Here is a 55,494-nt window from a genome sequence, read left to right as displayed (position 1 = left end):
GGCAGGGGCGGCCTCTGCGGCACCGGCTCAGCCGTCGGCACAACCGTCGGCCGCCGACCGCTGCTGGGTGCATCACGGGCACATGTTCTGCACCGACGGACCCCGGTGGCACCCGCACCACGGCCTTCTCGACCTGGACGTCGATCTGGATCTGCTCTGACCCGGACACGCACATGAGTGGGGCCCCACAGTTCGTCTGTGGGGCCCCACTCGCGTGGGCGACAGCCGGAATCAGCTGTTGACGGCGGTGTTGCCGAACGCCGGGTTCAGCGCGCCGATCAGGTTGGCGGTGTTGCCGGACACGTTCACCGGAACGTGCACGGGGACCTGGGCCTGGTTGCCCGAGATGACGCCCGGAGAGTGGGCCGCGACGCCCTCCGCCTCACTGTCGGCCGCGGCGGTACCGGCGGCGGCGCCGGCCGCGAGACCCGCAGTGGCGAGGACGAAGGCAGCCTTCTTAGCAGCGTTCATAATGGTGCGTCTCCTGGAGAGCTGGGGTATTTCGACGATCTTTGCACATTTCAGAGAAAGCCCTGGGCACAGGAAGCACCGGAGCAGCTGAAATACCGCAGATGGCGCACTCGGATTCATTTATTCATATATTTTTATTTCTTCACACGGGGAAAAGCGGTGGCCGGCCCCGGACGGGGCCGGCCACATCATGGGGTGTGACGACCAGTCACTTCACCTGTGCGAAGAGCGCGGTGAGGGTGTGGCTCTTGTCGTCGCTGAAGGAGAGGGCGGTCTCGCCGGTGGACCTGTCGATGTCGCCGCCGTACTCCTGACCGTCCAGGAGCCAGCCGGTGAAGACGAAGCCGCGCTCGGGGGCGGCCGTGGCGGTCACGGTGTCCCCTTCCGCGTACGGACCCTGCTCGGACAGGGTGACCTTTCCTCGGCCGCCGCGTACGTCCGTACGGAGGGTGTACTGGTTGCGGTCGAACTCCGCGCGCAGGGCGAGGTTCTCGTCGTCCAGTTCGAGTTCGACCGTGTCGTCGTCGCCGGCGTTCGAGCCGTTGAGGGTCCAGCCGGTGAAGCTCCAGCCGGGCGCGGGGACCGCGTCGTACAGCTCGGTGCCGGTGGAGGGGGCACCGCGCTTGGCGGGCACCTTCTTCACGGTGCCGCCCTGGGTGGCGGAGGTGGTCACCTTCGGCTGCGGGGTCTGGCCCTTGCGGAAGGCGGCGGTCAGCGTCTGGTCCGCGGTGACGGCGACGTTGAGGGTGTTGTCGGCGGTGCCGGCCTTCTTCCCGTTCAGGGTCCAGCCGGCGAAGACGTAGCCCGCGCTGGGCTTCGCGGTGAACCGGGCGGTGCTGCCCTTGGGGTAGGGGCCGGTCTGGGCGGGGGTCACGGTGCCGGCGCCGCCGGGGGAAACCGCGGTGGTCACCGCGCACAGGGTGTCGCTGGACGTGGTGTTGCGGTACGAGGCGATGGCCTTGGCCGTGGTGTTGAAGATCTGTGCGGTGGCGGCCTCGTCGGGCCGGCCGAGCGGGATGCCGAAGGGCTGGCCGCGGTAGGTCAGATCGGGGTTGGAGAACTGGTTGACGCGTCCGCACCGGCCACGGGTGGACTTGCGGCAGCTGGACTCGTAGGCCATCAGCGAGGCGAAGTCGCCGTTGCGGGGGAAGTAGCCGTTGGCGCCGTAGGGCGGCGGCTGGTTCGGTTCGGTGGTGCGGTCGTGCGCGGAGCCGAGGTTGTGGCCGATCTCGTGGCCGAGGGAGAAGTTCTTCAGCGCGGCGTGCGCCACGACGTTGTAGCCGTAGTTGGCGGTCTTGGTGGAGGGAGCCTTGGGCGAGTAGCCGAGGCCGCCTGCGGCCCGGCCGCCGGCGATCACCGAGACCAGGTCGGCGCCGTGGCGGTCGCGGAGGGTCTGCATCTCGTCGAGCAGCCCGTCACGGGGGGTGGCCAGCGCCTTGATGAGGTCCTGGGTGACGCCGTCGCGTGCCGCGGGGACCTGGGAGACGGGGGGGATGGTCAGCAGGCGGACGCGGGCGTTGACCTTGCTGTCGGCCAGGGCGTCGTTGGTGAGCGCCACGGCCCGGGTGATGTCGGCGCGCATCTGGGTGACGCCGCCCGACTCGGCGAGCGCCTTGGGCGTGTAGCCGACGACGAGGTCGATGAGCGTGGTGCTGCCGCCCTTCCGGCAGGCCTTGTCCGGGGTCACCGGGGCGGACCGCAGTACGGGGATCGATGCCGGGGCCGGCGGCATCTTCATGGACTGCCCTTCGTCCTCGTCGCCCAGCGGGGTCACCTGGGTGATGGACACCCGGTCGGGGCCGCTGGACTCGATGGCGTACGAGTCCCCGCCCAGCATGAACTGGGCCGTCAGGTGCTCGTTGCCCGGTACACCGTCGCAGGCGTTCTGGGCCGTGGCCACGACCTGCTCGCCGACCGCGCCCTGCACCGCCGCCGAGAGCACCACCACGTTCCCCACCACGCTGCGGGACTGCTCCACCACCTCGACGGTCACGTCGTCGAAGAGGGGAAAGCTGTACTCACGGTCGGAGGGGCCCGCGCACAGGGCCTGCAGCGCCACGGGGTTGAGCTCGGCCTCGCGCTGGCGCACCGCCTCGGAGCCGCCGCCGTCCCCGGGGGTGGTGTCCTCCTTCGCGGGCGCGGCCGACAGCACGGCCCCCGGCCCTGCGAAGGACGCGGCAGCCGCGGGGGCGGGCCGGGGCGGGGCGGCGAACCCGGAACTGCCGAGGACCATCGCGCCGAGCACGAGCCCCCCGGCCCACTGGTTTCTGCGCTTCACGTGTCAACTTCTTCCTGCCGAAAGGGGCGAGAGGGAACGGCGACAGGCTTTCCCTCGGGCGGCAGGTGCCGCACCGGGAAATCCCCGGTGTCACCCGTATACCTCGCACACGCGCACCGTTTTGCCCGAACACTTCACCCGCTCACACGACACGAAAGGCATTCGGGTGACACCCGGCCGGATTTCTGGTTCGGTGCGGTAATCTCGCACTTGCACCTGTTCGGGCGCGATTCTCCCAGCCGTCGGCGCACACGTCGTTGATGACCGCCAATTCACGCAGGCGTGCACGTCCTCCTGTATTGCACATCAGTTGAGCCCCCCAGCAGATCTGCTGGGGGGCTCAACTGATGTGCGCGTAAATGCATCCGCGGCGTGGCCCCGCCGGGCCGCGCCGCGGAACGGCGTCAGTGGTTGTTCACACCGTTGCCCGACAGGACCGGGATGTCATCGATGATGTGCGAGAGCGGCTCGTCACCCTTGGCCTGGGTGGAGTTCTCGGCGCACTGCTGGTTCTGCGGGGCGGACAGGACCGGGATGTCCTGGACACCGATCGGCACAACGCCCACGAGGGACTGGACGTTGGCCTTGGCCGGCAGGCCGATGCAGGGCTTGTTGAGCGTGCCCTGCACGACGGACATCTGCGGGCTCATGTCGCCGGCGGTCTCCGCGTTGCCGTAGTGCTGCTCCGCCTTGTTTCCGCTCAGCGACGTCGTGCCACCGTCGTCCGTGATCGCCATGGCCTGCGGAGCGCCGATGACGGTGAAGCCCACCGCGGACGCTGCGAACACGGCGGTTGCCATGACCTTCTTCATCTCTGAATTCCTTCTTTCCCACTGGAGTACCCCGAGCTGAGGCTCCCTGGAAAACTCTTCGGAGGTCCTTTGGTTATCACCATTCACTCGTACGGCTCTTCCGTGAATTAAATGACAAACAGACTGGATGGAAATATCGGCGGAGAGTGCCCGGTGGGACGTTTTTATTCCATTCGGGTGAACGGAAGGAACCAAACGCGAGGTGCCGTGGTTGGGCAGGACGCAAGACCGTCTGTCCGAAACGAAGAGGGAAATGTAGATGCTGAAGAAGATGATGGTCACGGCCGCAGTCGCAGCGTCCGCGGTGGGCTTCGCCGCACCGCAGGCCATGGCGATCGCGGACGACGGTGGTACGACGTCGCTGAGCGGTAACGGTGCCGAGCAGCACTACGGCAACTCGGAGACCCGTGGCGACATGAGCCCGCAGATGTCCCTGGTTCAGGGCTCGCTCAACAAGCCCTGTGTCGGCCTGCCGGCCAAGGCCAACGTCCAGTCCCTCGTGGGTCTCGTGCCGATCGGCGTCCAGGACATCCCGATCCTGTCCGCCCCGCAGAACCAGCAGTGTGTCGAGAACTCCACCCAGGCCAAGGGTGACGAGCCGCTCTCGCACATCCTCAACGACATTCCCGTCCTGACCGGCAACGGCGCCGGCAACCACTGATACCGGGGCCCCTTCTGCTGCGGAGGGGCCCGGTGGTGGGCCCGGAGTGCGTGACAGCCGCTCGCACACCGGGTTGAGGTGAACGGCGCATGGGCCCCGCGAAGGAATTCTTCGCGGGGCCCATGCACGTCTGCCACCGGGTGCGTACGTCACCCGGGTACGTACGTCACCTGCGCAGGCGGGCCGCCGGGAGGCGGCAGTGGGCGGAGGAGCGGATCGTCTCCTCGTCGCCGACGAACGCCTGGAGGTTCTCCTCGGTGACGGGCTCGCCCGGCTTGGCCTCCGGCCAGGTGCGGGTGGTGAACATCAGGTGCACCTGGCCGCGCTTCTCCGCGGCGGCCAACCATTCCGGCGGGGCGGTGCAGGTGGCGTTGAGCTGGGGCAGGGTCAGGACCGCGCTGCTGCCCTCGACCAGCAGGGACAGCGGGACGCTGGAGAGCGCACCGTTGACGATGGCGCCGCCCACGGGGAGGCCGGCCTGGGTGAGCATGGCGCGGACCGCGAGCTCGCCCTCCTCCGTACTGCCCTCTCCGTCGCCGAGCGGGTAGGCGAGCAGGAAGGCCACGTCGCGGCCGTCGTCGGTGTGCGTGCCGGCCCAGGCGAGGACACCGATCGTGCCCAAGTGAGCCTTGTTGAGGACGATTTCGCTTGTTTCGGTGGAAGTCATGCGACAGGACAGTAATTGCCCTGCTTGGCCGTTCAGTGGTTCTTGTCACCCACTCGGGCTAAGGAATGCCGCCCGGTAGTCCGTACGGGTAAGCGCGCGGCAGTGCGGGCGGCCGTCTCGCGGAAGCCGGGGCCGGGGCCGGTGGGGTCCGGTTCCGGCTTCCGCTGGTTCGGCGGTCAGGAGACCGGGGTGGTGGTTTCCGCGAAGTTCTTGGCGAGTTTCAGGGTGGCGGTGCTGTTGCGGCCCAGGGCTTCGCGGACGTAGGCGCGGGCGCGGGGGATGTCGGCGCCCTCGCCGAGTACCTTCTGGATGGGCTCTTCGCGGAGCACCACGCTGTGCTGGGACGTCACGGTGACGCCGCCGTTCTCGGCGGGTGTGAGGGTCCAGCAGCCGGTGTGGGCGGCCATCAGTGCGGGGGTGGCGGTCTGCTTGTAGACGATGCGCAGCTCGTCGGGGAAGCACACGCGTACCGATTCGGTGGTGTGCACCGAGCCGTCGGCGGTGCGGGTGTCCATGGCCATGACCTGGACGCCGGGCTCGTCCTCGGTGAGGTCGAGGCGGTCCACGTGGGGGACGCGCTCGGGCCAGTCCTGGGCCCGGTAGAGGAAGTCGTAGACGAGGTCGGCCGGCCCGTCGACGTGGACGGAGTCCTCGAAGGACAGGGTGAGTTCGTCGAGCTGCTGCCAGCCCTGGACGAGCCCGGCGAGGTTCGCCAGTTCGGCGCGGCTGTTGGTGTCGACGGCACGCTCGACCCATGCGACGTTCTCGGCGTACTCGGCGCCGGTGCCCAGGACGGTGAAGTCGTGCAGCAGGGTGACCTTCGCGCGCGCGTCGCCGAGGGCCTCGACGATCCAGGTGCCGCCCATGGACGCGACGGGGGCCGCGGAGACCTCCTGGCGGAATTCGATGCGCCGCCGGGCCGGGTCCAGGGTGCGGCGTGAGGTCCAGGACTTGACCTGTCCGTTGGCCGTGGCCCACATCCGCAGCCGTTCCGTGTCGCCGGTGCTCTCCAGCTGCCGCACATGGACGTTCGGCGGGAAGTACAGCGGCCACCGGACCGCGTCGGCGAGAAGTGCGTAGACCGTGTCCGCGGGGGCGTCGGTCTCGTGCTCGTGCACCGTGCGGTGCACCTGCTCGTTCACCATCGGAGTTCTCTCTTCCCGATCAGAAGTTGCCGAGTCCGCCGCAGACGTTGATCGCCTGGGAGGTGATGGAGGCTGCCAGGTCCGTGGTCAGGTAGCCGACGAGACCGGCGACCTCCTCGGGGGTGCTGTAGCGGCCGAGGGGGATCTTCGCCGTGAACTTCTCCATGATGGCGTCCTCGGTCGTGTCGAACGCCGCCGCGTATCCGGACCTGACGCGCTGGGCCATCGGGGTCTCGACGTATCCCGGGCAGACCGCGTTGACGGTGATGCCGGTGGGCGCCAGCTCGTTGCCGAGGGCCTTGGTGAAGCCGACGACGCCGTGCTTGGAGGCCGAGTACGGGGCGCCCAGGACGACACCCTGCTTGCCGGCGGTCGAGGCGATGTTGACGATGCGGCCGTACGCGGCGCCTTCCATGCCGCCCTTCTTGAGCACCTCGCGGGTCAGCAGGAAGACACTGGTGAGGTTGGTGGCGATCACGTCGTGCCAGAGCTCGTCCTGGATGTCGGCGGTGACTCCGCCGCCGCTGCGGCCCGCGTTGTTGACCAGGACGCTGATGGGGCCGAACGCGGCGACCGCGGCGGCGACCAGGGCGGTGATGGACTCGCCGTCGCGGACGTCGGCCGCGGCGCCGTCGGCTTCGATGCCTTCGCCGCGAAGGAGGTCCACGGTCTCCCGGACGGTGGACTCGGTGCGGGCGCACAGGAACACGCGGTGCCCGCGGCGGCCGAGGTCGCGTGCGACCGCGAGGCCGATACCACTGGTGGCACCGGTGACCAGCGCCACCGGCTTCGTCGGTGCGGTCATGTGTCTTCCTCCGGGGTGAACGAGTGCGGCGGGTGGGTGGGTTGGGCTGGTGTCACGACTGTGTGCCGCGCTGGTGGAGAGGCGGCGGAAGGGGGGTGGAGGGGGCGGCTTTGCGGGGAGCCGCTCTCTGCCGGTTCAGAGGCCGAGCAGGGAGGCGACGCGGTTGCGCTGGGTTTCGGAGGTTCCCGAATAGATCGTTCCGGCGACCGAGTTGCGGAGCTCCTTCTCGATTCCGTACTCGGACATGTAGCCGTTCGCTCCGAAGATCTGCACCGCGGACAGGGCGGAGGCGACGTTGGCCTCGCTGGTGACCAGCTTGGCGAGGGCGATGTCCTCGGTGACGTTCTCGCCGTCGGCCATCTTCTGGGCGGTGAGGTAGAGCCACTGGCGGGCGCTTTCGACGCCGATCCTCATGTCGACGAGCTTGTGCGAGATCGCCTGGTTGGAGCCGATCGGCCGGCCGAACTGGGTGCGTTCCTTGGCGTACTGCACGCAGCGGTTCAGGCGGTCGGTCATCTCTCCGGCGTTGACGACGAAGGAGAGCAGGATCTCCCAGCGCATCACGTATTCCATGACCAGGTATCCGCCGCCGACACGGCCAAGGACGCGGTCGGCGGGGATCCGGCAGTCGTCGAGGAACAGTTCGCACAGGGGGGCGGTGCGCAGGCCCATCTTCGGCACCGGGGCGCCCACGACGAGGCCGGGGGTGTCGCGTTCGACGAGGAAGGCGGTGTGGCTCAGTGGGCTGGAGCGGTCGGCGGTACGGGCGTACACGACGATCAATCCGGCCACGGGGCCGTTGCTGACGAACGACTTGCTGCCGTTCAGCACCCAGTGGTCGCCGTCGCGCCGGGCCCTGGTGCGCATGGCCAGCGCGTCGGAGCCGCTGCCGGGCTCGCTGATGGCATGGGCGGCGATCGTCTCGCCGCGGCAGAGGCCGGGCAGGTACCGCTCCTTGAGCGCGGTGGAGCCGAAGCGCTGGAGCGGTACGCCGGTGCTGGCGAGATGGGTGCAGACCGAGAAGTTCAGTCCGGCGTCCCGGCAGCCCTCGCCGAGGCCTTCGAGCACGTACATGGTGGTGAGGAGGTCCTGGCCCAGGCCCCCGTACTGCTCGTCGAAGGGCAGGCCCAGGATTCCGGTGTCGGCCAGGAGCTTCCATCCGTCGTGCGGGAAGAGAGCCTGCGCGTCGCGTTCGACGTGCCCGGCGTTGAGGTCTTCCAGGTAGGGGCCGAGGCCGTCGCGCAGGGCCCGCTGATCACCGTTCCACTTGATCATCTACGTGCTCCGTACGTTCTAGTACTGGATGTTCTAGGGCCGGACAGGCCTTAGTACTGGGAGAAGTCGGGCTGGGCGAGGTTGTGCTTCTCGTCGCCGCGCAGGGCGGGGGTGAACACGCAGACCAGGCGGAGGTCCTCGTGCGGGGCGGCGATCAGCCAGTGGGCGTCGTGCTTGTCGAGCGTGTAGAGGGTGCCGGGGGTGATCGCGTGGGAGTTGCCCGCGGTGTCGACGACCTCGCCGCTGCCCTCGATGCAGTAGCAGGTTTCGAGGTGGTTGCGGTACTCCAGGCGGGACTTGGTGCCGGCCCGTACGACGGTGTCGGTGACCGAGTAGCCGACTCCGTCGGACTCGGTCAGGAAGCGGCGGCTGAGGCCGTTGCCCCACTCGACGCCGGCGACATCCTCAAGGGTACGAACGATCATGGTGACTTCCTTTCCGGGGCTTGGTGAGGCGGGGGCGGGACGGTCCCGCACCTGGGCGGTGGCAAGCGGTCAGGCCACTTCGGCGTGCCGGGCCGGGGAGCTTTCGATGAACGCGGCGATGGCTGCGGCCGAGCGGAAGGATTCCGGGTCGAGGTCGACCTCGTCGGTGTCGATCTCGTAGACGGATTCGATCCACGCGATGACCTTCAGCAGGCCGAGGCTGTCGATGACTCCCTCGTCGAGGAGGTCCAGGGAGGCGTCGAGGTCCTGCGGTGCCACGTCGGGCAGGAACTCCTCGACGACGAATCGCTTGACGGCCGTGACGGTGTCTGACATGTCGGGTCTCCTTGCGGGTGGTGGCATGGCGGAGGCAGGGCGGGCGGTGCGCGGCCGGCCTCGCCGGTGGGGCCCGCGACAGCTGCTCGCCGGTGGCGGTGGGGGGTGCTGCGCGCGACGTCGTCGGGGTGGCGGGCCGGGTGGCCGGAGGTGGGCGGCGGCGCGCCGCCGGGTGCTCCTCGTGGGGGAGGCCGCGGGCGGCGGGCAGCATCCTGCCTCTACTTTTTTCTTCTTCCAGCCGTTCGTGCTGCGGCCGATCCTGGCTTTCGTACCTGGAGAACTGTTAGAGCGCAGCTGTACGGATGTACGAGGGCGAGGGGCCGGGCAAAGGGTTTCGGGGGCCGGGCTCCAGGAGCGGAATCAAGCCGTTCTCCAGGCTCGTCGGCAACTCTCGGCTGACCACATGCGGTAGCCGGGCCGCACGCCGAGCGACGGCCCGCGGTCTGCCGTGACCCCTGGAGGACAACTGTGAAGGACAGCCGATGAGAAGGGTCGTGATCACCGGAATCGGAGTGGTCGCCCCGGGCGGTGTGGGCACCAAGGAGTTCTGGTCGCTGCTCACCGCCGGACGCTCCGCCACCCGCGGCATCACCCTGTTCGACCCGGCGCAGTTCCGTTCGCGTATCGCTGCGGAAGCGGACTTCGCCCCCCTTGAGCAGGGATTCACCGCTTCGGAGGCCGAACGGCTCGACCGGGCGACCCAGTTCGCGCTGGTCAGTACCCGTGAGGCAGTGGAGGACAGCGGGCTGAGCGGGGAACTGGATCCGCTGCGCACCGGTGTGAGCCTCGGCAGCGCCGTGGGCGCGACCACGGGTCTCGACCGGGAGTACGCGGCCGTCAGCGAGCACGGCGCGCACTGGCTCGTCGATCACGAGCGGGCCGTGTCCCACCTGTTCGACTACTTCGTGCCCAGCTCGATGGCGGCCGAGGTCGCGCACGCGGTGGGCGCCCAGGGGCCCGTCGCGCTCATCTCCACCGGGTGCACCTCGGGGCTCGACTCCATCGGACATGCGGTGGAGCTGATCCGTGAGGGCGGCGCCGACGTCATGATCACCGGTGCCACCGAGGCCCCGATCTCGCCGATCACCGTCGCCTGCTTCGACGCCATCAAGGCCACGAGCCCCCGCAACGACGATCCCGGGACCGCTTCGCGGCCCTTCGACCGCACCCGTAACGGCTTTGTGCTCGGGGAGGGTTCGGCCGTCCTCGTCGTCGAGGAGTTCGAGCACGCCCGGCGGCGCGGCGCCCATGTGTACGCGGAGATCTCCGGCTTCGCCAGCCGCAGCAACGCGTACCACATGACGGGGCTGCGTACGGACGGGGCGGAGATGGCGGAGGCCATCACCTCGGCCCTGGACGAATCCCGGCTCGATCCCGACGCCGTCGACTACATCAACGCCCACGGTTCGGGGACCAAGCAGAACGACCGGCACGAGACCGCCGCGTTCAAGCGCAGTCTGGGCCAACACGCCTATGCGGTGCCCGTGAGCTCCATCAAGTCGATGATCGGGCACTCCCTCGGTGCGATCGGTTCCCTCGAAGTGGCCGCCAGCGCCCTGGCCATCGAGCACAACACGGTGCCGCCCACGGCGAACCTGCACGAGCCGGACCCGGAGTGCGACCTCGACTACACCCCGCTGGTGGCGCGCGAGCAGCGGACCGACACCGTTCTCACCGTGGGCAGCGGTTTCGGCGGCTTCCAGAGCGCCATGGTCCTGACCCGTCCGTCCCTGGGAGCGTCCGTATGAGCGACACCTCCGTCCTTGTCCGCGGCGCTACGGACACCTCCGGCGCGCCGGCCCGCTCGCGGGCCGTGGTCACCGGGATCGGTGTCGCCGCCCCCAACGGCCTCGGCGCCGGTGCGTGGTGGGCCGCGGTGCTGCGGGGCGAGAGCGGGATCCGCCCGCTGACCCGCTTCGACGCCTCCGGATATCCGGCCCGTCTGGCGGGCGAGGTGCCCGGTTTCGTCGCCGAGGACCATGTCCCGAGCCGGCTGATGGCGCAGACCGACCAGGTGACCCGGCTGTCGCTGGCCGCCGCGCGCGAGGCCCTCGACGACGCCGGGGTCGACCCGGCGGAGCTGCCGCCGGGGGCGGGCGGTGTGGTCACCGCCAGTTCCGCCGGGGGCTTCGAGTTCGGGCAGCGCGAGTTGCAGGCCCTGTGGAGCAAGGGCGGCCAGTACGTCAGCGCGTACCAGTCCTTCGCGTGGTTCTACGCGGTCAACACCGGCCAGATCTCCATCCGGCACGGGCTGCGCGGCGCCAGCGGGGTGGTGGTGAGCGAGCAGGCCGGCGGTCTCGACGCCGTGGCCGCCGCCCGCCGCCAGCTGCGCAAGGGCGCGTCCCTCGTCGTCACCGGCGGCATCGACTCGTCGCTGTGCCCGTGGGGCTGGGTCGCTCATCTCGCGGAGGGTCGCATCAGTCTCAGCGACGACCCCGAGCAGGCCTTCCTGCCCTTCTCGGACGACGCCTGCGGGTATGTGCCCGGAGAGGGCGGCGCCCTGCTGGTTCTGGAGGACGAGGAGTCGGCGCGGGCGCGCGGTGCGCGGGTGTACGGCTCCGTGGCCGGTTACGCGGCCACCTTCGACCCGGCGCCGGCCGCGGGCGGCGGCAGCCGGCTGGGCGCGGCGGCCGAACTCGCCCTGGCGGACGCCGGGTTGAGGCCCGACGAGGTCGACGTGGTCTTCGCGGACGCGGCCGGCGAGCGGGAGGCGGACCGTGCGGAGGCACGGGCGATCGTCGACCTGTTCGGCCCGCAGGGCGTGCCGGTGACCGCGCCGAAGAGCATGACGGGCAGGCTCGCCGCGGGTGGCGCTTCGCTCGATGTGGCGGCGGCCCTGTTCGCCCTGCGCGACCAGGTGATCCCGCCCACGACGGGCACCGTGCGTCCGGCGCGGGACTGCCCGTTGGACCTGGTGACCGGGGCGCCGCGCAGAGGTGTTCCGCTGCGTACCGCACTGGTACTGGCACGGGGGCGGGGCGGTTTCAACGCCGCCGTCGTGGTCCGCGCCTGATCCCGGCCGGCCGTGGTCCGTGCCCGTGCCGGCGCAATCCATCACTGACGCACGAGCGTCCGTACGAGGAAGATCGAGGTATGCCGTGACCCGGTTCGAACTGACAGATCTGACCACTTTGCTGCGCGAGTGCGCCGGCGAGTCCGAGGGGGTCGACCTGGGCGGTGACGTCCTGGACGTCGCCTTCGTCGACCTCGGCTACGACTCGCTGGCCATGCTCCAGACGACGGGGCACATCGAGCGGGAGTGGAAGGTGCTCCTGGACGAGGACGCCATCGAGGAGGCGGTGACCCCGCGTCAGTACCTGGCGCTGGTCAACGAGACGCTGGCCCAGCGGGCCGCGGCCTGACGGGCGCTGCGGCGGGCGGGCGGCCCCGGGGCGGGGACCGCCCGCTCGCCCGCTCGCCCGCTCGTGCCCGCTTCCGGAAGGGCCTGCGGGTGCCGTTACGGGGTGCAGCGGGGCTCGATCCGTGTTCAAGACCGTGCCACAACCATCGAATCCGACGACACACAAGTGGTGAGCAGGGGGGAGGGATTGTGGGTGCCAGCACCGTCACACTGCCCGACGTCGTGGGGGTGCCCCCGGCACTCCGGCACGTCCTGACCGACGGTTTCCTCGCGCACGCGCGACGGCGGCCCTGGGCGACTGCCCTGGTCCACAAGGATTCTGAGATCACCTACGGCGCGCTGCTGCACCTCGTCACGCGGCAGCGGGCCCGCGTCGCCCGGCTGCCGGGCGGGGAACCGGTCGGCGTACCGGCCGTGAAGCGGCCGGAGACGATCGCGCTGGTGCTGGCCTGTCTGCTGGAGCGGCGGCCGGTCCTGCTCCCGTCGGCCACGCTGGGGCAGACCGCTCTGGAGCGGCTGTACGCGCAGGCGGGGGTACGGCACGTACTGGACCCGGACGGCGGGTCCGCGGGCACCGACCTGTCTGCCGACCGCCCGGGCGACCGGGCTGCCGACCGGCTTGGCGACCAAACCGCCGACCGGCCCGGCGACCGTCCGGCCGGGCCTGACGACGGCGACCGGCCCGCCCTGTTGCTGACGACGTCCGGGTCCACCGGACTGCCGAAGATCGTTCCGCTGGGCGCCGAGGCCGTCGGTTCCTTCGTGCGCTGGGCGGCCAAAACGTTCGCCATGGACGCCGGCACCCGCGTCCTCAACTACGCGCCTCTCAACTTCGACCTCTGCCTGCTCGACGTGTGGGCCACTCTCGCGAGCGGCGGCCAGGTCGTCCTCGTCGATCCCGACCACGCGCTGAACGGCCCCCGGCTGCTGGACCTGATCGACCGGCACCGGGTGCAGATCGTCCAGGGCGTGCCCATGCTCTTCCAGCTGCTCGCCGACGCGGCCCGGGAGACCGGTGCGGCCCGGGAGACCGGTGCGGTCCTGCCCCGGGTGCGGGACGCCCTCTTCACCGGGGACGTCATGCCGGGACCGCTGCTCGCCCGGCTGCCCGAACTGCTGCCCGGGGCACGGCTGCACCACGTCTACGGGTGCACCGAGACCAACGACAGCTTCGTACACACGGTGGCCGACGCGCGGGCCGCGGCCGGTGGCCCGCTGCCGCTCGGCCGGCCCCTGCCCGGGGTGTCCGCGCTCCTCGTCACCGCCGACGGGGCCGTGCTGGAGGGCCCCGGAAGCGGGGAACTGCTCGTCTCCACACCGTTCCAGACGCGGGGTTACCTCGGGGCCGGGGCGGGCGCGTCCGTCTTCGTACCGCATCCGGCGGGAGACGACAGCCGGCGCTACTTCCGCAGCGGCGATCTGGTGCGCCGCCGCCCCGACGGTTCGCTGGTCCTGGAGGGCCGCTCGGACCACCAGGTCAAGGTGCGCGGGGTGCGGGTCAACACCCAGGAGGTGGAGCACGTGCTGCTCGACCACGACGAGGTGGCGGAGGCGGCGGTGCTGCCGGTGCCGGACCCGCTCGTCGGGCGGCTGCTGCACGCGGTCGTACGGCGGAGCCCGGGTTCCGCGCTGAACAGCCTGCGGTTGCGCGGTCATCTCGCCCGGCGGCTGCCCCGGGCCGCGATCCCGTCCGGGCTGCGGATCGTCGACGACCCGCTGCCCCGGACCCCGACGGGGAAAATCGACCGGCAGCACCTCCTGTCGGCCCACTTCAGCGAGGAGAGCTGACATGCACGACGCCGTCGTCCTGCTCATGGGCCGCGACCGCCCGGTGGAACTGCCCGTGTGGCGGTCGTTCTGGGACCGGCTGCACGCCGGGAAGCTCCAGCGGGGGGAGGGCGCCGCCCTGCTGGCCTCGCTGGCCACCCGGATGCCGGACCGCACCACGGTGCGCGCCCTGCTGGCCTCGCTGGCCGAACGGCGTCCGGAGCTGCCCGCGCACTCCTTCGCCGGGGCCGTCAACGTCGTGGGTACGGGCGGGGGGCCGCCCACGTTCAACATCTCCACCGCCGCCGCGTTCACGGCGGCGGCGATGGGGGTCCCCGTCGTCAAGACCGGCTCCCGGGCGTACACCGGCACCTGCGGCTCCCTCGACCTGCTCGAACAGCTCGGCATCGCCCCGACGACGTCGTACGCGCACACCGAGGACATGCTGGGGCGGCACAACATCGCCTTCACCGGGTACTTCGTGTACCCCCGCGAGATCGCGCGGCTGGCGCGGGCGGTCGCGCCGCTGGACATGCGGCGGCTGGGCTCCTTCATCAACGCCCTCGGCCCGTTCCTCGCCGGTGTGCCGGTGGGCGCGCAGGTGACCGGGGTGTCACGGGCGCGGAACCTGGAGGCGCTGGGGCACGCCGCCGCACACGTCTCCCGGGAGGCGGGGCGGTCCGTGTGGCTGGTCGACAACGACGCGGGCGCCGACGAGTTGCTCTCGTTCGCGGCCAACCGGGTGCGGGCCTTCGAGGACGGGTCCGACAGTACGTTCACCCTCTCGCCGGGCGCGCTGGGGCTCGGCCCCGGCACTCTCGCGGGGCTGAGCCGGCCCGAGGGCGGTGCGCGGGAGGCCGCGGAGCTCTTCCTGGAGGTGCTGGCCGGCCGCTGCGCCCCGGTGGTCCGCGAGACCGTCTGTCTCAACGCGGCGGCGCTCGCGGTGGCCGGCCGGGTGACCGGCGACTGGCACCGGGCGCTGCGGTCCGCCGAGGCGGCGCTGCGCGACGGGGCGGCACTGGAGCTGGTGGAGCGGCTGCGCGCGCGGGAGGTCCAGAATGTCTGACCAGTGCGGCTTCTTCGCGCAACGGCGGCCGGGCAGGCCCGGTCTTGCCGTGTTCGTCAATGCGGGCGATCCGCCGCTGGACGCACTGGGCGAGCTGGTGGCGATGCTCGACGAGAGCGACGTGGACTGTCTGGAGCTGGCCGTTCCGTTCCCCGGCTCCGTCACCGACGGACCGGTGATCCGCCGGTCCGCCGACCGTGCGCTGGCCGGCGGCGTCACGCTGGACGCCGTCCTCGACGCTGTGGCGGCCGTACGGCCGGGGCTGCGGCGGCTGCGGATCGCCCTCCTCGCGGACTGGAGCCACACCGTCAAGGGCATGGCCCTGGGCGACTTCACCCGTGCGGTGGCCGACGCCGGCTGCGACGGACTGCTGCTGCACGGCCTGCCGCCCCGGCTGCGCGCCGCCCAGTACGAGGCCGCAGCCCTCGCCGAACTGCCCCTGGTCTCCACCTGTTACGCCGTTTCCGACGCGGCCACGGTCGCCGAGGCGGCCCGGGTGGCTTCCGCGTACGTCTATCTGGTGGCCCACTACGGGCGCAGCGGCACCTCCGCCGCCCCCGACGGGGCCCTGGTCGGTGCGGCGCTCGCTGCGCTGCGTGCCACGGCCCGGGTCCCGGTGGCCGTCGGTTTCGGCGTCCGCTCCCGCGGCGACATCGACGCCCTGGAGGAGCTCGGCGCGGACGCGGCGGTCGTGGGGAGCGCCGGTGTGGCGCGGATCGAGCGGGCGCTGGCCGAAGGGCGCGATCCCGTCTCGGAGTTCGCGGCGTTCGTCGGTGAGCTCCGCCGGCCCGTCTTGGCGCTCCGGGCCGGCCCGGGGCTCGACGCCCTCCGTTCCCGACGAAAGCAGACCACGTCATCATGACCGCCCCACTGGCCCCCGTACCCGGCACTGCCGGCGGCCCCTCGTCGCGTCCCGGCCCCTCCCCCGCCCCCGTCTCCGGTCCCGCAGGTTCTGGGGACCTGGCGGCCACCTGGTTCCTGGACCACGACAGCGCCGAGGTGCACGCGTTCGTGCGCGACGCGGTGCCCTCCGGTGCCCTCTCCCCCACCGAGCGGGCGGTGGCCCTCTACCGCGCCGTGCGCGACGGCATCCGCTACGAGGTGTACGACGCGGACCTGTCCCGCGAGGGGATGCGCGCCAGCCAGGTGGTGCGTACCGGCTCCGGCATGTGCCTGCACAAGTCGGTGCTGTACGCGGCCGGTCTGCGCTCGCTCGGCATCCCGGCCCGGCTGGTCCTGACCGACGTGCGCAACCATCTGGCCTCCGGGCGGCTCACCCGGCTGCTGGGCGGCGACGTGTTCCGCCAGCACGGGCTCACCTCGGTGCTGCTGGAGGGCCGTTGGGTGCGGGCCACCCCGGTCTTCAACAAGACCCTGTGCCGGCTCTACCGGATGGCGCCGCTGGAGTTCGACGGCACCGCCGACAGCCTGCACCACCCCTTCGACCTGCAGGGGCGGCGCAGCATGGAATTCCTGCGCTTCCACGGGGAGTTCGACGATCTGCCGCACACGTGGGTGCTGGGGGAGCTGCGCGCGGGGCACCCGGGTCTGTTCGAGGAGGGCCGGTCACGCTTCGCGTCCGGTTCCCTCGTGCGGGAGGCGCGGGACACGGTGGGGTCCTAGTGCTGGTCAAGATCTGCGGCGCGGGCAGTGTGCGGGAGGTGCGCGACGTCGCCGCCGCCGGGGCCGGTCTGGTCGGGCTGTGGCACGGGGTGCCCGGCGGCCGCGCCGACCTGCCGGCCGGGCGGCTGACGGAGCTGGCGGCGGCGGCCCGCGAGACGGGCCGGCTGGAGTCGGTGCTGGTCACCTTCGCCTCCGACGCCGCCGTCCTGGCGGATGTCGCCGCGCGCGCCGCGGTCGACTGGGTCCAGCTGCACGGCTATCAACCGCCCGCCACCGTACGGGCGTTGCGCAGGCTGCTGCCCAAGGGGGCGCGCGTGGTGAAGGTGCTGCACGTCCGGGACGGCTCCTGTGTGGAGGCGCCGCTGATCGGTGCGTACGAGCGGGCGGGCACCGATGCGTTCCTGCTGGACGCCGTCGCCGCCGACGGGCGGGTGGGCAGTACCGCGCAGAGCCTGGACGACGCGGTGGTGACCGGCCTGGCCGACCGGATGCAACGCCCGTTCCTGCTGGCGGGCGGCCTGGACGCGGACAACAGGGGCCGCTTCGGCGCGGCCGTCGCCCACCCCCGATTCCTCGGTATCGACGTGGACTCCGCGGCCCGCGACGGAGACGGCCTGCTCGCTGCCGCGCGGGCCGCCGCCGTCGTGCACGCCTGGAGGGACGCGTGAGCTTCACCGCGGCGCTCGCCGCCGCCGGCCGTCCGGTCGTGATGGAGATCAAGCGGCAGGACGCGGACGGCAGGGACCTGATGGGCGGCCGTACGGTCGCCGAGGTCGTCGCCGGGTACGAGGAGGCGGGCGCGCCCTGTCTGTCGGTGGTCACCGGGCGCTGGTTCGGCGGCACCGAGGACCTGCTGCGCGAGGTCGCCTCGCTGACGGATCTGCCGCTGCTGCGCAAGGACTTCGTCACCGGCCGCTCGCAGTTGGCGCGTACGCGTGAACTCGGCGCCGACGCCGTGCTGTTGACGGCGAAACTGCTGCCCTCGGGTGTCCTGGCGCGGTTGACGGAGCAGGCCCTTGAGCTCGGCCTGACCCCTTTCGTGGAGGTCGCCGACGAGGCGGAGGCCGGTGCGGTGGCGCACGGCTCCCGGTGCGTGGTGGCGGTCAACAACAAGGACATCGCGACGCGTGAGCGGCTTCCGGGCGATCCGGAGCGCAGTACGGACCTGCTGCCGGCCGTCCTGCGGACCGGAACCCGGTGCGCGGTGAGCGCCAGTGGGATCGCGGATCCCGGCCGGGCGGCCGCGCTGCTGGACGCGGGCTTCGACGGGCTGCTGATCGGGACGGGGCTGCTGCGCGCGCAGAGCCCGGCGCACTGGTGTGCGCGGCTGGACGCGGCGCGCTCCGGCGGAGGCTGAGCCGACCCCGTAGGACGCCAAGCGGGGGCCCGTACGACGCCGAGCAGGATCCCGTACGACACCCCCGTACGACGCCAAGCAGGGGGGAGTCACCGCGTACTGCTGCGGTGGCTCCCCCCTGCCGGGTCCTTCGTGTGCGCGCCCGTCGCGCCGTCAGGCCTCGATCTCCTTCAGGTAGGCGGCGAGGGTCCGCAGGCCCGGGTGGGCGGCGCGCAGTGCCTCGATGTCCGCCCGGTAGCCGTGCTCCTGGAACCACTCGAACATCAGCGCGATCTCGGGTGCGTTCGGGATGTACGGGTTGGCCGCCACCGCGTCCAGCGGCAGTTCCTCGAACCTGGCCGGCAGCCCGCTGTGCGCGGCGAACACCTGCGCGACCTGCTCCGCGGTCAGCTCGTCGCCCGCCAGCTCGACGGCGCGGCCCAGGTAGGCCTCCGGGTGTGTGAAGGCCTCGGCGGCGAAGAATCCGATGTCCTCGACGGCGATGAACTGCACGCGGGTGGCGGGCTTCAGCGCCAGCTGGACGACGAGCGTTCCGTCGACGTTCTGCGGGCCGTGCGCCGCGAAGTTGTCCATGAAGAAGGAGGGGCGGAGCACGGTCGTCGGGACGCCCAGCTCCTCCAGATAGCGCTCGATGTGCCGCTTGGAGTCGAAGTGCGGCACACCGCTGTGGCGTTCGGCGCCGCCCACGGAGCTGTAGACGACATGGGCGACTCCGGTGTCCCGGGCCGCCCGCGCCACCGCGCGGCCCTGGCGGACCTCGCCCCCCAGCCCCTTGGGGGTCATGAAGTTCTGTACGGAGAAGACCCCGTGCACCCCCTCCATGGCGCTGCGCAGCGAGGCCTCGTCGTCCAGGTCGCCCTGGACCAGGCGCACCCCGAGACCGGCGAGGGCACGGGCCGCCTTCGACTGCGGGTCGCGCACCAGCGCGGCCGTGTCCCGGCCGCGCCGTACCAGCTCGCGGGCGGTGGCGCCGCCCTGCTGGCCGGTCGCGCCGGTCACCAGGACGGTGCGGTTCGTCTCGGTCATCGGTAGGTATCCCTCTCGGCGGATCAGCGGAAGAGCGCGGCGTTGTCGGCCGCCCAGGCCCGGTAGGGGCGCGGGGCGCGGCCGGTCAGGTCCCGTACGGCGGTGGTGGGCTTCCCCCAGGGCACTTCGGGGCTGCGCAGGGCGGCGACGTTGGTGACGGCGGCCGCGCGGTCCCCGGTGAGGCCGGCGAAGACCTCGACGACCTCGTCCTCGGGGGCCACGGAGAACTCCAGTTCCCGGCCGAGGACTTCGCCGAGGATGCGGGCCTGCTCCTCGGAGGTGAGTACCTCGTCGCCCGTCACGACGTACGACGCACCGCGGTGGCCGTCCTGGGTGAGCGCGACGACGGCGACGGAGGCGATGTCGTACTCGTCGACGGGCGCGCCGGGGGTGTTGCCGATCCAACAGCGCACCGCGCTGTTCTCCCGGACGGTCCTGATCCACCAGGACGTGTTGGCGTGGAAGGGTCCCGGGCGCAGGAACGTGGTGGCGACGCCCGACGCGGTGATCGCCTCCTCGGCGGCCCGGTGTTCGTCGGCGATGCCGTGCGGCAGCGGGTGCAGGACGCCGGCCGAGGACAGCAGCACCAGGTGCTCGGCGCCGGCCGCCGCTGCGGCCGCTGCGACGTTGCGGGCCTCGCCGGCCACGTCTCCGGAGAGTACGACCAGGGCACGGTCCACCCCGTCGAAGGCCACGGTGAGCGACGCGGGGTCGGCGGGGCTGCCCGCCACGACCTCGACTCCCGCCGGGAGGTGGGCCTCCTCGGGCTTCCTGCTGAGCGCCCGGACCTGGTGGCCCAGGCCCACGAGCTGTTCGACGGCCTCGCGGCCGACCTTGCCCGTCGCGCCGGTGACGAGAATCATCGGTCAGTCCCTCCAGCCGGACGGCTCGGGCCACGGCGAGCCGAGCTGGCGGTAAGTGCCCTGGTAGTCGGGCCAGTCCCGGTGGTCGCGGATCTTGCCGTCGACGAAGCGGATCAGGTGGATCTGCTCGCCGGAGAACCGGCGGCCGGTCGCCGCCATGCCCACGAGATCGCCCACGTGACGGCCGTACAGGACGAGGTTCGCGCGCACCCATTCGCCGCGCTCCTCCAGCAGCACCTCGTCGAGGCGCGCCTCCTCGGAGAACGTCATCCGCAGCCACTTGACGGCCATCGCGAAGGAGTCGGGGCCCCGCAGGTCCATGTGCTCCAGGGAAGCGGGATTGAGGTATTCGGGGTGAATGAACTCGGCGACATCCTCGGTATTACCGGTGTTGTACGCCTCTATCATCCGGCGTACCGCGTCCTTCTGACTGCTCATCGCATTCCCTCCACTGGGGTGTCAGGAGCATTCTGGGAGCACCCGGTAAACCCGGGCAAGGGGCGGACGCGGAATACGGCGAGGTGTCCAGCGGCCCTCGACGCACTCTCCAGTGCGGCCCGTGGTGGGGTGGCCAGGATGGGGGGTGAAGTGCTTCTCCCCCGTACGAAATCAGTGCGATCCCAGCGCGATCCCAGCGCGATCTGAGTACCACCTCAGTGCGATCCCAGTACGACCTCAGTGCGATCCCAGTGCGACCTCACTCGACCGCGAAGACCCGGAGCTGAATGTGGATACCGCGTTGTACAAGACGAAAGTCACCGATGCCTTCAACGGGGCCGCGGCGACCTACGACCGGCTGGGCGTGGAATTCTTCACGCCGATGGGCAAGCGGCTCGTGGAGCTCTCGGAGCCGAAGCCGGGGCAGCGGCTGCTGGACGTCGGCTGCGGCCTGGGCGCGACCCTGCTGCCCGCGGCCCGGGAGGTCGGCCCGGAGGGCTCCGCGCTGGGCATCGACATCGCGGCGGCGATGATCGACGAGGCCGGCCGTGAGGCCGCCCGGCAGGGCATCACCAACGTCGCGCTGCGGGTGATGGACGGCGAGCACCCCGACCTGCCGGCCCGCTCTTTCGACCTGGTTCTCGGCAGCTACAGCGTGATCTTCCTCCCCGACGCGCGGGCGGCGCTCGCCCGGTATGCCGGACTGCTGGCCGAGGGCGGCCGCGTCGCGTTCACCAGTCCCGTCTTCACCCGGGACACCTTCCCGTTCCTGCCGCCGCTGTTCACCGAGCTGATTCCGCTGGCACTCCTGGAGCACCTGCCTGCGGCCTGGCACCCCGACCAGCTGCACCGTCAGCTGCACTCCTGGCTGGAGGACCCGGCGGACCTGACGGCCGCGCTGGAGAAGGCCGGTTTCACCGATGTGGAGATCACCGACGAGAACGTGGCGATGACCGCCGCGTCCGGTGAGGCGTGGGTGGACTGGTCGCACACCCAGGGCATGCGGCTGCTGTGGCAGCACCTGCCCGAGGACGAGGCCGCGGCGCTGCGCGCACGCCTCATCTCCTCGCTCGACGCGCTGCGCACCGACGGCGGGCCCGTCCTGATCGACGTCCCGGTCCGTTACGTGACGGCCACCGTGGCCGGCTGAGGCACACCACGGCACCACGACGAGGCGGCGCCGCCGGAGGAATCCGGTGGCGCCGCCTCGTTCGTTCTGCCTGCCTGTCTGCCTGCCTGCCTGTCAGGTGACGGACAGGGCCCCGTCGACCGCGAGGACCGTGCCGTTGGCGTACGAGGCCTGCGGCCTGGCCAGTTGGACGATCCACCAGGCGATCTCCTCGGGACGCCCGACGCGGCCCGAGGGGATCCGCCCGGCCATCTCCGTGAGGAACGCCCGGTAGGCCTCCTCCGGCATGCCGGCCCGTACCCCGACGCCGGTGTCCACGACTCCGGGGGCGATGCCGACCGTACGGATGCCGCGCGGGGCGAGCTCCACGGCCCAGGTACGGGTCAGGAAGTCCATCGCCGTCTTGGCCATGCCGTAGACCGAGTTGTCCGGCCAGGCCCGGCGGCCCAGGGAGCCGGCCGAGCTGACGTTGACCACGACGCCCTTGACGGCCTCCAGGCTGTCCAGGGCCTGCTGGGTCAGGAACACCGGGGCGATGAGGTTCGTGCCGAGCTGGGCGCGGACCTCCTCGCGGTCCAGTTGTGCCAGGGAGGCGAACCCGGTGACGGCCGCGTTGTTCACCAGGACGTCGATGCGGCCGAAGGCGTCCAGTGCGGCGGCGACGATCCGCTCGGGGGCGTCCGGGTCGTGAATGTCCGCCGCCAGTACGTGAATTCGGTCGTGCCCCCGGGCGGTTTCCTTGAGGGTGGCCTCCGTCCGCCCGACAATCAGTACCTGCGCGCCCTCTTCGGCGAATTTGCGGGCGGTGGCGGCACCGATTCCGCTGCCGCCGCCGGTGATGACGACGCCTTTCCCCGCGAAATCCGAATTCCCGGATTCCGGGGCGCCGGATTCAGCGGTACCGGAATCAGCGGTACCGGAATCAGCGGCCCCGGATTCCGGAATTTGGCCGGTCACGAGCACAGTGCGGTATTGACACCGCGGATGACGGCCTGCTCGGCGTCGTGGCCGAAGTCCTTGTCGCCGAGCGTGAACGAGAGCTGCACCCGGGAGGTGAGGTCGCGGGTGGTGGCCGCGAAGGTGGCGTAGCCGGGGATGCCCGCGCCGTGGCCCCACAGGTCGAGGTCGGCGTCGTTCTCCAGCTTCATGATGCCGAGCCCGTAGCCGATGCCCATGGGCAGGTTCTCGATCATCTCGGGCGGCAGCGGGTCGGTCATCTCCTTGAACTGCGGCTCCTCCAGGAGCTTGCCGCTGAACAGGGCGGTGAAGAAGCGGTCCAGGTCGGCGGTGGTGGAGATCATCTCGCCCGCGCAGCCGGCCTCGGAGGGGTTCATCTCGGTGACGTCGACGGGCTTGCCGCCGATCTGCATGTAGCCGCGGGCGTGCGGCCCGGGGATCTTCGGGTCGTCGCCCGGCAGGTAGGTCTCCTCCAGCTGGAGGGGCTTGAGCACGCGGTCGGTGATCTCCTCGCGGTGGCCGCGGCCGGTCACCTTCTTGATGAGCAGACCGATGATGAAGTAGTTGGTGTTGCAGTACGCGAACTTCGTGCCCGGCTCGAACTCCAGGGGCTTGGCCGCCGCGATGGCGATCAGGTCCTCGGCCTCGAAGTGCCGGTTGCGGTCCTTCAGGAACCGGTCGCCCGGCTTCTGGAAGGAGTCCATGTAGTTGTACAGGCCGCTGGTGTGCTGCATCAGGTGGCGGATGGTGATCCGCTCGCCGTACGGGATCAGCCCCGGGAGGTAGCTCTCGACGGTGCGGTCGAGCTCTATCTTGCCCTCGGCGACCAGCTGCAGGACCACCACGGCCACGAACGGCTTGGTGATGCAGGAGATACGGAAGCGTCCGTCCTCCGGAACGGGCCGGTCGGAGCCGAGTTCGGCGATGCCCGACGTCACGACGAAGGCCTCCTCGCCCCGTGCGACCCGGAACTGGACACCGGCCGCGCCGAGTTCGACCAGCCGGTCCGCCGCGCCCTGGACGGCCTGCTGGAGTACCGAGGCCGTGGGCGGGCCGATCGTCGTCTGCGTCATCTCGCGAAACCCCCATCGATTGGCAGTTGATACGCATGCGCGGGCTCTGTCCGCGTGCACGACCGAGCGTCCCGCCCCCGCATGGAGGGCGAGCGGGGCCCCGCTGGAGCGGCGCTGGGACCGAGGGCTCCGCCGAAGGGGCGGCGGGGTCGGGGCCCCGTTCCGGATTCCTCGACCGTGCTGCGAGCCGTCGTGCTCAGGATCGGGGGGTCCGTCGAACGTCGTGAGGAGTATCGCCGTGTCGTCTTCCACCGTCGTCCCCGTCGCAGTGCCCGCACCGCCCGCCGAGGTGGCCGAGATCGCCGAGGGTGTTCATGCCTTTGTGCAGGCCCCCGGCGGCTGGTGTCTGAACAACGCCGGGGTGATCGTTTCCGAGGGGCAGAGCGCCCTCGTGGACACCGCGGCGACCGAGACCCGGGCGCGTCATCTGCGCGAGGTGGCGCTCGCCCGCAATCCCGGCGCTCCGCGCGCCGTCGTCAACACCCACTTCCACGGCGACCACGCCTTCGGCAACTTCCTCTTCCCCGAGGCGCTGGTCCTGGGGCACGAGCGGACCCGGAGCGAGATGATCGCCGCGGGTCTGCACCTGACCGGGCTGTGGCCCGACGTCGAGTGGGGGGGCATCGAGCTGACGCCGCCGCAGGTGACCTTCCGCGAGGGGCTCACTCTCCATGTCGGCGCCGTACGCGCCGAGTTGGTGCACATCGGGCCGCGCGCCCACACCTCCAACGACACCGTGGTGTGGCTGCCCGAACAGCGCGTCCTGTTCGCCGGCGACCTGGTGATGGCGGGGGTGACCCCGTTCCTGCTGATGGGGTCGGTGGCGGGCAGTCTGGCGGCGCTGGAGCGGCTGCGCGCGTTCGGCGCCACCGTCGTGGTGCCCGGCCACGGGCCCGTCTCGGGCCCCGAGGTCCTGGACACCGTGGAGGGGTACGTCAGGCTGCTGGGCCGGATCGCCGAGCAGGGCCTGGCGGCCGGGCTCACCCCGATGCAGGCGGCGCGGGAGGCGGACCTGGGCCCGTACGCCGAACTCCTCGACTCCGAGCGGCTGGTGCCCAACCTGCACCGCGCCTACGCCGAGCTGCGCGGCACCGAGGCCGCGGCCGCTCTGCCGATGCCCGTGCTGCAGCAGGCGCTCGGCGAGATGAACACCTACTACGGCGGGGCGCCTTGCTGTCTGGCCTGACCGGCGGGGCAGGCCGGCCGCCGCGCCGGCCGGCTCCGGCCGCGCGATCGGCTCCCGACTCGTATTTGAGTACGTGGTCGTAGCGTCGCCCGCATGAAGGCACTCGTGCTGTCCGGAGGTTCAGGCACCCGCCTGCGGCCCTTCACCCACACCTCTCCGAAGCAATTGGTCCCGGTGGCGAACAAGCCCGTCCTCTTCTACGTGCTGGAGGCCATCGCGGACGCGGGCATCAAAGAAGTCGGCATCGTGGTGGGCGCCACCGCGGGCGAGATCCGTGCGGCCGTGGGCGACGGGTCGGGGTTCGGCCTCGACGTGACCTACCTGCCCCAGGAGGCGCCCCTCGGTCTGGCCCACGCGGTACTGATCGCCCGGGACTTCCTCGGCGACGACGACTTCGTGATGTACCTCGGCGACAACTTCATCATCGACGGCATCACCCCCCTCGTGGAGCAGTTCGCCAGGGAACGCCCCGACGCGCAGATCCTGCTGACCCGGGTCCCCGACCCGACCGCCTTCGGCGTGGCCGAACTCGACGCCGCCGGGCGGATCGTGGGGGTGGAGGAGAAGCCCGCACGGCCCAGGAGCGACCTCGCCCTGGTCGGCGTCTATCTGTTCACCCCGGCCGTGCACGAGGCGGTGGCCGCCATCGAGCCGTCCGCCCGCGGCGAACTGGAGATCACCCACGCCATCCAGTGGCTGATCGAGAAGAAGCGCGACGTACGGCCCACCACGATCTCCGGCTACTGGAAGGACACCGGGAACGTCGCGGACATGCTGGAGGTGAACCGGTCGGTGCTGGAGAGCATCGAGCCGTACACCGGCGGCACCGTCGACGCGGACAGTGAACTGATCGGCCGGGTCAGGCTGGAGCCGGGCGCCCAGGTGCGCGACTCGCGCATCGTCGGCCCCGCGATCATCGGTGCCGGCACCGTCATCAGCGGCTCGTACGTCGGCCCGTACACCTCGATCGCGGACAACTGCCGGATCGAGGACAGCGAGATCGAATTCTCCATCGTCCTGTGCGACTCGCACCTGGACGGAGTACGCCGGGTGCGGGGCTCGCTGATCGGCCGCAACGTGGCAGTGACTCCGGCCGTGCGGATCCCGGCGAGCAATCGACTCATCCTCGGCGACCACAGCAAGGTGCAGATCTCCTCATGAACACACTCCCGCGCATTCTGGTGACCGGCGGAGCGGGCTTCATCGGCTCGCACTACGTCCGCACGCTGCTCGGGCCGCAGGGCAACCCCTGCGCGGCCGTCACGGTGCTGGACAAACTGACGTACGCCGGCCATCTCGCCAACCTCCACACGGTCCGCGACGACCCGCGGTACTCCTTCGTGCACGGCGACATCTGCGACGCGCCCCTGGTGGACGCGCTCGTCGCCGAGCACGACCAGATCGTGCACTTCGCGGCCGAGTCGCACGTCGACCGTTCCATCGCCGAGGCCGCCGACTTCATCCGTACGAACGTCAGCGGCACCCAGACCCTGCTGGCCGCCGCACTGCGGCACGGCCTGGAGACGTTCGTGCACATCTCCACGGACGAGGTGTACGGGTCGATCGCGGCCGGGTCCTGGCCCGAGACCCATCCGGTCGCCCCCAACTCCCCGTACGCCGCGGCCAAGGCCTCCAGCGATCTGATCGCCCTCGCCCACCACCGCACGCACCACCTGGACGTGCGGGTCACCCGCTGCTCCAACAACTACGGGCCGCACCAGTTCCCGGAGAAGATCATCCCGCTGTTCGTCACCCGGCTGCTGAACGGGGGCCGGGTGCCGCTGTACGGCGACGGGGGCAACATCCGCGACTGGCTGCACGTCGACGACCACGTCCGCGGCATCGAGCTGGTGCGCACCCGGGGCCGGGCCGGCGAGATCTACAACATCGGCGGCGGCACCGAACTCACCAACCGGGAGCTCACCGGGCTCCTGCTGGAGGCGTGCGGCGCCGACTGGTCCCGGGCCGACTTCGTCGAGGACCGCAAGGGGCACGACCGGCGCTACTCGGTGGACTGCGGCAAGCTCACCGCGGAGCTCGGCTACCGCCCGCGCAAGGACTTCGCCGAGGGTCTCGCCGAGACGGTGGCCTGGTACCGGGAGCACCGGGCGTGGTGGGAGCCGCTGCTGCGGCCGGCCGTCGGGGCCGACCGCCCGCTGGCGCTGACTACCTGACCCCGCTCGCACTCACTGCCTGGCCCCCGGCCCCACCGGCCGGCTCGCGCGGGCCGGCCGGCCACCCGGCCGCCCGCCGGATCCCGGCGAGCAGGTTCGCCTGGGCCAGCAGGTCGGCCTCCTCGGCGTCGGCCTCGGCGGCCGTGCGGTCGCCGCGCACGGCGGCGGCGAAGGCGGTCAGTGCGGCCGCCACCTGGTCCTCCGCGGGCAGGGTCACCGTCTCGGGGCCCGAGGCCTTCTCCAGGAGCAGTTGCGGGGCGTGGTCGGCCGGCGGGGTGAACGCCCGGTCGACCGTGATCCGGCCCTCGCTGCCCCACAGTTCGTACCGTGACCGGTAGGCGTGCGCCATGCCGAAGGTCAGCTGGGCGACGACCCCGTCGGCCCGGCGCAGCAGCACCGCCCCCGAGGTCTCCACCCGGCGTCCGGGCGCCGCCGAGAGCACCGCGCCCGCGACGTCGAGGTGCGGGCCCAGCAGGTGCACCGCCGCCCGCACCGGGTACAGGCCGATGTCGGCGAGCGCGCCGCCGCCGAGGTCCGGGTCGTAGCGGATGTCGTCGTCGGCCGGGGCGGGGACGGTGAACGCGGCGTGCAGGCAGCGCAGGGCTCCGATCGCCCGGCCGGCGAGGAGTTCGCGTACCGCCGCGTGCTGTCCGTGGTGGACGAAGAGCACGTTCTCCCGCAGCACCAGGCCCAGTTCACGGGCCCGCTCCAGCAGGGCGCGGCTGCGTTCCGGGTCGGTGGTCAGGGGCTTCTCGGCCAGGACGTGCTTGCCTGCCTCCAGTGCGGCGCCGACCCATTGGGCGTGCAGCGCGGCGGGCAGCGGAATGTACACGGCGTCCACCGAGGGGTCGGCGAGCAGCCGCGCGTACCCCTCGACGGGCCGGGCGCCGTGGGGCTCGGCGGCCGAGGCGGCCCGGTCGGCCGACCGGCTGGCCACGGCGACGAGTTCCACGGCCGGGTGGGCCGCCATGGCGGGCAGCATGCGGCGGCGGGCGAACTCGGCGCAGCCGAGCACGCCGAAGCGCAGCGCCGGGCCGCCGGTCGGGCCGGCGGCGCGTGCGGGCGGTGCGGCCGGGGGGCGGGAGGGCGTCTCAGAGGTCATGGCGGGTCCAGTCGTCGGGGACGTGGAGGTGGCCCACCGTGTCCAAGACGGCTCGATCCCGGGTCGAGGAAGCCTCGACAACGCATGGCGAGACTTCGGACAGCGACTCCGGGCGGGCCCCGCGAGGCCCCGGACGTCCGACCCCGACGAGAGGCCTTCCATGTTCCGCGACACGACGGAGTTCCACCGCTGGTTCGAAGGGCGGCGCAGGGCGCAGGAGTGCGAGGTGGAGTCCGTACCCCTCGACCTCCTGGACGGCTGGTCCCAGGAGGCGGGAACGGGCAACCTGGTGCACCGCAGCGGGAAGTTCTTTTCGGTGCAGGGCCTCGACGTCGCCCGCTCCGGCCGGGCGGTGGACGCCTGGCAGCAGCCGATCATCGTGCAGAGCGAGCAGGGCGTACTCGGCGTACTGGTGAAGGAGTTCGACGGTGTTCCGCACTGCCTGCTCCAGGCGAAGATGGAGCCGGGGAACATCAATCTGGTGCAGCTCTCGCCCACCGTGCAGGCCACCCGGAGCAACTACACCGGGGTGCACGGCGGGCGGCCGGTTCCGTATCTGGAGTACTTCCTGGCGCCCCGCGGCCAAGTGGTCGCCGACGCGCTCCAGTCGGAGCAGGCCGCCTGGTTCCTCGCCAAGCGCAACCGCAACATGATCGTGCGTACGGACGAGGACGTGCCGGTGCTCGACGACTTCTGCTGGCTGTCCTTCGACCAGGTCGCGGAGCTGCTGCAGAGCGACAACGTGGTCAACATGGATACCCGGACGGTGCTCTCGGGGGCGATAGGGCTGCGCCGTCCGCAGGGCGGCGACCCCGATTCCTTCGAGGGGGCGCTGGCCGCGTCCTGGCAGCCGGGCGGGGGTCAACTGCACTACAGCGCCACGCTGTTGGACCGGCTGGAGCGGGCCAGGGCCGGGTGCACCCTGGTACGGCGTCCCGTCGCGCTGGCCGGGCTTGCACGCTGGTCGCTGCGCGAGGGCGTGCTGCGCCACGACGAGGGCAGGCACTTCACCGTCCTCGGGGTGCGGGTGGCGGCGTCCAGCCGTGAGGTGCCCGGCTGGTCCCAGCCGATGATCGCGCCGTGCAGCCGGGGGGTGGTGGCGTTCCTGGCGAAACGAGTGGCCGGAACGCTGCACCTGCTGGTCCAGACCCGGGTCGAGACCGGCGCCCTGGCCCGGGTCGAGCTGGCCCCCACCGTGCAGTGCCAGCCCTCGGACCACGGTCCCGGCGCGGCGGCGGGGCGTGCTCCGTACCCGCCCTTCCTGGACGTGGTCCTGGAGGCGGGGCCCGAGCGGATCCGGTTCGACACCGTCCAGTCGGAGGAGGGCGGGCGTTTCCACCATGCGGAGAACCGGTACCTGCTGGTCGAGGCGGCGGAGGACTTCCCGCTCGAAGTGCCGCCGGGGTACAGCTGGATGACGGTGCGTCAGCTGATCGGGTTCGTCGCGCACGGCAGCCGGCTGAACGTGGAGGCGCGCAGCCTGCTCGCGCTGATCGGTTTCCTGCCCGGCGGCGGCGGGCGCCGGGAGCGCCCGCGCACCGCGGTGGTGCGGCCTCAGCGGAAGGAGTCGGTCAGGGCCAGGCACTCCTCGTAGCGCGGGAGCATGCCGAGCTCCTCGGCCCTGGCCAGGGAGACCGCCTCGGCGTCCCGCTCCGAGAGGGTGGGGGCGAGGTCCTTGGGCCAGGGCAGGGCGAGTTCCGGGTCGAAGGGGTCGATCGCCTGCTCCAGGCCCGCCCGGTAGGGGGACGACACCACGTACGACATCACGGTGTCGTCCTCCAGGGCGAGGAACGCGTGGCCCACCCCCAGCGGCAGGTACACCGAGCGGAAGTCCACCGGGTCCGTCTCGACCACGTCGTACACGCCGAAGGTGGGCGACCCCAGCCGCAGGTCGACCACGATGTCCATGGCCCGGCCGCGTGCGCAGTGCACGTACTTGGCCTGCCCCGGCGGGGTCGTCGTGAAGTGCAGGCCGCGCAGCACACCGCGCGCGGAACGGCTGTGGTTGGTCTGCGCGAGGGGCATCGGGTGGCCCACCGCCGCGGCGAACTCCTCGCCCTGGAAGGGCGAGACGAACACCCCGCGCAGGTCGCCGTAGACCTGCGGAGTGAACAGAAAGGCACCACTGACGGCCAGTTCCCGCACGGCGGGATTCGGGGCGGAGGAGCCGGCGGAGCCTGCGGAACCGGCAGAGCCTGCGGAACCGGCGGGAGTCCGGTGCGGGGTGCCGGCCGTGTGCTCCGGGTGCGTGCGGGTCGTCATCTGTCCTCCTGGGGGTGGGGCCCGGCTGCGGGCCCCACAGTCTGCGGGCGCGCACTGGAGCCACGGTCGACGCGGCGGGGAGAGGGGCGGAGGCGGGGTGGAGGCGGGGTGGCTCCAGTGGGGCGCGAGTCGGGCTGGGGGCGGGGGGTTGAGCATCGGGGCACCGTGCGGGCGGGACGTTCCGCCGCCGGATGGACCATGGAGAAAGGCGAACGATGACCGTTCCCAGCCGCCGCAGCTTCGTCGCGCGCACTCTCACTCTCACGGCGGCCGCCGCCGGGCTCACCGCCGGCGCCGTGCCCGCGCAGGCCGCGGGCAGGTCCGTCCCGGACGGCGGGACGGTCGTCACCCCGGACGATCCGCGCTACGCGGACCTCTCGCAGCGCGGCAGCAACAAGCGCTTCACCGCGCACCCGGACGCGTTCCGGCTGGTCACCACCACCGAGCAGGTGGTGCGGGCGGTCGGCGACGCGGTACGGACGGGCCGGCGGATCGCGGTGCGCAGCGGGGGCCACTGCTACGAGAACGTGGCGGGCGACCCGGCGGTGCGGCTGGTGATCGACCTCGGGGAGATGAACGCCGTCGGCTACGACCCGCAGCGGCGTGCCTTCGTCGTCGAGGCGGGCGCCCAGCTGCTCGACATGTACAAGAAGCTCTACTACGGCTGGGGCGTGACCCTGCCCGGCGGCGCCAGCGCGACCGTGGGCATGGGCGGGCACATCGCCGGTGGCGGCTACGGCGCGCTGTCGCGTGCGCACGGGCTCGCCGCGGACCATCTGTACGCCGTCGAGGTCGTCGTCGTCGACGCGTCGGGCCGGGCCCGCGCGGTCGTCGCCACCCGGGAGCGCACGGACCCGCTGCGCGAGCTGTGGTGGGCGCACACCGGTGGCGGCGGCGGCAACTTCGGTGTCGTCACCCGTTACTGGTTCCGCTCGCCGCAGGCGCCCGCGCACTGCACGGACCCCGCCCGGCTGCTGCCGCGCCCGCCGGGCAACGTGTTCACCGGCAGCGTGTACTTCCCGCGCGAGGGCATGGACCGGGCGTCCTTCCGCCGGCTGGTGCGCAACCACGGCCAGTGGCACGAGCGCAACAGCGGCGCCGCCTCGCCGTACGCCGGCCTGTTCGGCGGGCTGGTGCTGTACGGGCGCCCCGCAGCCGGCGATCCCGGGCCCGCCGCGGTCAGCTTCGCCCACATGGACGGCTCCCGGCCGGACGCCGAGCGCCTGCTGCGGGAGTACTCCGCCGCCGTCGCCGAAGGGGTGGGCGGCTCGCCGGAGATCAGCGAGATCGGCAACCAGCCGTGGCTGGCCGCGACCGAGTCGCTGGCCGCCGCCCAGGACAGCGACGCAGGACGCCACAAGATCAAGTCGGCGTATCTGCGCCGCGGCCACGACGACGCCCAGGCCGACGTGCTGTACACGTACCTCAACGGCACCGGGAACCGGCACGACTCCGCCTCGGTGTCGTTCCAGTCGTACGGCGGCGCGATCAACTCCGTGGCCGAGGACGCCACCGCCTCCACGCACCGCGGCTCGGTGCTGAAGGCGCTCTACATGAACACCTGGCAGGACCCGGCCGCGGACGCCGAGGCCGTCGACTGGCTGCGGCGGCTGTACCGGGACCTGTACGCCACCACGGGCGGGGTCCCGGTGCCCGGCCGCAGCACCGACGGCTGCTACATCAACTACCCGGACATCGACATGGCGGACCCGCGGTGGAACACCTCGGGCCTGCCCTGGCACCGCCTCTACTACAAGGACGCCTACCCGCGGCTGCAGCGGGTCAAGGCCGCCTTCGACCCGCGCGACGTGTTCCGCCACACGCTGGCCGTACGGGCGGAGCCGGGCCGGTGAGGGTGCTGTTCGTCTCCTTCCCGCACGGCACCCACTACTTCTCGATGGTGCCGCTCGCCTCGGCTCTGCGGACGGCCGGTCACGAGGTGCGGGTGGCCAGTCACCCGGACCTGACGGACCAGATCACCTCGACCGGCCTGACCGCGGTGCCGGTCGGCGTTCCCGGCTGGTACGAGAACGACCCGCACGCGCCCGAACTGCTGGGGCAGATCCTCGAAGAGGGCTCCGACCACGTGCAGGACTTCGACTTCACGGGCGAGGACCGCACCCAGTGGACCTACGAGTCGCTGCTCGCCCTGGAGAGCATCGCGGTGCCCTCGCTGTACGCCTCGGTCAGCAACGACCCCATGCTCGACGACCTGGTGGCGTACGCCAGGCACTGGCGGCCGGACCTGGTGGTGTGGGAGCAGCACACCTATGCGGGCGCCGTCGTCGCCCGCGCGGTCGGGGCCGCGCACGCACGCCTGCTGCACGGCATGGACATCACGGTGCGGGCCCGGCAGGAGTTCCTGCGCCGCACAGCGCTCCTGCCCGCCGCCGCGGTGCAGGACCCGACGGCGGAGTGGCTGGGGCGGGTGCTGCGCCGCTACGCCCCCGGCCTGGGGTTCACCGAGGAGATGGTCACCGGGCAGTGGACCGTGGACATCACCCCGCCCGGCTCCCGGTTCGACCTCGGGGTGGCGACGGTCGGCGTGCGCTACGTCCCGCACAACGGTGCGTCGGTGGTGCCGGACTGGCTGCGCAGGCCGGCCGAGCGGCCCCGGGTGTGCCTGACGCTGGGAGTGTCCGGCGAGCTCGACCACGCGGGCTTCTCCTTCGGCGCCGTACTGGAGTCGCTCGCGGACGTGGACGCGGAGATCGTCGCGACGCTCGGCGGCCAGGGCGGTGCGAAGCCCCCGGCCGTGCCCGACAACGTCCGGCTGGTGGACTTCGTCCCGCTCAACGACCTGCTGCCGACGTGCGCGGCCGTCGTCCACCACGGCGGCATCGGCACCCGGACCACCGCCGAGCTCCACGGGGTGCCGCAGGTGATGCTTCCGTACGGCTGGGACACGGTCGCCAAGGCCCGCCGGGTGGCGGAACTGGGGTACGGGCTGTGTCTGCCGGCCAGTGAGCTGACGGTGGAGGCGCTGCGGGCGGCCCTGCTGCGGCTGCTGACGGAGCCCTCGTTCACCGAGGCGGCGGCGAAGGTGCGCGCCGAGATCCTGCGGGAGCCGACGCCGAACGACATCGTGCCGGTGCTGGAGCGCATGACGGTGGCGGCCCGTGCGGGGCAGCCTTCCTGACGTACGGCCAGAAGTGCCGGCCCGGCTCGCGGACGCAGGTGCTCAGACCAGTGAGGCCCCGCCGTCGACCGCCACCGTGGTGCCGGTCGTGGTGCCCGCCTCGGGACCGGCCATCGTGACGATCCACCAGGCCACGTCCTCGGGGCGGCCCACCCGGCCGGAGGGCGTGCGGGCGGCGGCCGCCCGCTGGTGGTCGGCAATCTCCTGGGCGCTCCACCCCATGCGCTCGCCGATTCCGGTGTCGGTCTCGCCCGGGGCGACACCGACCGCGCGGATGCCCAGCGGGGCCAGTTCCACCGCCCAGGTACGGACGAGGAAGTCGAGGGCGACCTTGGTCGCGCCGTACAGGGACAGGCCGGGGAAGGTGCGGCGGCCGAGCGTGGCCGCGGTGCCGACCGCCACCACGGTGCCGCGCGCGGCGCTCAGGGCGGGCAGCGCGGCCCGAGTGAGGAGGAGCGGGGCGAGCAGGTTGGTCTCCAGCTGTGTGTGCGCGTGGGCCCGGGTCAACTCCCCGGTGGGCTCGGGGAGTACGGCCGCGGCGTTGTGCACGAGTACGTCGAGCCGGCCGAAGGCCGCCAGCGCCGTCGACACGATGTGCCGTGCGGCGTCCGGTGCGGTCAGGTCGGCGACCAGGGTCCGTATCCCGGGGTGGTGGGCCGCCGTCGCGTCGAGGGTCGAGGCCGTGCGGCCCACGACCAGTACCCGCGCGCCCTGTGCGGCGAACGCCCGCGCGGTGGCGCGCCCGATACCCGTACCGCCTCCGGTGATGACCACGGCGGGCCGGCCGGTACTGCTGCTGGGGGAGGTCGTCATGGTCCGGACGCTAGCCATCCACGCTCGAAGGCCGCTCTAGCGCCCGCTGGGAGGGTGGCCGGAAGTCGAGGCGGAGCATGCCGAAAACCGGCCCCGTCGTACTCCCTCAGGAGGCAAGGCATGTCCGTGCACACGTCCGAACAACCGGCGCCAGGACCCACGCGGGCGCCGGTCCCCTCGGCGCCGCCGACCCGCGGGCGCGCCGCGCGGGCGGGTGTCGCGCTCGGCCTGCTGGCGGGCTGCAACGCGATGGTCCTGCTCGACGAGTCGATGGTGCAGATCGCCCTGCCCGGGATGAGCCAGGACCTGGGGCTCGGCCCGGTCGGGCTCGGCTGGGTGCTGAACTCCTACCTGCTGGCCTTCGGCGGGCTGCTGCTGCTCGGCGGGCGGGCGGGGGACCTGCTGGGGCGCCGCAAGGTGTTCCTGGCCGGCGTCGCCCTGTTCACGCTCGCCGCGGCGCTGCGCGGTGCCGCGGGGTCGGGCGAGTTCCTGATCGCCGTACGGGCGGTGCAGGGGGTCGGCGCCGCACTCGCCACTCCCAGCGCGCTGGCGCTGGTGCTGAGCATGTTCGCCGAAGGGCCGCCGCGCAAACGGGCCATCGCGGTGTGCACGGCGGTCGGCGCGGCCAGCACCACGGGCGGGCTGCTGCTCGCGGGCACCCTGTCCTCGGTCAGTTCCTGGCGCTGGGTGCTGCTGCTGAACGTGCCCGTCGGGCTGCTGATCCTGCTGCTCGCCCCGCTCGTACTGAAGGAGACGCCGCGCGCCCGGGGGCAGTTCGACCTGCTCGGCGCGCTGCTGTCGACGCTGGGGGCGACCGCGCTCGTGCTGGGTCTCGCCCGCGTGGCGGAGCACCCGTGGTCGGACCTCACGGTCGTCGGCCCGATCGCCGCGGGCGCTGCCCTGTTCGCCGTGTTCGTCCTGGTCGAGCGGCGGGCCAGGCAACCCGTGCTGGTGCTGCGGCTGTTCACCGACCGCAACCGGATCTGGGCGTGGGCGGGCACCTTCGCCGTGCAGGGCGCGCTCATCGGCACGGGCTTCTTCCTCGTCCAGTTCTTCCCGCAGTTCACCGACTACGGGCCGCTCGGCACGGCCTTCGCGCTGTCCCCGATCGCCGTCACCATGGTGGTCATGTCGGGTGTCGTCGTCCGGCTGGAGAGGATCTTCGGGGCCCGGCGGGTGATGCTGGCGGGTGCGCTGCTGCTGGCCGCCGCCAACCTGTGGCTGTCCCGGCTGACCCCGGAGTTCACCTACGCGAGCGATGTGCTGGCGCCGCTGGTCGTCTTCGGCTGCGGCATGGCCTGCTACGTCATCCCGCCGATGATCCTGGCCACCTCCCGGCTGCGCAGCGACGAGGCGGGCGCCGCGTCCAGCGTGCACAACTCGCTGCAGACGCTGGGCGCTTCGCTGGGGGTCGCGATCCTGGTGACCGTCGCCGCCCACGGGGGCCGCGGCGCGGCTCCGGGCCAGGAGTTCGTCGCGGGCATGCAGGCGAGTTTCGTCGCGGGCGCCTGCTGTGCGGCGGCCGCCTTCCTCGCCGCCCTGTTCGTCCGGTCCCCCGCCAGCGCCGAGGTGCCAGCCGGTGCCGAGGTGCCCGCCCGCGACCGCTGAACCCCTCCGCGACCACTGAGAGAGAAGGAGGAATCCGTGCGCTTCAAGACCGCGGCACACTTCGGTGTCGTCGCCCTGATGTGGGGATCCAGCTACTTCTGGATCAAAATCGTCTTCCAGGGGCTGAACTCGGCGCAGTTCAGCTTCTTCCGGATCCTCGTCGGCGCCGTCGCCATGCTGGGCGTGCTGCTGCTGAGCAGCGCCCGGCTGCCGCGCCGGCCGCGCGTCTGGGCGCAGCTGATCCTCATCGCCTTCCTCGCCAACGCGCTGCCGGTGCTGCTCGTCGAGCTCGTCGACGACGCGCTGGGGGCCGACGCCGGCATGGTGTCGGTGTTCAACGCGAGCGTGCCGCTGTGCGTGGTCGTGCTCGTCCTGGCGCGGCGCGGCGGCGCCCGGGTGCCGCTGCCGCTGGCGGCCGGGCTGCTGGTCGGCTTCGCCGGTGTGCTGGTGCTGTACGCGCCGTGGGAGACCGGCGCCGCGTGGCTGTCGGCGGGCGCGGCCGTCAATGCCGTGGCGGCCCTCGCCTACGGCTGGTCGATGCTGCTCATGGCGAAGCTGATGGGTCCCGGCGAGAAGGGCGGCCAGGACATGCCGCCGCTCGTACTCGCCACCTCCCAGGCGGTCATCGGGGTCGGCTGGGCGGCCCTCAACATGCCGCAGGGCGGCTTCGACCGCGCCCCCCAGTGGTCCGGGGCCGTCATCGGGGCGCTGCTGGTCCTCGGCATCCTCAACACCGGTCTCGTCTACCTGTGCTTCGCCCGGCTGATCCGCGACGAGGGTCCGGTACGGGCCTCCAGCGTGCTGTACGCGGTACCGGTGGTGCTCACCCTGGGCACGGTCCTGCTGGAGGGCTACCGGCTCGCACCGCGCGAGATCGTGGGGATGGCGGTCATCCTGGCCGGACTGGTACTGGCCAGGATCCGGTGGGGTACGCGGGCCGCCGCGGGCCCGGCCGCCCTCGCCGACGCCGCCGGTCCCGCCAACTCCTCTTCCTCCTCCAGCCCTTCCGCCCCCGCCGCCCCTGCCGCGGGCGTCCGGGAGCCCGCCCTCACCGATTCCAGGAGGACGCTGTCGTGATCACCTTCATCAACCGCTTCACGGTCACCGGGCCGGCCGCGGAGTTCGAGCGGGTCTTCGACGAGACGTCGGAGTTCTTCGCCGCCCAGCCCGGCTTCCTCGGCCACCGGCTGGTACGGCACACGAGCGACCCGGCCGCCTATGTGAACATCGCCGACTGGCAGGACGACGCGTCCTTCCAACAGGCGCTGCGGCAGCCCGAGTTCGCACCGCACCGGGCGGCGCTGCGGGAGCTGAGCACCGGCGAGCCGAACCTGTACGCCGCGGTGTCCGAGCGCGTCGCCTGACCCGGCGCCGTACCGTACGCACCCGTACACACCCGTACGCACCCGTATGAAGCCGCATGAAGCCGGGCCCCGTCCGGTCCGCCCCGCGCGTCGCGGGCCGGGCCGGGCGGGGCCCGGTGCGCTTCTGTGTGCCGCGCTCAGCGGCCCGCGGGGCGGCCCAGCACGACCGGAAGGTGTGCCAGGGCTCCGGTCACCGGGGCCCTTCCCCTGCGGTACGCGGGCCCCGAGGCGCGCAATTGGGGCCACCGCAGGGCGAGTTCGGCCACCACCGTGGCGGCCGTCGCCCGCACCAGCGGTCCCAGCTCCACCCCGTGCGGGGCGGGAACCAGCACCTGCCCGCCCGCGTCAGGGTCGCGATGGGCGGCGCCCACCACCACCGCCACCTGGTCGCCCGCCCCGATCCGCTCCCCGCCCACCTCGGCGTCGGCCGGCGCGGTGAAGGCGTGCACCTTCACCGGCGGGTCGTGCCGCAGGGTCTCGGTCACGGCCCGCTCCGCCGCCTCGGGCCCCCCGGCCGCCAGCTCCGCCCACTGCCCGCTTTCCCGGAGCAGGGCGTGCAGCGTCCCGGCGACGAGTTCGCGGGCGGCCCGCACCTCCACCACCGCCCGGCGCGCGGAGCTCCCGCCCAGCAGGTCGCGCAGGACGGCCACCGCTTCGAGGAGCCGGCGTGCCTCCTCGTAGGAGGGCGGGGCCAGCGCCGCGTCGAGCGCGGGCGCGGCGTCCGCGCAGGCCGACAGGAACCGGTCGCGGTCGCCGCCGGTCAGTGCGTGCAGGTCGGCCAGCACCTCGGCGGGGACGCGGGCGGCCACCTCCGCGACGAGTTCCGTCCCGTCGCGCAGCGCGGCGAAGCGGCGGGCGCAGGCGAGCGCAGTGAGCTCCCGGACGCGGTCCGCCGCCGGCGGCGGGCCGGCCACGTCGGCGGCCGGCAGTCCGGCGTCCCAGGCCAGGGCGGTACGGGGCTGCGGCGCGGGCGGGCGCACCGGGTGCGCGTCGGCGAGGGCCAGCAGTTCCACGGCACTCGCGTACTGCCCGGACACCCAGGTCCCCAGCCGGCTGCGCCACACCGGCCCGCGGGCCCTGATCCGGGCGTACTCCTGGGACGGCGACGTACCGGGGACGCCCCGCAGGAGCGCGGCGTAGGGGTCGCCGCCCGCTGCGTACAACCAGTGGATTCCCTGGACGAGTTGGAGACGGCGGCCCGTCTCCTGTTCCGTGACGGTCATCTGCGGCACCCTCTCTGCACGGGCTCTTCCTCGCGGGCGCGGGCGCGCCACGGGCACGGCGCAGGTTAGGCGGACCGGACGGAGCAGCGGTCGAGCGGAACCGGTCCCGACGGTTCCACCCGTACTCCAGCACGGCTCGATCGCCGGTCCGCAGAATCGGCCTCCCAACTGTGCAGTTGAGCCCGGAGGTGACGTCGGCCGTGCCGAACCCCAACACACCGGACGGACTGGATGATCCGCCAGCCGGCCCGGCCGCACTGCTGCGCGAGATGGTGCGCATCCGCTGTGTCGAGGAGGAACTGGCGGACCTCTACCGCGACGAACAGGAGATGCGCACCCCCGTGCACTTCTCCGTCGGGCAGGAGGCCGCCGCCGTCGGGGTGTGCACCGCCCTGCGCGCGGACGACCTCGTCTACACCGGGCACCGCAGCCACGCCGCGTACCTCGCCAAGGGCGGGGATCTGGCGGGCATGGTCGCGGAGCTCTACGGCAAGGAGACCGGCTGTTCCCGTGGTCGCGGGGGCTCGGTCCACCTGAGCGACCGGGCCGTCGGCTTCGCCGGTTCGGCCGCGATCCTCGGCGAGATGATCTCGGTGGCCACCGGGGCCGCCTGGGCGCTGTCCAGAGAGGGCACCTCCCGGGTGGTGAGCACCTTCTTCGGTGACGGCGCCTCCGAGGAGGGCGTCCTGCACGAGTCGCTCAACTTCGCGGCGGTGCACCGGATTCCCATCGTCTTCGTCTGCGAGAACAACTCGTACTCGATCTCCTCGCCGCTGTCGGCGCGCCAGCCCGCACGTTCCGCCACCACGGGGATCACCGAGCGGGCCCAGGCGTTCGGGATCGCCGCCGAGCGGCTCGACGGCAACGACGTGCGTGCCGTGCACGAGGCGGCGCTGCGGGCCGCCGCGCACTGCCGCGCGGGCCTGGGCCCGTACTTCCTGGAGCTGGACACCTACCGCTGGCGCGAGCACGTCGGTCCGAACTGGGACAACGGCATCGACCGGCCCGGGGACGAGGTGGAGGCGTGGCAGGAGCGCTGCCCGATCCGGCGCACCGCGCGGGAGCTGGGCGGCGCCGCCCCCGACATCGAACGCCAACTCCTGGACTGGGACGAGGAGTTCCGGGATCTGACTCGCCTCGCGGTCACCGCGGCGAAGGCCGCCCCCTACCCGGACGTGGACCGGTTGACCGACGGCGCCTACGGACGCCCGTACGGCGCGAGCTGACAGGAGAGCACGATGACACGCACGCTCACGTACGGGCAGGCCATCGCCGAGGCGACCGTCCAGTGCATGGAGGCCGACCCGAGCATCGTGGTGGCCGGCCAGAACGTCGACGACCACAAGGGTTCCTACGGCACGACCCGCGAGGCCTTCCTGCGGTTCGGCGCCGGGCGGGTGATCGACACCCCCAACAGCGAGACCGCCGTCGCCGGAATCTGCGTCGGCGCCGCCGACCAGGGCATGCGCCCGCTGGTGGTGCACACCCGGGCCGACTTCATGTTCCTGGCGATGGACGCCATGATCAACCTGGCCTCCAAGTGGCGCTACATGTACGGCAACCAGAACGGCGTGCCCGTCGTCATGCGCGGGGTCGTCGGCCGCGGCTGGGGGCAGGGCGCCACTCATTCGCAGAGCCTGCACGCGACCTTCGGCCACTTCCCCGGCCTGTACGTCGCGGCCCCGGCCAGTGCCGCCGACGCCAAGGGCCTGCTGGTCTCGGCGCTGCAGGCGGACACGCCCGTGGTGCTCATGGAGAACCGTTCGCTCTATCCCGTCCAGGGCGAGGTTCCCGAGGAGGCAGTGCCGGTGCCCTTCGGCGTGGGCCGCATCGCCCGCCACGGCACCGACGTGACGGTCGTGGCGGCCTCGCTGATGGTCCACGAGGCGGAGCGCGCCGCCGCCCTGCTGGCCGAACAGGGCATCAGCGTCGAGGTCGTGGACGTGCGGAGCATCCGGCCGCTGGACGAGGACCTCATCTGCGAGTCGGTCGCCAGGACCGGCCGGGTGGTGGTGGCCGACACCAGCTGGGCCAGGTACGGCTTCTCGGCCGAGGTCGCCGCCGTGATCGCCGAGCGCATCCCCGCCGAACTGCGGGCCCCGGTCCGCCGGGTGACACCGCCGGACTGCCCCGCCCCGGTGTCCTGGCCGCTGGAGGAGGCGTTCCACCCCAGTGCGCGCTCGATCGCCGGGGCCTGCCTGGACCTGCTGGGCGAGAACGCGGTCGCGGTCCCGGCCCTGACCGGTGTGGACGCCGGATTCATCGGCCCCTACTGACCGAGCTTTTCCCCCACTTCCCCCCCCGAACGAAAGGTACAGACGTGGAATCGAGCAGGTCGGCCGTGGTCGCCGAGGGGCTCCGCAAGAACTACGGCGAGAACCGGGTACTGAACGAACTGAACCTCACGGTGCCCCAGGGCACGGTGTGCGGTCTCCTCGGTCCCAACGGAGCGGGCAAGACCACCACGGTGGGCATCCTGTCCACCCTGCTGTCGGCGGACGGGGGCCGGGCCGAGGTCGCGGGCTTCGACGTCGCCCGCGAGTCGGCCCAGGTGCGCTACCGCATCGGGCTCGTCGGCCAGCACACCGCCATCGACGAGGTGCTGAGCGGCCGGCAGAACCTGGTGATGTTCGGCCGCCTCTACCACCTCTCCCCCGCCGTCGCCCGGCGCCGTGCGGACGAGCTGCTGGAGCGCTTCCGGCTCACCGACACCGGCGCCAAGCCGGTGAAGTCGTACTCGGGGGGCATGCGCCGCCGTCTCGACCTGGCGGCGAGCATGGTGCTCGCACCGCCGGTGCTGTTCCTGGACGAGCCGACCACCGGTCTCGACCCGCGCAGCCGCAACGAGGTCTGGGACTCCGTACGGGCGCTGGTGGAGGGCGGTACCACCGTGCTGCTCACCACCCAGTACCTGGAGGAGGCCGACCAGCTCGCCGACAGCATCTCGGTGATCGACTCGGGCCGGGTGATCGCCGAAGGCACCCCGGAGCAGCTCAAGGGCCGCATCGGCGGCGACCGTCTCGACGTCGTGGTCCGCCACGCCGCCGACCTGTCGTCGGCGGCGGGCGCCATGGCCCGGATCGGCGCGGAGGAGCCCGTCCTGGACGAGGCCACCCGGCAGATCAGCATGCGGGTCAAGGACCGTACCAACGCGCTCACCGAAGTGGTGCGGGCGCTGGACGGCGCGGGCGTCGAGGCGGAGGACATCGCACTGCGCCGGCCCACCCTCGACGAGGTGTTCCTGCACCTCACCGGGGAGGACCGCGGCGCGGACACCGGGGCGGGCGCGGACTCCGCCAAGCAGTCCGGGCAGTCCGAGCAGTCCGAGCAGTCGAAGAAGACGAAGAAGTCGCAGTCGAAGGAATCGAAGAAGTCGGAGGCGGCCCACGCATGAGCATCGCGATCCCGGACCTTCCCACCGGTCCCCTGTCCCGGCTGCGCTGGGCGCTCGCCGACGGGTGGACGATCACCCTGCGCGGGCTCACGCACTGGACCCGAGAGCCCGGCACCGTCATCAGCGGCATGCTGTTCCCCGTCATGATGGTCCTGATGTTCGGCTACTTCTTCGGTGGCGCGATGCAGGTGCCGGGCGGCGGCGACTACCGCGAGTTCCTCCTCCCCGGCATGTTCGTGATGACCATGGTGTTCGGGGTGGGCGAGACGGTGACGGCCGTCGCCGCGGACAAGAACCGCGGCGTCACCTCCCGCTTCCGCGCCATGCCGATGGCGCCTTCGGCCGTCCTCGTCGGCCGCTGCGTCACCGACATGCTCAACACGGTGCTCGCCCTGGCCGTGCTCTTCGGCGTGGGCCTGCTCATGGGGTGGAGCGCGCACGGCACCACCGGCCAGACCCTCTTCGCGGTGGGCCTGCTCCTGCTGCTGCGCTTCGCCCTGACCTGGGTGGGCATGTACCTCGGGCTGCTCATGAAGGGACCCGAGGGCATCACCATGGTGCAGACCCTCGAATTCCCGGTGGGCTTCCTGACCAGCGCGTTCGTCGCCCCCGCGACGATGCCCGGCTGGCTGGGCACCATCGCCGAGTGGAACCCGCTGTCCTCCACCGTCACGGCGACCCGGGAACTGTTCGGAAACCCGGGCTGGGCCGGTGACTCCTGGATCACGCAGAACGCGACCCTGATGGCTCTCGTGTGGCCGGTCGTGCTGTTCGCCGTCTTCTTCCCGCTGGCCGTACGCCGGTTCCGCCACCTCACCGCCTGATCCGGGCCCTCCCCCCACTCCCCCTCTGCTCCACCCGCTCCACCTGCTCCACCTGCTCCACCTGCTCCACAGCCCCCAACTCTCGGAGATTCCTATGGTTCTGGGCATCCGGGCACGGCTGGCGGCCACCGCCGCAGCCGTGCTCCTCCTGACGACTCTGGGGGGCCTGGCGACAGCCTCGGCCGCCACCGGCCCGGACCCGCGCACCAGCGGGTCCGGGCCGGTGCGCTGCACCCCGTTCGGCTCCGCCGTGGCCACCGCCCCCGGCGCCCGCGCCGACCAGAAGATCACCGGCACGCTGTGCCGCCCCCGCAGCACCCACGCCCGCACTGTCCAACTGCTGCTGCACGGAGGAACGTACGACCGCAGCTACTGGACCAGGCGCGGCGATCCGCGCGGCCCGTCCTACGTGGAGGCCGCCGGCCGGGCCGGGCTCGCCACGCTGGCCGTCGACCGGCTGGGCACCGGCCGCAGCTCCGCACCGCACAGTTCCCGGTTCACCGACAGGACCCACGAGCTGGTGACCCTGCAGCTGATCCGGAAGCTGCGCAGGGCCGGCTACGACAAGGTGATCCTGGTCGGGCACTCCTTCGGCGCCACCGTCGCCCGCATGGTCGCCGTACGCCACCCCGAGGAGGTCGACGGCCTGATCCTCACCGGTGAGGGCTCACCGCCCAACCACAAGGCGTTCGAGCAGATGGGCGGCCTGTACCTGCCCGCCAACCGGCATCCGCTGCTGGCCCGGCGGGGCCTCGACGACGGGTACACGTCGCTGCGGACCGGCGGCAAGGCCGACTGGTTCTACGACCTCAGGACCACCGACCCGGGGGTGCTGCTGACCGACGAGTTCACCACCGAGCCGGACGTCTACCCCGCCGACCCGGCCTACGGGGACGTGGCGCTCAACCGGCGCATCAGGGTCCCCGTCCTGGTCGTCGTCGGCGAGCGGGACAAACTGATCTGCGGCGCCCCGGGCAGCGACTGCTCCAGCTCCGCCGCCCTGCGGGCCAGCGCGGCACCGCTGTACGGGCCGAAGGCCAGGCTGGAGGCCCTCGCCGTGCCTGCCACGGGGCACGTACTCAATCTGCATCGCACCGCCCCCCTGTGGTACGCATACGCACAGGAGTGGGCGAACCGCCGCGTGGGCGGCGGAAGTTGACCGAACTGTACAAGCAAGGGGCGGGCCAGATGGTGTGGATGACGCAGGAGCAGGCGGGCCTGCTCGCACGGTGGGAGGCCGTCTTCGAACCGGGGGACCCGGCACGGACCGGCCGGCTGGCGTTCTACGCGGGAGCAGCGGGCGGGGGAGAATCGGCGGACGTGAGCGGGCCGGCCTCCGCAGACCTGCCGCCACTCCCGGTGGGCGAACCGGGAGAGGCGGCCCTGGTGTTCGCCGGGAGCAAAGGACCCGAAGTACGGACGGTCCCGGTACTGCGGCTGACCGTCGCCGAGGCGCTGCCCGCGCTCCTGTGGGCACGCAGGCAGTACGACAGTGAAATCGGCGCGGGCGGGGCGGGCAGTGCAGGCGGCGCGGGCGGCACAGCCGGCGCGGGCGGCACAGGAGGCGCGGGCGGGACCGGCGGCGCGGGCAGTGCAGGCGGGACCGGCGGCGCGGGCAACGCAAGCGGCACAGGCGGCACAGCCGATGCGGTCGACGCAGGCGGCGCAGGCCTCGCCCGCCCCGCGGACTGCGCGGGCGGCACAGCCGGCGCGGGCGGCGCAGTCGGCACAGGAGGCACAGGAGGCACAAGCGGCAATGCGGGCGGGCGCCTTGGCGGCGCGAGCCGGTCCGCCGCCTTCTGGGGGACCGCCGCCGCCCTCGCCCTGCACCTGACCGCCCGCAGGCGTCTGCTGCCCGGTGTCTCCAGTGGCGGTTACGACGCCTGGCGGGCGGGGCCGCTGGATTCCGGGGACGTGACGCTGCTGCGCGAGGTGGCCGCCGCGGCGCCCGCCGCCGCGCTCGCCGTGCCCGTTCCCGTACCCGAAGGGGGGCCGCTGCTGCTGACCGGCGCGGTGGACCTGGTGCGCGCCTTCGTCGACGCGGTGGGCGACACCCTGCCGCGTACCCCGGCGGCGGCGACCGCCACCGGGCGTGCGGCCTTCGCCGCCGTCGAGCCCCAGCACGTGCCGCAACTGCGCGAGTGGGCCGAGGCGTTGTCGGCCGGTCTTGACTCGGGCGTACGGGTGGCGCTGCGCCTGGACCTGGTGCCGGAGCCCGACGGCAGCCGGCCGCCCGTGCTGCGGCTGGTGCCGCAGATCTCCAGCCTCGCCGACCCGACGCTGCGCGCCGACGCCGACGAGCTGTTCGCCGGCGCCGACGCGGCCGGTCTCGGCCCGCGCGCCCAGAGCGACACCGTCGTCGCCCTGCGGCGCGCCGCCGAGGTCTGGCCGCCGCTCGGCCGGCTGCTGCCGGTGCCCTCCGCGCTCGGCCTCACCGGGCGCGAGGTCCAGGAGCTGCTCGGCGACGCCACGGCGCGCCTGGCGGCGCACGGGGTGGAGGTGCTGTGGCCCGAGGACTCCACCAGCGGCCTCACCGCCCGTGCCGTCGTCGGCGGCGACCTCGCCGCCCCCACCCAACTGCGCTCCTTCCTCGGCTCCGACGGCACCGTCGGCCTGCGCCGCCACCTCGACCTCGACGGCGAGGCCCTCACCGACGAGGAGATGGCACAGATCGCCGGCGCCGAGGGGGCCCTGGTCCTGCTGCGCGGGCGCTGGGTGCTGATCGACGCGGAGATGGGCCGTGCGGCCCGCGAACGCGAACTGAAGCCGCTGACCGCCATCGAGGCGCTCGCCGTGGCCCTCACCGGGCACACCGAGATCGACGGCCGGCAGGTCCGGGTCTCGCCGAGCGAGTGGCTGCTCGCGCTGCGCCACCGGCTCGCCGACCCCGACGGCGGCAGCGAGCCCGTGGAGCAGCCGGCCGCGCTCGCCGCCACGCTGCGCGACTACCAACTGCGGGGCCTGCGCTGGCTGGAGCGGATGACCTCGCTCGGTCTTGGCGGCTGTCTCGCCGACGACATGGGCCTGGGCAAGACCGTCCAGCTGATCTCGCTGCATCTGCTGCGCCAGGAGCACGAGGACAGCGAGGGCCCCACCCTGGTGGTCTGTCCGGCGTCCGTGCTGGGCAACTGGCAGCGGGAGATCGTCAAGTTCGCCCCGGGCACGCCGGTCCGCCGCTACCACGGTCCCGGCCGCACCCTTCAGGGTGCCGGCTCCGGGTTCGTACTGACGACGTACGGCACGATGCGGCTGGACGCCGCGCACCTCGGCGCGCACCGCTGGAGCATGGTCGTCGCCGACGAGGCCCAGTACGTGAAGAACCCGCACGCGAGCACGGCCCGCGCGCTGCGGCTGATCCCCGCCGACGCGAAGATCGCGCTGACGGGCACCCCGGTGGAGAACAACCTCTCCGAGCTGTGGGCCCTGCTCGACTGGACCACGCCCGGTCTGCTCGGCAGCCACGGGCAGTTCCGCCGGCGGTGGATCTCCGCCATCGAGGCGGAGCGCGCCGAGCGCGCCGAGTTCGGGCCGCCGCCCGGCGAGGACGGGGAGTACGGCACCGTCGCACGCCATCTCTCCGAGCTGGTGCGCCCGTTCCTGCTGCGCCGCAAGAAGACCGACCCCGGTGTCGCACCGGAGCTGCCGCCCAAGACCGAGACGGACCGCCCGGTCGAGCTCAGCGGCGAGCAGCAGAAGCTGTACGAGAACCATGTGCGCGACGTCATGGCCGAGATCAGGTCCACACAGGGGATCGCCCGCAGCGGCCTGGTGCTCAAGCTGCTGACGGGTCTGAAGCAGATCTGCAACCACCCCGCCCAGTTCCTCAAGGAGGAGAACTCCCGCCTCGACCAGCGCTCCGGCAAGCTGGAACTGCTCGACAGGCTGCTGGAGACGATCATCGCCGAGGACGGGGCCGCACTGGTCTTCACCCAGTACGTCACCATGGCGAAGCTGCTGGAGCGGCACTTGCGGGACCGGGGGGTGCCCACCCTGTTCCTGCACGGCGGGACGCCCGTGCCGCGCCGCGAGGAGATGGTGCAGCAGTTCCAGGAGGGCGCCGTCCCGGTCTTCCTGCTCTCGCTGAAGGCGGCCGGAACGGGGCTCAACCTGACCCGTGCCGACCACGTCGTGCACTACGACCGCTGGTGGAACCCGGCCGTGGAGGCGCAGGCCACCGACCGGGCGTACCGGATCGGCCAGACCAGGAAGGTGCAGGTGCACCGGATGATCGCCGAGGGCACGGTCGAGGACCGTATCGCGGCGCTGCTGGAGGCGAAGAAGGGTCTCGCCGACGCGGTGCTCGGCTCCGGCGAGCAGGCCCTGACCGAACTGAACAACGACGAGCTGGCCAACCTGGTCGAGCTGAGGAGCGCGGGATGAGCGGGGAGCACAACGGAGACCACGGCGGGGACCACGGCGGGGAGCCCGGCGGGGAGCACAGGGGGGCGCGGGGCTTTCCCGCGTTCGCCGCGCGCAAGGGCAGCCGGTCGCGTGGGCAGTCCTGGTGGGGGCGGGCCTGGACCGAGGCGGTGGAGGACGCAGGACTCGACGAGGATTCGCTGAAGAAGGGCCGCACCTTCGCCCGTTCGGGCCGGCTGGGGCCGATCACCCTCAGTCCCGGCCGTATCGCCACTCAGGTCTACGACGGGGACTCGTCGTACGCGACGGTGCTCACGCTCGACGTCCTCGACGACGAGGAGTGGGAGCTCCTGTGGGAGAAGTCGGCCGAACGGCCCGCCGTCCTGCAGGAGTTGCTCGACGGCGCGGTGCCGCCCGACCTGCTGGAGTCGGCCGAGGACGCCCGGGTGCGACTGCTGCCGGGGTACGGCGAACTGGAACCCGACTGCGACTGCGACTCCTTCGACGACGTGTGCGCGCACGCCGCGGCGCTGTGCTACCAGACGGCCTGGCTGCTGGACCAGGACCAGGCGCTGCTCCTGCTGCTGCGGGGACGCGGCGGGCGGGAGGCCGTGGAGGAGCTGAAGTCCGTCCTGCTGATGCGGGCCCTGGCGGGTGAGGACTCCGAGGAGGAGGAAGAGGAGTCCGGCGGGCCGGCGCCCCTCGTGCCGCCCGCGCCGCCCGCCGGGGCGGTCCCCGCCGAGGACGTCTTCGGCCGTGCGCCGGTGGCGCTGCCCGCCCTGCCCGCGCTGCCCGGTGCGGCCACCCGGCGGGAGCCGGTGTCCGGCATCGGGGCCGATCCGCTGGAGCAGCTGGTCGCGGACGCGGCCGTACGGGCCAGGGAGTTGCTGGCCCATGTGCACGGTTTCGTGGCCGAGCCGTCGCCGCCGCTCGATCTGCGGCGGGACACCGTACGGATCGCGGCGACGCACCCCGATCCGAGGGTGATCGTGCGGCTGGGCAAAGCCGGTGGCGACCCGGAGCACCTGGAACGGGCCGCGCGGGCCTGGCGGTGGGGCGGCAGCGCGGGTCTCGACGTACTGGAGGAGGCCTGGACGCCGTCGCGCCAGGACGACGCGCGGGCCCGCATCGCGCTGGAGGCGGGCTGGGCGCAGGACGAGCTCCCCGAGGTGGAGGTGGAGCGGAACCGCTGGACGCTGGCCGGACGGGGGTTGCAGCTGCGGCACGGCAGGGACGGCCGCTGGTACCCGTACCGGCAGGAGGGCGGCCAGTGGTGGCCGTCGGCGACACCGCACGAGGATCCGGCGGATGCGTTGGGGGAGTTGTTGGGGGAGTAGGCCGCGCCGGATGGCGGTGAGGGGTGGGGTTGTCGGTGAGCTGCGGCGGCGTCGTGGCGGGGCGCGCCCGCGCGGCGGAGCCGCAAAATGACACAGCCCCGCGCCCCCAAGGGGGCGCCCCACTTGGGGGCGCCCCACTGGCTCAGAGGTCTACGACCAGGCGGGGGCTCTGGGCGCGGGAGACGCAGGGGTACATGAGGTCGGTGCGGGTTCGGTCCGACGGGGAGAGTACGTCGTCGCGGTGGTCGGGGGTCCCGTGCAGCACCCGTAGTTCGCAGCTGCCGCACAGGCCGTCCTCGCAGGACGCGGACAGTCCGGGGGCCTCTTCGCGCAGGGCTTCCAGGACCGATTGGTCGGCCGGTACCGCCACCACGGTGCCGCTGGCGGCGAGTTCGACCTCGAACGGCAGGTTGTCGGCGGCCTGCCGCTTGTCGGCGGAGGACTCGAACCGCTCCAGGTGCAGGGTCCCGCTCGGGCAGGCGGTGTCCATCGTCTCCTCGACCGCGCGCATCAGAGCCTGCGGGCCGCAGCAGTACACGGCCGTCCCCTCCGGGCTCCCCGCGAGCAGGGCGCCCAGGTCGGGGCGGTCCGCCACGTCGCGCGGATGCACCCGCACCCGCTCGGTGCCGTAGTGCTCAAGCTCCCGTACGAACGCCATGGCGGCGCGGCTGCGTCCCACGTAGACCAGACGCCAGTCGGCGCCGCGCCGCTCCGCCTCCTCGATCATGGGCAGGAACGGGACGATGCCGATGCCGCCCGCGACGAAGAGCAAGGACTCGGCGTCGGCCAGCGGGAAGTGGTTGCGCGGGCCGCGCACCGCGATCCGGTCCCCCTCGGACAGGCCGTGCACCTCGGCGGAGCCGCCCCGGCCCGCCGGTTCGCGCAGCACCGCGACGCGGTAGCCGCCGGTGTCCTCGGGGTCGCCGTACAGGGAGTACTGGCGCACCTTGCCCGAGGGCAGGACGAGGTCGATGTGGGCGCCCGCGCTCCACTCGGCGGTGCGTGCCCCGTCGGCGGGGACGAGCCGCAGGCCCACGACCCCTTCGGCGAGCCGGTCGACCGCACCGACGGTCACGGGGACGTCCACGGCACTCTTCGCTCCGGCGGACCCGGACCCGGACCCTGAACCGGTCGCGGGCCCGGCCGCTCCCGCGCCGGCCCGGCGTGCCGCGTACCGCAGTCCGCGGCGGGTGCGCCCCCACGGCTTGTACACGGAGAGGAAGCCCAGGAACACCAGCACGCCGAACACCGGCGGCACGGTCCACGCCAGCAGGGCGCCCTCCTCGCTGGGCCGGTACACCCCGCCCTTCGACGCGGCAGCCTTCTCGGCCGCCACCAGCACCAGCGGGTGGGTGTACACCCAGGCGAACACCGCGACGGCCAGCGAGAGGACCCACTTGGTCAGCACCCACCGGTGGCGCAGCAGCCCCCAGGGGGTGCCGTGCCCCAGCAGGACGCCGGTGACGCCGCAGACGAGGCTGATCAGGGAGACGGTGGTCTCGTCGAAGATGTACATCGCGAAGTACGCGCCTTCGGCGATGCCCGGGTCGGTGGTCAGATGGCCGATCAGCGCGAGCGTGGCCATCGACATGGACAGGCCCATCCAGCCGACGGACGAGGTGATGTGCAGGGCGAGCGTGAGTCTGCGCCCCCTGGGTCCGAGCCGGAACTCCCCGCGGTCCGCCCGCCGTTGCCGCCGGGTCCGCCGGGGCCGCCGTTCCTTCGTCGTGCTGCTGCTGGTCACCTCCTCCTGTTCGGCCGTGGGGGGTGCGGACGATCGGGCCAGGGTGGGGGTGGGCACGGGCTGCCTCTCTCTCCTGTCGGTTCTGTGCGTCGCACCGGTTCTCGTTCCTGCGGTGGGGGCCGGTGCACTCGACTGCCCCCCGAATCTCCCAGCGGGGACTGGAGCCCGGCTCGGGCGGCGGGCGGCTCCCGCAGGTCGCGGCGGTGCTCCAGCGCCTCTCCGTGGCCTCTCCAGCGCCGTTGCCGACGCTGGCCGGACCGCGGCAGGCGCAGCAGTCAGGCAGCGTCGACACAGGGGTGAAGGTGGAAGAAGAGATGACCGTTCTCGTGACAGGCGCGACCGGAGCCGTCGGCCGCCACGTGGTGGACCGGCTCGTCGCGGAAGGGGCGTCCGTACGGGCGCTGACCCGCTCCCCTGCCACGGCAGGGCTGCCCTCGGGCGTCGAGGTGTTCGAAGGCGATCTGGAGCGGCCCGCCACCGTGCGCGCCGCGCTGGAGGGGGCCGAGCGGCTCTACCTCTTCCCGGTGCCCGAAACGGCGCGGGAGGTCGTCGCCCTCGCCAAGGAGGCGGGGGTACGGCACATCGTCGTGCTGTCCTCCTCGTCGGTGCTCGACACCAGCGGCGACAACCACAGCGGCGCACACCACCGTGCGGTGGAGGAGGCCGTCGAGGCCTCCGGCATCGACTGGACCTTCGTACGGCCCGACGAGTTCGCCACCAACCTCCTCTGGAAGTGGGGGCATTCGATCCGTGCCGAGTCCGTGGTGCGGGCGCCGTACGGCAACGCGCCGCGGGTGCTGATCCACGAGGCGGACGTGGCCGCGGTGGCCGCCACCGCCCTGCTGGAGGACGGGCACGCGGGGCAGGCGTACGTACTGACCGGGCCCCAGGCCCTCACCCAGGCGGACCAGGTTCAGGTACTGGCCGGGGCGGCAGGCCGGCCGCTGCGCTTCGAGGAGATCACTCCCGACGAGGCGCGCGCCGAGATGGGCCGGTTCATGCCGGCCCCGGTCGTCGAGATGGTCCTGGGCTATCTCGCCGACGCGGTGCACCACCCGCCCTCCCCGGTGGACACCGTCGAGCGGGTCACCGGCCGCCCGGCCCGTACCTTCGCGCGGTGGGCCGCCGACCACGCCGCCGACTTCGCACCGCAGCCGGCGGGGGCGACGGCATGAGCATCGACATCCCCACCGGTCTGCGCACCGCCCACGTGTCGCTCACCGGCACCGGCACGGCCGAGGAGCACCTGGTGCCGGGCGAGAGCCGGCGGCCGGAAGCGGGCAAGGGCCAGGTCGTGGTGCGGGTCGAGGCGGCAGGCGTCTCCTTCGCCGAGGTGCAGATGCTGCAGCACCTGCACCCGTTCCCGCCCCGGTTCCCCTTCGTGCCCGGTTACGACCTGGTGGGGCGCGTCGCCGAGGTGGGCCCCGGCGTCACCGGGCACCGCGTCGGCGACCGGGTCGCGGCCATGCCGCGGCACGGCGCCTGGCAGGAGTACGTAGCCGTGCCGGCGACCCAACTGGCCGACGTGCCCGAGGCGTTGGACGCGGCCGTCGCGGTCTCGCTGGTCACCAACGGGGTGACCGCCTATCAGATGCTGCACCGGGCGACGGCCCCGCAGGCCGGGCAGACCGTGCTGGTGCACGGTGCGAGCGGCGGTGTCGGCACCCTGCTCACGCAGCTCGCCGTGCACCGGGGGCTGCGCGTCATCGGCACCGCGTCGCCCGCCAAGCACGCGACGGTGCGCGCCCTGGGGGCCGAGCCCCTCGACTACCGCACCCCCGATCTGGCCGCTGCCGTAAGGGAGTTGGCGCCCGATGGCGTGACCTGCGTCTTCGACCACATCGGCGGCCGGGGGCTGGACGCCGGGTGGGCGATGCTGGCCCGCGGCGGCACCCTCGTCTCCTACGACTCCTCGGTGGCCGGCTACCGGCCTGGCCAGTGGTTCAGGCCGCACGTCCCCGCGCTCCAGCGCACCGGACGGCGCTGGATCGCCCGGAAGCTGGGGCTGACCGGCGGCCGCAGACAGTCCATGTACTACGTCAAGCCCGGCGAGAACTTCCGCACCGACCTGGCCGCGCTGTACCGCCTGCTCGACGAGGGCGTACTGGAGCCGAAGATCGCCGCCCGGCACCCGCTGGCCGACGCCCGTCTCGCCGTACGCGCGCTGCTGGACGGCAGCACCGTCGGCAAGCACGTCCTGATCCCCTGACCCCCCGACCCCCTGACCCCCTACCAGAACGAGGGATTCACATGTCCACCGCAGTGAGCACGCAGGCCGCCACACCCTCGGTCCAGGACCGCAACAAGGAACTGGCCCTCTCCATGGTCGCCGCCTGGAACCGCTGGGAGCTCCAGGGCATCATCAAGCACTGGGCCCCGGACATCCGGCACTTCTCCGAGGACCGCCAGGTCGACTCGGCGCAGATGGTCGCCGCGATGGAGGGCGGCCTGGCCGCATTCCCCGATCTGCACCTGGTGGCCAAGAGCGTCGTCGCCGAGGGCGACCGGGTCATCCTGCGGATCACCGTGACGGGCTCCCAGCTGGGCGAGTTCATGGGCAAGGCCCCCAGCGGCCGGTCGGTGACCTGGTACATGCTCGAAGAGCTGCGGTTCAACGACGAGGGGAAGGTCATCGAGCACTACGACGTGTTCAACTACCTGCCCATGCTGAAGGACCTCGGCTTCGTCGCCGCGGACGTGCTCTGAGCCACCGGCGTGCGCCGGGCGGCCGGCGCACGTGAAAGGGCCCCCGGAGGAATCTCTCCCCGGGGGCCCTTCCGCGTACGGGCGGCGGCCACGGCTCAGGCAAGGTCGTCCCGGGTGACCGTACGGGCGAGGACCCGCAGCGTGCCGTCGTCGCCGCGCACCAGCCGGTCCTCGCAGACGCACACCCGGTGCACCGCGGAGTCGCCGCCGATGTGCGAGACGTAGACGATGGCGTACGAGCGCACGTCCACGGCGCCGTCGTCGAGGGGGCGTACGTCGAACATGCCGATGAAGTGCCGGTGCCGCTGGCCTGCGGCGGCGAGTTCGGCGTGCGAGCGGCTGGTCGCGGCGACCAGCCCCGGGCGCCCCCGCACGGGCTCGGGGAGCGTCGGCACGGCGAAGGTCGCGTCCTCGGTGAACGTCTGTGCCCAGCGCTCCGACTCCCCCAGGTCGAGAAGCTGCATCTGGTGCGCGTAGAACTGCTGCACCTCGGCGTGCAGGGACGCGTTCCAGGCGGCCGGGGCGGCGGCGGGGGGCGCGAGGTCGGGCGTGGTCGTCATGGCGACTCCGTTCGTGGGTTGCGCCCATGCTGTGCCGGGCGGATCGCAGGCACGTGGAGGATCCCTCAAGCCGATCCCTCAGGCCGCTCCCTCAAGCCGATCCCTCCGGCCCATCCCCTCAGGCCGGTCCCTCAGGCCGGTCCCTCAGGCGGGCACGACTGCGGGCGTCTCCGGGACCCGGTCCGCGAGCGGGGTGAGCGTCCCCACCGGGGCGAGGGCGGCGGACAGTGCGGCCCGGGTCAGCGTGGCGCCCCGGGCGGCGACATGGCCGTCCGGGCGTACCAGCAGCCAGCCGCCCGGTGTCAGACCGAGCTCGGTGCGCAGCCGGCCGCCCCGGTCGGTGAGCGGGGCGGGCCCGTCGGTGCCCGTCCCGCCGACGGTGCGTACCGACAGCCACGGGGCGTACTGGAGGGCCGCCGTACCGGCGACGTCCGCCGGGGCGTCGTCCGGCTGCCTGCCCCCTGCGGCCAGCAGCAACGTCCAGCGGGGGTCGCGGAGTTCGGCGTGCAGCGCGGCGCAGCCGGGGTCGCCCGGGTCGTGCACCCGGGCCCGGGTGAGCCGTTCGCCGGGTGCCGGTCCGGCGGACGTGCCCGGGGCGCCGGTGGTCAGGGAGGAGGTGGCGTAGCCGATGCGCAGCCCGGACATGCCGCCCAGCACCTTGCGCTGCACCGCCCGCCGCAGCGGGCGCACCGTGCGTACGGCGGTGAGGACGAGGGGCAGCGCCCGGGAGGCGAACGCCTGCTTCAGCTGGACGAGGAAGGTGGCGGTACGGGTGGAGTGGAGCAGCGTCCTGCCCAGCGGCACCCGCTCCTCGCTGTAGGTGGCGAGCAGGTCCCGGTGGGCGTGGCCGTGGGCGACCATGGCCAGCTTCCAGGCCAGGTTGCAGGCCTCCTGGATGCCGGTGTTCATGCCCTGCCCGGAGGCGGGGCTGTGCACGTGGGCGGCGTCGCCCGCGACCAGCACCCGGCCCTCGTGCATCCGTTCCACCATCCGCTGCTGGAAGGTGAAGACGGACGTCCACCGGCTCGGGCCGACCTCGACGCGGTGGCCGAGTCCCGCCGACAGCTTCTCGCTCAGCAGCTCCTCGGCGCGGCGCGGGTCGCCCTCGCGCGGGGCGGGCACGGTGTCGAGGACCCGCCAGTGCCCGTCGCGCAGGAAGGGCACCATCATCAGCGCCTGACTGCCGGTGTGGGCCCAGTAGATGGTGTCGGGCGGCAGGTCGGTCTCGATGGGGGCGTCGGAGAGCATCCAGGTCTCGCTGGTCTCCCCTGCCAGTTCGAGGCCGAGCTGTGCGCGTACGGTGCTGTGGCCTCCGTCGCAGCCCACCAGCCACGGCACCTCGATCCGCTCCTCGGCCGGCCCCCCGGCCCGCTCCTCGGCGGCGTCCGGGCCGCTCAGGGTCGCCCGTACGGTGTCCGCGTCCTGGCTGAGGCCGGTCAGCCGCACCCCCCATTCGACCTCGATGCCGCGGCGGGACAGCGCCGCGCGCAGCACTGCCTCCGTCTCGGTCTGCTCAATGAGCAGGGTGAACGGGTAGGAGGTCGGCATGGTGGCGTAGTCGGCCTCCAGCCGGGCCGGCCGCCCGCCGCGCGCGTACATGGTGAAGGCGCGGTTGCGGCGGCCCCTGTTCAGCATGGCCTCGACGACGCCCATCTGGTCGTACAGCTCCAGGGTGCGCGGGTGCGCGGCCACGGCCCGGCTGGTGTGCGCGGGGCCTTCGGCGGCGTCGACGACGCGCACCGACAGCCCCCGGCGGGCCAGTTCGTGGGCGACGGTCAGACCGACGGGACCGGCGCCCGCGACGAGTACGTCAGGGCCCGTCCGCCGCGTCATGCGCCGCCTCCGGGAAGGACGTGCCGGTAGGCGGGGCGGTGGTGCGCGGGGCGGCCGGTCATGGTCTGTTCCTCTCCTGAAGGGGGGTGGGGTCCTGAGGGGGGTGGGGGACGGTCGTTCAGGCGGCGGGGTGGGATCGCAACCGCGCCCGCAGGGCGCGTCGTTCGGGCTTTCCGGCCGGGCTGCGGGGTACGGACTCCAGGGCCTCGGCCTGCCGGATGTGCTCGTGGTCGGCGAGGTGCCCGTTGGCCCGTGCGGTGATCGAGGCGAGCACGTCGGCCACGGCGCGGCCGGCTGCTCCCGGGTCGTCGCCCGAGCGGGGCCGCGGGTC

At 72.6% G+C, this 55,494-nt stretch carries 53 protein-coding genes (2 of these 53 only partly in view); 31 read left to right on the top strand and 22 right to left on the bottom strand.

The window, feature by feature from the left end:
- Positions 1 to 160 carry the 3' portion of a hypothetical protein gene (locus tag AB0D18_RS28040; protein ID WP_362424280.1) on the top strand. Its footprint begins 65 nt before the window's first position, so 160 of the gene's 225 nt are visible here — the last part of the coding sequence; the start codon falls outside the window, past its left edge; its stop codon occupies positions 158 to 160.
- A gap of 71 nt (positions 161 to 231) precedes the next feature.
- Here the strand turns inward: AB0D18_RS28040 and AB0D18_RS28035 are convergent, their stop codons facing one another.
- The 3 genes from AB0D18_RS28035 to AB0D18_RS28025 form a co-directional block, all read right to left on the bottom strand.
- Positions 232 to 471, bottom strand: coding sequence for a chaplin (locus AB0D18_RS28035; protein ID WP_362424277.1), 240 nt, complete (start codon positions 469 to 471; stop codon positions 232 to 234).
- A 208-nt stretch (positions 472 to 679) separates the two neighbouring features.
- Positions 680 to 2,749, bottom strand: a complete 2,070-nt coding sequence (locus tag AB0D18_RS28030) for a reprolysin-like metallopeptidase (RefSeq protein WP_362424274.1) — start codon at positions 2,747 to 2,749, stop codon at positions 680 to 682.
- Between the two features lie 404 nt (positions 2,750 to 3,153).
- Entirely contained in the window at positions 3,154 to 3,561 is a 408-nt protein-coding gene (locus AB0D18_RS28025; protein ID WP_362424271.1) for a rodlin, read from the bottom strand.
- Between the two features lie 259 nt (positions 3,562 to 3,820).
- On the opposite strand from AB0D18_RS28025, the gene AB0D18_RS28020 reads away from it, so the two are divergent.
- Entirely contained in the window at positions 3,821 to 4,222 is a 402-nt protein-coding gene (locus AB0D18_RS28020; protein ID WP_362424268.1) for a rodlin, read from the top strand.
- A gap of 166 nt (positions 4,223 to 4,388) precedes the next feature.
- Here AB0D18_RS28020 and AB0D18_RS28015 read toward each other — a convergent pair whose 3' ends face one another.
- From AB0D18_RS28015 to AB0D18_RS27990, 6 genes are all read right to left on the bottom strand, one after another.
- A complete protein-coding gene (locus tag AB0D18_RS28015) occupies positions 4,389 to 4,889 on the bottom strand; it encodes a DUF5949 family protein (protein WP_362424265.1) in 501 nt (166 codons plus the stop codon).
- A gap of 176 nt (positions 4,890 to 5,065) precedes the next feature.
- Positions 5,066 to 6,034, bottom strand: a complete 969-nt coding sequence (locus tag AB0D18_RS28010) for an aromatase/cyclase (RefSeq protein ID WP_362424262.1) — start codon at positions 6,032 to 6,034, stop codon at positions 5,066 to 5,068.
- A gap of 19 nt (positions 6,035 to 6,053) precedes the next feature.
- Positions 6,054 to 6,839, bottom strand: a complete 786-nt coding sequence (locus tag AB0D18_RS28005) for an SDR family NAD(P)-dependent oxidoreductase (RefSeq protein WP_362424259.1) — start codon at positions 6,837 to 6,839, stop codon at positions 6,054 to 6,056.
- A 135-nt stretch (positions 6,840 to 6,974) separates the two neighbouring features.
- Positions 6,975 to 8,114, bottom strand: coding sequence for an acyl-CoA dehydrogenase family protein (locus AB0D18_RS28000; protein WP_362424256.1), 1,140 nt, complete (start codon positions 8,112 to 8,114; stop codon positions 6,975 to 6,977).
- 50 nt (positions 8,115 to 8,164) lie between these two features.
- Complete coding sequence (locus tag AB0D18_RS27995) at positions 8,165 to 8,539, bottom strand: ectoine synthase (RefSeq protein WP_362424253.1); 375 nt, start codon at positions 8,537 to 8,539, stop codon at positions 8,165 to 8,167.
- Between the two features lie 69 nt (positions 8,540 to 8,608).
- Positions 8,609 to 8,875: a phosphopantetheine-binding protein gene (locus AB0D18_RS27990; protein WP_362424250.1), complete on the bottom strand. Its 267-nt coding sequence runs from the start codon at positions 8,873 to 8,875 to the stop codon at positions 8,609 to 8,611.
- 482 nt (positions 8,876 to 9,357) lie between these two features.
- On the opposite strand from AB0D18_RS27990, the gene AB0D18_RS27985 reads away from it, so the two are divergent.
- From AB0D18_RS27985 to AB0D18_RS27945, 9 genes are all read left to right on the top strand, one after another.
- Entirely contained in the window at positions 9,358 to 10,623 is a 1,266-nt protein-coding gene (locus AB0D18_RS27985) for a beta-ketoacyl-[acyl-carrier-protein] synthase family protein (protein ID WP_362424247.1), read from the top strand.
- A complete protein-coding gene (locus AB0D18_RS27980) occupies positions 10,620 to 11,888 on the top strand; it encodes a ketosynthase chain-length factor (protein WP_362424244.1) in 1,269 nt (422 codons plus the stop codon). Before AB0D18_RS27985 ends, AB0D18_RS27980 begins: the two co-directional genes overlap by 4 nt.
- Positions 11,889 to 11,973: 85 nt before the next feature.
- Positions 11,974 to 12,237, top strand: coding sequence for an acyl carrier protein (locus tag AB0D18_RS27975; protein WP_362424241.1), 264 nt, complete (start codon positions 11,974 to 11,976; stop codon positions 12,235 to 12,237).
- Between the two features lie 188 nt (positions 12,238 to 12,425).
- Positions 12,426 to 14,024: an AMP-binding protein gene (locus tag AB0D18_RS27970; protein ID WP_362424238.1), complete on the top strand. Its 1,599-nt coding sequence runs from the start codon at positions 12,426 to 12,428 to the stop codon at positions 14,022 to 14,024.
- 1 nt (position 14,025) lies between these two features.
- On the top strand, positions 14,026 to 15,069 hold the full coding sequence (locus tag AB0D18_RS27965) for a hypothetical protein (protein ID WP_362424235.1): 1,044 nt from the start codon (positions 14,026 to 14,028) through the stop codon (positions 15,067 to 15,069).
- Positions 15,062 to 15,931: a tryptophan synthase subunit alpha gene (trpA, locus tag AB0D18_RS27960; protein WP_362424232.1), complete on the top strand. Its 870-nt coding sequence runs from the start codon at positions 15,062 to 15,064 to the stop codon at positions 15,929 to 15,931. Before AB0D18_RS27965 ends, trpA begins: the two co-directional genes overlap by 8 nt.
- Positions 15,928 to 16,692 carry a transglutaminase-like domain-containing protein gene (locus tag AB0D18_RS27955; RefSeq protein ID WP_362424229.1) on the top strand — a complete coding sequence of 255 codons (765 nt, stop codon included), beginning with the start codon at positions 15,928 to 15,930 and terminating at the stop codon, positions 16,690 to 16,692. The genes trpA and AB0D18_RS27955 overlap by 4 nt, the downstream gene beginning before the upstream one ends.
- Positions 16,692 to 17,360, top strand: coding sequence for an N-(5'-phosphoribosyl)anthranilate isomerase (locus AB0D18_RS27950; protein WP_362424226.1), 669 nt, complete (start codon positions 16,692 to 16,694; stop codon positions 17,358 to 17,360). Before AB0D18_RS27955 ends, AB0D18_RS27950 begins: the two co-directional genes overlap by 1 nt.
- Positions 17,357 to 18,049: an indole-3-glycerol-phosphate synthase gene (locus AB0D18_RS27945; RefSeq protein ID WP_362424223.1), complete on the top strand. Its 693-nt coding sequence runs from the start codon at positions 17,357 to 17,359 to the stop codon at positions 18,047 to 18,049. Before AB0D18_RS27950 ends, AB0D18_RS27945 begins: the two co-directional genes overlap by 4 nt.
- A 153-nt stretch (positions 18,050 to 18,202) precedes the next feature.
- On the opposite strand, the gene AB0D18_RS27940 is transcribed toward AB0D18_RS27945, so the two are convergent.
- The 3 genes from AB0D18_RS27940 to AB0D18_RS27930 are packed head-to-tail and all read right to left on the bottom strand — an operon-like array spanning position 18,203 to position 20,376.
- Positions 18,203 to 19,075, bottom strand: coding sequence for an NmrA/HSCARG family protein (locus AB0D18_RS27940; RefSeq protein ID WP_362424220.1), 873 nt, complete (start codon positions 19,073 to 19,075; stop codon positions 18,203 to 18,205).
- Between the two features lie 23 nt (positions 19,076 to 19,098).
- The gene (locus tag AB0D18_RS27935) at positions 19,099 to 19,938 is read right to left on the bottom strand and encodes an NAD(P)H-binding protein (protein ID WP_362424217.1); all 840 of its coding nucleotides are present in this window, start codon (positions 19,936 to 19,938) and stop codon (positions 19,099 to 19,101) included.
- Positions 19,939 to 19,941: 3 nt separating this feature from the next.
- Positions 19,942 to 20,376: an ester cyclase gene (locus AB0D18_RS27930; protein WP_362424214.1), complete on the bottom strand. Its 435-nt coding sequence runs from the start codon at positions 20,374 to 20,376 to the stop codon at positions 19,942 to 19,944.
- Positions 20,377 to 20,665: 289 nt separating this feature from the next.
- Between AB0D18_RS27930 and AB0D18_RS27925 the strand changes: the two genes are divergently transcribed.
- Positions 20,666 to 21,526, top strand: coding sequence for a methyltransferase domain-containing protein (locus AB0D18_RS27925; RefSeq protein ID WP_362424212.1), 861 nt, complete (start codon positions 20,666 to 20,668; stop codon positions 21,524 to 21,526).
- A gap of 93 nt (positions 21,527 to 21,619) precedes the next feature.
- Here AB0D18_RS27925 and AB0D18_RS27920 read toward each other — a convergent pair whose 3' ends face one another.
- Together AB0D18_RS27920 and AB0D18_RS27915 are read right to left on the bottom strand one after the other, a co-directional pair.
- Entirely contained in the window at positions 21,620 to 22,345 is a 726-nt protein-coding gene (locus AB0D18_RS27920; RefSeq protein WP_362424310.1) for an SDR family oxidoreductase, read from the bottom strand.
- A gap of 113 nt (positions 22,346 to 22,458) precedes the next feature.
- Positions 22,459 to 23,535: a serine hydrolase domain-containing protein gene (locus tag AB0D18_RS27915; RefSeq protein ID WP_362424209.1), complete on the bottom strand. Its 1,077-nt coding sequence runs from the start codon at positions 23,533 to 23,535 to the stop codon at positions 22,459 to 22,461.
- A 238-nt stretch (positions 23,536 to 23,773) separates the two neighbouring features.
- Between AB0D18_RS27915 and AB0D18_RS27910 the strand changes: the two genes are divergently transcribed.
- From AB0D18_RS27910 to rfbB, 3 genes are all read left to right on the top strand, one after another.
- Complete coding sequence (locus AB0D18_RS27910; protein ID WP_362424206.1) at positions 23,774 to 24,721, top strand: MBL fold metallo-hydrolase; 948 nt, start codon at positions 23,774 to 23,776, stop codon at positions 24,719 to 24,721.
- 93 nt (positions 24,722 to 24,814) lie between these two features.
- Positions 24,815 to 25,882: a glucose-1-phosphate thymidylyltransferase gene (locus AB0D18_RS27905; RefSeq protein WP_362424203.1), complete on the top strand. Its 1,068-nt coding sequence runs from the start codon at positions 24,815 to 24,817 to the stop codon at positions 25,880 to 25,882.
- Entirely contained in the window at positions 25,879 to 26,895 is a 1,017-nt protein-coding gene (rfbB, locus tag AB0D18_RS27900) for a dTDP-glucose 4,6-dehydratase (protein WP_362424200.1), read from the top strand. The genes AB0D18_RS27905 and rfbB overlap by 4 nt, the downstream gene beginning before the upstream one ends.
- Here rfbB and AB0D18_RS27895 read toward each other — a convergent pair.
- Positions 26,888 to 27,997, bottom strand: a complete 1,110-nt coding sequence (locus tag AB0D18_RS27895; protein ID WP_362424197.1) for a Gfo/Idh/MocA family oxidoreductase — start codon at positions 27,995 to 27,997, stop codon at positions 26,888 to 26,890. The genes rfbB and AB0D18_RS27895 overlap by 8 nt on opposite strands.
- 160 nt (positions 27,998 to 28,157) lie before the next feature.
- Here AB0D18_RS27895 and AB0D18_RS27890 point away from each other — a divergent pair, with 160 nt between their 5' ends.
- Positions 28,158 to 29,591: an NDP-hexose 2,3-dehydratase family protein gene (locus AB0D18_RS27890; protein ID WP_362424194.1), complete on the top strand. Its 1,434-nt coding sequence runs from the start codon at positions 28,158 to 28,160 to the stop codon at positions 29,589 to 29,591.
- Here AB0D18_RS27890 and AB0D18_RS27885 read toward each other — a convergent pair.
- The gene (locus AB0D18_RS27885) at positions 29,552 to 30,259 is read right to left on the bottom strand and encodes a dTDP-4-dehydrorhamnose 3,5-epimerase family protein (RefSeq protein WP_362424191.1); all 708 of its coding nucleotides are present in this window, start codon (positions 30,257 to 30,259) and stop codon (positions 29,552 to 29,554) included. The two genes, AB0D18_RS27890 and AB0D18_RS27885, sit on opposite strands and share 40 nt — an antisense overlap.
- A gap of 215 nt (positions 30,260 to 30,474) precedes the next feature.
- Here AB0D18_RS27885 and AB0D18_RS27880 point away from each other — a divergent pair, with 215 nt between their 5' ends.
- On the top strand, positions 30,475 to 32,112 hold the full coding sequence (locus AB0D18_RS27880) for an FAD-binding oxidoreductase (protein WP_362424189.1): 1,638 nt from the start codon (positions 30,475 to 30,477) through the stop codon (positions 32,110 to 32,112).
- The gene (locus AB0D18_RS27875; protein ID WP_362424186.1) at positions 32,109 to 33,398 is read left to right on the top strand and encodes an activator-dependent family glycosyltransferase; all 1,290 of its coding nucleotides are present in this window, start codon (positions 32,109 to 32,111) and stop codon (positions 33,396 to 33,398) included. The genes AB0D18_RS27880 and AB0D18_RS27875 overlap by 4 nt, the downstream gene beginning before the upstream one ends.
- Positions 33,399 to 33,440: 42 nt before the next feature.
- On the opposite strand, the gene AB0D18_RS27870 is transcribed toward AB0D18_RS27875, so the two are convergent.
- A complete protein-coding gene (locus AB0D18_RS27870) occupies positions 33,441 to 34,211 on the bottom strand; it encodes an SDR family oxidoreductase (protein WP_362424183.1) in 771 nt (256 codons plus the stop codon).
- A 120-nt stretch (positions 34,212 to 34,331) separates the two neighbouring features.
- Between AB0D18_RS27870 and AB0D18_RS27865 the strand changes: the two genes are divergently transcribed.
- From AB0D18_RS27865 to AB0D18_RS27855, 3 genes are read left to right on the top strand one after another with little or no spacing between them, the layout of a single operon-like run.
- Positions 34,332 to 35,819 (top strand): MFS transporter, encoded by a 1,488-nt coding sequence (locus AB0D18_RS27865; protein ID WP_362424181.1) that lies wholly within the window; start codon positions 34,332 to 34,334, stop codon positions 35,817 to 35,819.
- Between the two features lie 36 nt (positions 35,820 to 35,855).
- Positions 35,856 to 36,896, top strand: a complete 1,041-nt coding sequence (locus AB0D18_RS27860; RefSeq protein WP_362424178.1) for a DMT family transporter — start codon at positions 35,856 to 35,858, stop codon at positions 36,894 to 36,896.
- Positions 36,893 to 37,183, top strand: a complete 291-nt coding sequence (locus tag AB0D18_RS27855; protein WP_362424175.1) for an antibiotic biosynthesis monooxygenase family protein — start codon at positions 36,893 to 36,895, stop codon at positions 37,181 to 37,183. Before AB0D18_RS27860 ends, AB0D18_RS27855 begins: the two co-directional genes overlap by 4 nt.
- Positions 37,184 to 37,320: 137 nt before the next feature.
- Here the strand turns inward: AB0D18_RS27855 and AB0D18_RS27850 are convergent, their stop codons facing one another.
- Entirely contained in the window at positions 37,321 to 38,406 is a 1,086-nt protein-coding gene (locus tag AB0D18_RS27850) for a hypothetical protein (RefSeq protein WP_362424173.1), read from the bottom strand.
- A gap of 200 nt (positions 38,407 to 38,606) precedes the next feature.
- Between AB0D18_RS27850 and AB0D18_RS27845 the strand changes: the two genes are divergently transcribed.
- The 7 genes from AB0D18_RS27845 to AB0D18_RS27815 all read left to right on the top strand — a co-directional run bounded on the left by AB0D18_RS27845 (position 38,607) and on the right by AB0D18_RS27815 (position 48,320).
- Positions 38,607 to 39,632, top strand: coding sequence for a thiamine pyrophosphate-dependent dehydrogenase E1 component subunit alpha (locus tag AB0D18_RS27845; protein WP_362424170.1), 1,026 nt, complete (start codon positions 38,607 to 38,609; stop codon positions 39,630 to 39,632).
- 12 nt (positions 39,633 to 39,644) lie between these two features.
- Positions 39,645 to 40,682 carry a transketolase C-terminal domain-containing protein gene (locus AB0D18_RS27840; RefSeq protein WP_362424167.1) on the top strand — a complete coding sequence of 346 codons (1,038 nt, stop codon included), beginning with the start codon at positions 39,645 to 39,647 and terminating at the stop codon, positions 40,680 to 40,682.
- A gap of 44 nt (positions 40,683 to 40,726) precedes the next feature.
- Positions 40,727 to 41,800, top strand: coding sequence for an ATP-binding cassette domain-containing protein (locus tag AB0D18_RS27835; RefSeq protein ID WP_362424164.1), 1,074 nt, complete (start codon positions 40,727 to 40,729; stop codon positions 41,798 to 41,800).
- Positions 41,797 to 42,624: an ABC transporter permease gene (locus tag AB0D18_RS27830; protein ID WP_362424161.1), complete on the top strand. Its 828-nt coding sequence runs from the start codon at positions 41,797 to 41,799 to the stop codon at positions 42,622 to 42,624. Before AB0D18_RS27835 ends, AB0D18_RS27830 begins: the two co-directional genes overlap by 4 nt.
- A 94-nt stretch (positions 42,625 to 42,718) precedes the next feature.
- A complete protein-coding gene (locus AB0D18_RS27825) occupies positions 42,719 to 43,783 on the top strand; it encodes an alpha/beta hydrolase (RefSeq protein WP_362424158.1) in 1,065 nt (354 codons plus the stop codon).
- A gap of 29 nt (positions 43,784 to 43,812) precedes the next feature.
- Positions 43,813 to 47,004, top strand: coding sequence for a DEAD/DEAH box helicase (locus tag AB0D18_RS27820; RefSeq protein WP_362424155.1), 3,192 nt, complete (start codon positions 43,813 to 43,815; stop codon positions 47,002 to 47,004).
- Positions 47,001 to 48,320 (top strand): hypothetical protein, encoded by a 1,320-nt coding sequence (locus AB0D18_RS27815; protein WP_362424151.1) that lies wholly within the window; start codon positions 47,001 to 47,003, stop codon positions 48,318 to 48,320. The genes AB0D18_RS27820 and AB0D18_RS27815 overlap by 4 nt, the downstream gene beginning before the upstream one ends.
- Before the next feature lie 142 nt (positions 48,321 to 48,462).
- On the opposite strand, the gene AB0D18_RS27810 is transcribed toward AB0D18_RS27815, so the two are convergent.
- On the bottom strand, positions 48,463 to 50,121 hold the full coding sequence (locus AB0D18_RS27810; RefSeq protein ID WP_362424148.1) for a 2Fe-2S iron-sulfur cluster-binding protein: 1,659 nt from the start codon (positions 50,119 to 50,121) through the stop codon (positions 48,463 to 48,465).
- A gap of 257 nt (positions 50,122 to 50,378) precedes the next feature.
- Here AB0D18_RS27810 and AB0D18_RS27805 point away from each other — a divergent pair, with 257 nt between their 5' ends.
- From AB0D18_RS27805 to AB0D18_RS27795, 3 genes are read left to right on the top strand one after another with little or no spacing between them, the layout of a single operon-like run.
- Positions 50,379 to 51,239, top strand: a complete 861-nt coding sequence (locus AB0D18_RS27805) for an NAD(P)H-binding protein (RefSeq protein WP_362424146.1) — start codon at positions 50,379 to 50,381, stop codon at positions 51,237 to 51,239.
- Positions 51,236 to 52,273: a zinc-binding dehydrogenase gene (locus AB0D18_RS27800; protein ID WP_362424144.1), complete on the top strand. Its 1,038-nt coding sequence runs from the start codon at positions 51,236 to 51,238 to the stop codon at positions 52,271 to 52,273. Before AB0D18_RS27805 ends, AB0D18_RS27800 begins: the two co-directional genes overlap by 4 nt.
- Before the next feature lie 41 nt (positions 52,274 to 52,314).
- Positions 52,315 to 52,770, top strand: coding sequence for an ester cyclase (locus AB0D18_RS27795; protein WP_362424141.1), 456 nt, complete (start codon positions 52,315 to 52,317; stop codon positions 52,768 to 52,770).
- 95 nt (positions 52,771 to 52,865) lie between these two features.
- Here AB0D18_RS27795 and AB0D18_RS27790 read toward each other — a convergent pair whose 3' ends face one another.
- The 3 genes from AB0D18_RS27790 to AB0D18_RS27780 form a co-directional block, all read right to left on the bottom strand.
- Complete coding sequence (locus AB0D18_RS27790; RefSeq protein ID WP_362424138.1) at positions 52,866 to 53,330, bottom strand: nuclear transport factor 2 family protein; 465 nt, start codon at positions 53,328 to 53,330, stop codon at positions 52,866 to 52,868.
- Between the two features lie 144 nt (positions 53,331 to 53,474).
- Entirely contained in the window at positions 53,475 to 55,163 is a 1,689-nt protein-coding gene (locus AB0D18_RS27785) for an FAD-dependent oxidoreductase (protein WP_362424135.1), read from the bottom strand.
- Between the two features lie 118 nt (positions 55,164 to 55,281).
- Positions 55,282 to 55,494, bottom strand: the 3' portion of a protein-coding gene (locus AB0D18_RS27780) for a class I adenylate-forming enzyme family protein (protein ID WP_362424132.1). Its footprint extends 1,392 nt past the window's final position; the window shows 213 of its 1,605 coding nt (coding positions 1,393-1,605); its start codon lies beyond the right edge, outside the window; its stop codon occupies positions 55,282 to 55,284.

Origin of the sequence: Streptomyces sp. NPDC048442, assembly GCF_040651475.1 — a bacterium.
Lineage (GTDB): Bacteria > Actinomycetota > Actinomycetes > Streptomycetales > Streptomycetaceae > Streptomyces.
The sequence above is the reverse complement of the archived record's forward strand: the minus strand, read 5'-3'. Positions and strand labels throughout refer to the sequence as shown.

Coding starts and splice junctions, on each gene's coding strand:
- AB0D18_RS28035 (WP_362424277.1), bottom strand. CDS start 471: ATGAACGCTGCTAAGAAGGCTGCCTTCGTCCTCGCCACTGCGGGTCTC.
- AB0D18_RS28025 (WP_362424271.1), bottom strand. CDS start 3,561: ATGAAGAAGGTCATGGCAACCGCCGTGTTCGCAGCGTCCGCGGTGGGC.
- AB0D18_RS28020 (WP_362424268.1), top strand. CDS start 3,821: ATGCTGAAGAAGATGATGGTCACGGCCGCAGTCGCAGCGTCCGCGGTG.
- AB0D18_RS28015 (WP_362424265.1), bottom strand. CDS start 4,889: ATGACTTCCACCGAAACAAGCGAAATCGTCCTCAACAAGGCTCACTTG.
- AB0D18_RS28010 (WP_362424262.1), bottom strand. CDS start 6,034: ATGGTGAACGAGCAGGTGCACCGCACGGTGCACGAGCACGAGACCGAC.
- AB0D18_RS28005 (WP_362424259.1), bottom strand. CDS start 6,839: ATGACCGCACCGACGAAGCCGGTGGCGCTGGTCACCGGTGCCACCAGT.
- AB0D18_RS28000 (WP_362424256.1), bottom strand. CDS start 8,114: ATGATCAAGTGGAACGGTGATCAGCGGGCCCTGCGCGACGGCCTCGGC.
- AB0D18_RS27995 (WP_362424253.1), bottom strand. CDS start 8,539: ATGATCGTTCGTACCCTTGAGGATGTCGCCGGCGTCGAGTGGGGCAAC.
- AB0D18_RS27990 (WP_362424250.1), bottom strand. CDS start 8,875: ATGTCAGACACCGTCACGGCCGTCAAGCGATTCGTCGTCGAGGAGTTC.
- AB0D18_RS27985 (WP_362424247.1), top strand. CDS start 9,358: ATGAGAAGGGTCGTGATCACCGGAATCGGAGTGGTCGCCCCGGGCGGT.
- AB0D18_RS27980 (WP_362424244.1), top strand. CDS start 10,620: ATGAGCGACACCTCCGTCCTTGTCCGCGGCGCTACGGACACCTCCGGC.
- AB0D18_RS27965 (WP_362424235.1), top strand. CDS start 14,026: ATGCACGACGCCGTCGTCCTGCTCATGGGCCGCGACCGCCCGGTGGAA.
- trpA (WP_362424232.1), top strand. CDS start 15,062: ATGTCTGACCAGTGCGGCTTCTTCGCGCAACGGCGGCCGGGCAGGCCC.
- AB0D18_RS27955 (WP_362424229.1), top strand. CDS start 15,928: ATGACCGCCCCACTGGCCCCCGTACCCGGCACTGCCGGCGGCCCCTCG.
- AB0D18_RS27940 (WP_362424220.1), bottom strand. CDS start 19,075: ATGACCGAGACGAACCGCACCGTCCTGGTGACCGGCGCGACCGGCCAG.
- AB0D18_RS27935 (WP_362424217.1), bottom strand. CDS start 19,938: ATGATTCTCGTCACCGGCGCGACGGGCAAGGTCGGCCGCGAGGCCGTC.
- AB0D18_RS27930 (WP_362424214.1), bottom strand. CDS start 20,376: ATGAGCAGTCAGAAGGACGCGGTACGCCGGATGATAGAGGCGTACAAC.
- AB0D18_RS27915 (WP_362424209.1), bottom strand. CDS start 23,535: ATGACGCAGACGACGATCGGCCCGCCCACGGCCTCGGTACTCCAGCAG.
- AB0D18_RS27905 (WP_362424203.1), top strand. CDS start 24,815: ATGAAGGCACTCGTGCTGTCCGGAGGTTCAGGCACCCGCCTGCGGCCC.
- rfbB (WP_362424200.1), top strand. CDS start 25,879: ATGAACACACTCCCGCGCATTCTGGTGACCGGCGGAGCGGGCTTCATC.
- AB0D18_RS27895 (WP_362424197.1), bottom strand. CDS start 27,997: ATGACCTCTGAGACGCCCTCCCGCCCCCCGGCCGCACCGCCCGCACGC.
- AB0D18_RS27890 (WP_362424194.1), top strand. CDS start 28,158: ATGTTCCGCGACACGACGGAGTTCCACCGCTGGTTCGAAGGGCGGCGC.
- AB0D18_RS27885 (WP_362424191.1), bottom strand. CDS start 30,259: ATGACGACCCGCACGCACCCGGAGCACACGGCCGGCACCCCGCACCGG.
- AB0D18_RS27880 (WP_362424189.1), top strand. CDS start 30,475: ATGACCGTTCCCAGCCGCCGCAGCTTCGTCGCGCGCACTCTCACTCTC.
- AB0D18_RS27870 (WP_362424183.1), bottom strand. CDS start 34,211: ATGACGACCTCCCCCAGCAGCAGTACCGGCCGGCCCGCCGTGGTCATC.
- AB0D18_RS27865 (WP_362424181.1), top strand. CDS start 34,332: ATGTCCGTGCACACGTCCGAACAACCGGCGCCAGGACCCACGCGGGCG.
- AB0D18_RS27850 (WP_362424173.1), bottom strand. CDS start 38,406: ATGACCGTCACGGAACAGGAGACGGGCCGCCGTCTCCAACTCGTCCAG.
- AB0D18_RS27840 (WP_362424167.1), top strand. CDS start 39,645: ATGACACGCACGCTCACGTACGGGCAGGCCATCGCCGAGGCGACCGTC.
- AB0D18_RS27830 (WP_362424161.1), top strand. CDS start 41,797: ATGAGCATCGCGATCCCGGACCTTCCCACCGGTCCCCTGTCCCGGCTG.
- AB0D18_RS27825 (WP_362424158.1), top strand. CDS start 42,719: ATGGTTCTGGGCATCCGGGCACGGCTGGCGGCCACCGCCGCAGCCGTG.
- AB0D18_RS27820 (WP_362424155.1), top strand. CDS start 43,813: ATGGTGTGGATGACGCAGGAGCAGGCGGGCCTGCTCGCACGGTGGGAG.
- AB0D18_RS27815 (WP_362424151.1), top strand. CDS start 47,001: ATGAGCGGGGAGCACAACGGAGACCACGGCGGGGACCACGGCGGGGAG.
- AB0D18_RS27805 (WP_362424146.1), top strand. CDS start 50,379: ATGACCGTTCTCGTGACAGGCGCGACCGGAGCCGTCGGCCGCCACGTG.
- AB0D18_RS27800 (WP_362424144.1), top strand. CDS start 51,236: ATGAGCATCGACATCCCCACCGGTCTGCGCACCGCCCACGTGTCGCTC.
- AB0D18_RS27795 (WP_362424141.1), top strand. CDS start 52,315: ATGTCCACCGCAGTGAGCACGCAGGCCGCCACACCCTCGGTCCAGGAC.
- AB0D18_RS27790 (WP_362424138.1), bottom strand. CDS start 53,330: ATGACGACCACGCCCGACCTCGCGCCCCCCGCCGCCGCCCCGGCCGCC.
- AB0D18_RS27785 (WP_362424135.1), bottom strand. CDS start 55,163: ATGACGCGGCGGACGGGCCCTGACGTACTCGTCGCGGGCGCCGGTCCC.